A 57,278-nucleotide genomic window follows, 5' to 3' on the forward strand; every position below is an offset into this window, starting at 1 on the left:
GCTTGTCTCCGATTCCGAGAGGCCGGAAGTCATCGACTCCGGCTTCTCTTATTTTTTTGAGCGAGCCGAAGTGCTTGAGCAGCTGCTTTCGCCGCTTTTCGCCGATTCCGGGGATGGCGTCCAGCTGGGAGACGACCATGGATTTGGCCCTCGTTTCCCGGTGAAAGGTGATTGCAAACCGGTGCACCTCGTCCTGGATGCGCTGCAGCAGGTAAAACTCCTGGCTGTCCCGGGGCAGTGGGACGACCGAAGGCGGATCGCCCGCCATCAGCTGCGCGGTTTTGTGCTTGGCGTCCTTGACCAGCCCGCAAACTGGGATGAACAGCCCGAGCTCGTTCTCCAGCACGTCCACAGCAGCGGAAATCTGACCCTTGCCGCCGTCGATGACGACGAGGTCGGGCAGCGGCAGGTTTTCCCGCAGAACGCGTTCATACCGCCTCCGCACCACCTCGCGCATTGTTTCGTAGTCGTCGGGGCCTTTGACGGTGCGGACCTTGTATTTGCGATACTCCTTCCGCTCCGGCTTCCCGTTGATAAAAACAACCATCGCCGATACCGGATCGCTGCCCTGAATGTTCGAGTTGTCGAAGGCTTCGATGCGCCGGATCACGTCGGTGCCCAGGTACCGCCCGAGGTTCTCCACGGCTTTGACGGTGCGCTCCTCGTCCCGCTCGATCAGCCGGAATTTCTCCTCCAGCGCCATGCGGGCGTTCTTCGCGGCCATCTCGACCATCTGCCGTTTCAGGCCGCGCTGCGGGAAGAACAGCTTCAAGCCGAGCCAGGCTTCCATCGTTTCCTTGATGTCCTTCTCGCTGCGGACCGCTCCTTCTAGGGCGGAAGGCTGGCCGGATGCCTCATCCGTCCCGGCGTCATCCGGCCCGGCGTCATCCGGCCCGGCGCTTTGTTCCGCCGGAGAAGCCTCCAGACCGGCTTCCTCTCCCGCCGCGGGAGGGTTCGGCAGGAAGATTTCCTTCGGCAGCGCCGGGTTTTCGCTGTAATACTGGGTCACGAAGGACAGAAAGTCATCGTATTCCTCGCCGTAATACGCAAAAACCGAAGCGTGCCGCTCGATCATTTTGCCTTGGCGCATGTACAGCACCTGCACGCACATCCAGCCCTTGTCCACCGCATAACCGAACACGTCGCGGTCCACCTGATCGACCGTGGTGATGTTCTGCTGCTGGATCACGGCGTCGATGCTGGCGATCTGGTCGCGGTATTCCCGCGCCCGCTCAAACTCCAGCGCCTCGGCCGCTTCCTGCATCTTTTTGTCGATCTCCTTGCGTATTTCGCCGTGCCCGCCGCTCAAAAACCGGTTGATGCCCTGCAGCATGTCCCGGTACGTTTGCGGGTCGACGTCAAACTCGCAGGGGGCGACGCACTGCCCCATGTGGTAATAAAGGCATACTTTCGGCGGAAGGGTGCGGCACTTGCGCAGCGGGTAAAGCCGGTCGAGCAGCTTTTTGGTCTCATGGGCGGCGTAGGCGTTCGGGTAAGGCCCGTAGTATTTCGCTTTGTCCTTCAGGACTTTGCGGGTAACCTCCAGGCGGGGATGCGTTTCGTTGGTGATCTTGATGTACGGGTACGTCTTGTCGTCTTTGAGCAGCACGTTGTAGCGGGGAGAATGCTGCTTGATCAGGTTGCACTCCAGAATGAGGGCTTCCATGTTGCTGGCGGTGACAATATATTCAAAGTCCCGGATCTCGCTGACCAGGCGCTGGGTTTTCGCATTATGACTGCCGGTAAAATAGGAGCGGACGCGGTTTTTTAAAATTTTCGCCTTGCCCACGTATATGATTTTGCCGTCTTTGTTCTTCATCAGGTAACAGCCCGGCTGGTCCGGCAAAAGAGCCAGCTTGCTCCGGATGTTATCCGGCGTATCGTCGATCATTCGGTATCACCCCATAAAAATACAGGAAGAATCCCCCGGCGGCACGGGTGGCCGCCGGCTTCCTCCTCCTGCTCTGGTGTTGCGTATACGCCCCGTCTTACTGGTGGCGGGATACGACGCTCTTCAGCGCATCTTTGGACTGGAAGCCGACGACTTTGTCAACCGGCTGCCCATCCTTGAACACGATCAACGTCGGAATGCTCATCACGCCGAAGCGGGAAGCCGATTCCGGGTTGTCATCCACGTTCAGCTTGGCGATCTTGATGCTGTCGCCGAGCTCTTGATCGAGTTCCTCGAGGACCGGCGCAATCATTTTGCAGGGGCCGCACCACGGAGCCCAAAAGTCAACCAGAACGGTGCCTTTGTCTTCCACTTCCGCACCGAAGGTTTGGTCCGAAACGTTTACGATGGCCATGAGTAATCCTCCTTTTCTGCAAGGGAATGAATGGAGCTACCTATATAGTACCCAAAAATCGGGTCAACGGAACCAGTATAGCACAAACCGGCTTCTTGTTCTAATGAACCGGGGGCGGCTCGGTGTGCGGCAAACAGCTAAGCTCCCCCGGGCCCATGCTCCGCGCTGGGGGCTGGCTTCGCGGAAACCGAAGGGCTGCTGCCCCGGACGGGGCCGGCTCGGGCCTCCGGCCGCTGTTGGTTCCGGCTACCGGACCGCCTAGCGCACCCCGGCGCCGCGCTTGTTGCTGCCGCTTACCGGTACCACGCGCACGAACGGGCGGATCCGCTCCATGATGCGGCGGCCGCGGAATTCATCCTCGCCGTCCCGGCTGGTAAAGCTGAAATGGCGCTCCAGTGTGTCCAGGTCGTGGTTCGACGTGAAGAACGTCGGCTTCCGGTTCATCCGGAAATTGAGGATCGTGCCGAGCACATGATCCCGCAGCCACGGATTCAGGTTTTCCGCTCCGATGTCGTCGAATACGAGCAGATCGGTGGTTTTCAGAAGATCCATCGTTTCCTTCAGCCTCTGCGGCTCTTCGAACATCGACTTCAGGTCCTCCGCAAAATCCGGCATGTACACGATCGCCCCGCTGAGGCCGGTTTTGGCCAGCTCATGGAGCAGGTAGCACATCAAAAACGTTTTGCCGACGCCGTGGCCGCCCGCAAGATACAGCCCGCTAGCCGGCAGGCCGCCTTCCTTCGTTTCCTCAATGTAACGGATCACGCTGTCCGCGGACGCCGCCCGTTCCATGTCAATGGACAAAATCTCCTTGGCGGAGTAGCCTTCGTTCAGCGCCCGCTCGTCCACATAAAAGCTGTGGACCCGGCTGCGGACGGCCACCTGGGCCTGATGCGCCCGGAATTTCTTGCAAGGGGTGCGCTGGTCGTATACCTGCACACCGTTTCCGTCGCTCTCCGCCGTCAGGGTGCTGCAATGACCGGGAAGCCCGTTCGGGCATGCGGCCAGCCCCGGGCAGCGGTAGGCGCAGGTTTTGTATTCGTTCACGAACTGATAGACCCGGTTCATCTGCAGCTTCAAGTCCCCATCCGTCACAAACGGATGCTTCTCGCGCCATTTGACCATCACCGGATCGCTCAGCAGCTCCTTGGCCAGCTCGTCGGCCCGGCGCAAATACTCGGGCTTGACGGCCGATTTCAGCAAGTGGGACAACGATTCCATGTTCGGGTCCTCCTTTCAAGGCGGCGCGGCGGGCAGTCCGTCAGGATTTGCCGTCGAGCCGTTCCGCCCTTTTCCACATTTCTTCAAACTCCTCGGGGGTCACGGTTTTGGCAGGCGCGCTTGCCATCGTGGGCAGCGGCGGCTTCTGCTTGCCCTTGCGGGCGCCGCTCCGGCCCGAAGCCGTCTTCGAGGACGCTTCCTTGCGCTCCTTGTATTTCACGCGTTCGCGAATGTATTCCACCGCTTGCTCGTAGGTGCCGACCTGTTTGCCGAGCATGTCCGAAGCAACGGTTTCAATGGACGACTTGGACCAGGAACGCCGCTCGGTGTGAATGAAATGGATCAGGACGTTGATCACTTCCTCCGGCAGCTTGTAGTTCAGGTCGATTTTCTGAAAAACATCCAGAATGCCATCAGGCACGCTGCCCTGCGAGAAAAAGCGTTTCAGCACCTTGGTGTACGGATCGTTGCGCATGATCATGTTGTACTGGTGCTCGTCGCATTGGCCCTGGAAAATGACCGGCACCTCCAGGTAATACTGCATTTCGACCGGCTTTTCCTCCGTTTCCTTCTCTTCGTCCGGATGCAGCGGCACGACCTTGCCGACAAACCGCTCGGCCTGCTCGTCGCGTTTTTTGGCCTGGCGGAAATGAAGGTTGGCTTTGTACTGCAGCGCGTCGCGGAGCAGATTCCCGTCCTCGTCGAAAACGGAATCCTCGTCCAGCAGCCGGCATGTTTCCTGCAGCGAAAGCTCGTATTTCTTGGCGATCAGATTGATCTCAACCAGCTGATCCTGCCGGTATTTCAGCGCCTCCACGTATTCCCGGTTGCGGGACTCGCGCGGAAAACGCGTGATGATATCGGCGTACGCAAAGCCTTTGGAGGTAAAATCCGGCTTTGCCCGCAGGTCGCGGGCCGCCGCGCTTTCTCCGAAGCCGAGCTCCAGCTCATGATCGAACACCTGGGTGTTGAGACGGAAAAGCTCATAGAACGGAACGGACAGGTTTTCCCCGTTCGCCTCTGTAAAGCCTTCCGGTTCCCCGGCAATCAGCTCGTCCTTCAGAAAAAGCAGCGCATATTTGCCGACCTTGTCCCGAAGCAGGTAAGTCAAATGCTGGTTGCGGAAAAATTCCGTGGGCGACAAGGGCTGAAGGAGCTGATATTCATAGACGTAATCTTCGCTGTCCGGCAAAAACCGCCGCGTCGTCTGCAGCAGGCCGACCGCCTCCAGGCGCGACGTTTGTTCGACAAAGATTTTGCGGCCGCGTTCCCCCGGCTCCAGATCAAGCGACAAAAAAAGCGCCCGCTGCTGCTCCAGAGGCGAAAATCCGACCCGGTCCCCGGCAAGCTGCTGGTAAAAGGTCGAATAAATCCCGATCGCAAACGCTCCGACCATCGGCTGGTACATTTTGGTGAGCATTTTATAATCGAGTCCGCCGAGCGCAAAATCCCGGTAAACGCAAAAGCGATGATTTTCCGTAAAATGAAGCATGTTGGTAATGCGCATGATACTAGACTCCATCCTTCGGGAAGTTCCCGTTCTATCATTCTACCACAGAAAACGACACGCCCGGGAGTCCCGTCGGCAAAAAATACACCCCGTTTGCTCCGCTCTTGTGCGTTGCGTTACAATACAAGGAAGAAAGCCCAACGACGAAACCAAGGAGTTGTAACCGATGAATGAAGCCGTTCAGACATTGGAAGGCTGGTATGTGCTGCACGATTTCCGCACGATCAACTGGACTTCCTGGAAATACGCATCCGACGACGAGCGCGCGCGGGCGCTTGACGAATTGCAGGGGCTTTGGACCGAATGGCAGGAGCTAAGCGCCCGGAAAGAAGGCAGCACCGTCCTGTACAGCATCGTCGGGCAAAAAGCCGACTTTGTCTTCATGCATCTCCGGGAGACGATGGAGGAGCTGGAAGCGGTCGAAACCGCCTTCAACAAAACCAAATTTGCCGAGCATACGCTGCCGTCTTATTCGTATGTCTCGATTGTCGAATTGAGCAGCTACATGTCCAAACCCGGCACCGATCCGATGGAAGACCCGGAAATACTGGCCCGGCTCAAGCCGGAGCTGCCGGAGGCGAAGCATCTCTGCTTCTACCCCATGAACAAACGCCGCCAGGGCGGCGACAACTGGTATATGCTCAGCATGGAGGAACGCCGGACAATGATGCGCAGCCACGGCCGGATCGGCCGGAGCTACGCCGGTAAGGTGAAGCAGATCATCTCCGGCTCGGTCGGTTTCGACGACTGGGAATGGGGCGTGACGCTGTTCTCGGACGATCCGCTTCATTTCAAAAAACTCGTGTACGAAATGCGGTTTGACGAAGTCAGCGCCCGGTACGGCGATTTCGGCGAATTTTTCGTCGGCAACCGCCTCGCGCCCGAACGCCTGGCCGAAACGCTCCGCGTTTAATCCGCCAGCCCGGGAGGTAAGACTTCGGGGCGTCGGCCGGCATTAGAGGGCTGACCGCATGGCCATGGTGGGGCATGCGGTTAGCCGCCGCTTCGCGCCGTGCGTGGACCGGCTGGGCCATGGGCCACACCGCCCGGCGGTAGCGCGGACCGGCTTCAGCTTGCGCTCTGCCGACGCTTCGCGCTGTGATCGGCTCAGGGCATAGGCCCCGCCGCCCGGCGGTAACGCAGACCGGCTTCAGCTTGCGCTCTGCCGACGCTNCCGCCCGGCGGGTACGCGGACCGGCTTCAGCTTGCGCTCTGCCGACGCTTCGCGCTGTGCGTGGGCCGACCTTAGGCATGCGATTTGCTGCCGCTACTCAGCACAGTTGCATGAACCCTGCTTGCTGCCGCTTCACTATCTCCACTTCGGCTTTGGGAGTTTCCTGACGCTGCAAAAGCACGCTTCCGTTTGCTTGAGGAAGCGTGTTTGTATATGCATGCGAATGAAATCCTTGGATGCTCGACTTGAGGAGCACGCACCGTTCTGCATCACACCCCCGAAGCCGTCGCAAGGAACCCTGACAACGCAGAATGGCGGAACGGGTTTTGGATCATGAGAGTTTCCCCGTTAAATCGGCCCGTTAGGTCGGCTCATAAGGCTCGCCAAAAACCCTTTTATGCGCAATAAGACTAGAGCCAGAGCTTCTATGGGAAATAGATGCAAACCCGCACTTATTTTCCCATAAATGGACCTTGGAATAGAAATAAGCACTATGGAGCACCTATTTTCATGAAAAAGGGTCATTTTAGCCGATTTTACGGAAAATAGTTGCTTCTATGTACCTATTTCTCTTTATATCGCTTTTTTACGGCAAAATAGTTGCTTCTATGTACCTATTTCTCTTTATATCGCTTTTTTACGGCAAAATAGTTGCTTCTATGTACCTATTTCTCTTTATATCGCTTTTTTACGGCAAAATAGTTGCTTCTATGTACCTATTTCTCTTTATATCGCTTTTTTACGGCAAAATAGTTGCTTCTATGTACCTATTTCTCTTTATATCGCTTTTTTACGGCAAAATAGTTGCTTCTATGTACCTATTTCTCTTTATATCGCTTTTTTACGGCAAAATAGTTGCTTCTATGTACCTATTTCTCTTTATATCGCTTTTTTACGGCAAAATAGTTGCTTCTATGTACCTATTTCTCTTTATATCGCTTTTTTACGGCAAAATAGTTGCTTCTATGTACCTATTTCTCTTTATATCGCTTTTTTACGGCAAAATAGTTGCTTCTATGTACCTATTTCTCTTTATATCGCTTTTTTACGGCAAAATAGTTGCTTCTATGTACCTATTTCTCTTTATATCGCTTTTTTACGGCAAAATAGTTGCTTCTATGTACCTATTTCTCTTTATATCGCTTTTTTACGGCAAAATAGTTGCTTCTATGTACCTATTTCTCTTTATATCGCTTTTTTACGGCAAAATAGTTGCTTCTATGTACCTATTTCTCTTTATATCGCTTTTTTACGGCAAAATAGTTGCTTCTATGTACCTATTTCTCTTTATATCGCTTTTTTACGGCAAAATAGTTGCTTCTATGTACCTATTTCTCTTTATATCGCTTTTTTACGGCAAAATAGTTGCCTTTTGGTACTTATTCATATTTTACCCCCCCCGATGGCGGCTACCCGGCATCCCCACTACACCGCAATTTGCGAAAGCCCCATTGGTATCCCCGCCATACCACGACTTGCTGAAGCCACATTTGCATCGCGGAAAGTTCATGCGCAAAGCCGGTACACCGACCAGTATCATGTCACTCCGCGCACAAATCTCACTTCCAACTGAAAGCAAACCACACATGCCTACTTCCTGTTGCTCTCCGTACGGCCCGTAATCAAGCTGTATTCCCAGCGCTGTATGGGGTCAGCCAGCGCGCGATCCTCCCTCCCGATCGCCTTCAGACGTTATCCGCTTGGTCCGCCCGTTCCTCCTTCCCTACCAGTCCGCCCTATCCAGTACTCCCGCCTTCCTGTACTCTCAGAGCTCAGTCCGCCCGCACTCCGCCCTCCCGACCGCTATCTAGCGCCAGTCATCGCCCGGCAGCCCCCTGAAACACTACAGGGTTCAGCCGGTTTCCGACACAGCACTCCCGCCTTCCCAACCGCCTTCAGACGCTGCCCGCTTTTTCAGCCTGGTCCGCCAGTTCGCCTGGTCCGCCTGGTCCGCCTGGTCCGCCTGGTCCGCCAGTCCGCCCGGTCCGCCAGTCCGCCTGGTCCGCCAGTCCGCCTGGTCCGCCTGGTCCGCCCGGTCCGCCAGTCCGCCCGGTCCTGTCCCCCAAGGCTACCCCCATGTGCGGCACCTCGGCTGAAACCACCCCCGGCCGCAAAAAAAATCGGCGGAGCGCGTCAACCGCGCCCCGCCGATTTTTCGTTTACGTGCCGCTTACGCGTGCACCAGCTTTTCCACCCGCTCCATAACCTCCAGGCAGGCGCGCCCGTTGTGGTACGGGCATTTCCAGGCGTCGACCTTCATTTCCGTGCGGTACGGAACGCCCTCGCGGGATACTTTGCCGAACCATTCGCCGTTTTCCTTGTCCAGCATAACCCGGTCGATGAACTGCCAGCTCCGCTCGGCGGCATTGAAGTACGCTTCGTCGCCGGTCATCTGGTAGGCGTTCAGGAAGCCGACAACGGCTTCGGCCTGCGGCCACCAGTCCTTGTTCGTATCGGTCAGGCCGTGCGGGCCGCCTTCGTTCAGCAGGCCGCCGTCTTCGTCCACGCCTTCTTCCAGCGTGGCCTTCGCCATCAGGATCGCCGTTTCCTTGACGCGGGGCAGGCGGGACTCGTCGCCCAGCACCTCGGCAGCCTCCAGCAGAAGCCAGCTGCCTTCAATGTCGTGGCCATAGGAAATTTCCTCGGACTTGATCGTCCAGAACTCGTCGAAGAACAGCAGGAAGTGGCCGTTTTCCTGGTTGACGATGCGATCGAGGGTTACGTCGATCAGTTCGCCCTGGCTGCGCTTCAGCTGCTCCGAATCCCAAACCCGCAGCAGATTCGTGTAGGCTTCCATCACGTGCAGATGCGTGTTCATCGATTTCTTCTCGTTCAGGTCCTTCGTGCTCAGGCTGAAGTCCTGCGTCGGGCTCCAGTCGCCGGCGAACGCTTCAAAATAGCCTTTGTTTTCTTTGTCGTAGGCGTATTTTTCCAGCAGGTTGAAGGTGTCGATCGCGTATTTGAGCGCTTCCTCATTCGGCTTCGCACGATGGAATTCGGTGAGCGCGTAGATGACAAACGCCTGCCCGTACACCTGCTTCTTGTCCTGCACCTTGTTGCCGTTGTGGTCGACCATCCAGTACCAGCCGCCGTTTTCTTTGTCCCAGAAGTAGGTTTTCAGGTAGTCGAAGGCCCGTTCGGCCTGCGCCAAATAGTTCTGATCGCCGAAGGCGCGGTACGCCGTGGAAAAGGTCCAAAGGATGCGGGCGTTCAGCACGAGACCGCGGTCCGCTTCCTTCAGCACTTCCATGTTGTCGGCGATGGCGCCGAAGAAGCCGCCTTTTTCCGTATCGGGGGTATGGGTTTCCCAGAAGCTCAAAATGTTGCGGAATTCCTGTTCCATGTCCTTTTTCAGCTGAATTGCGCGTTCGTTCACGCTCATGTCGGTTCCCTCCGTTTGTTATCCCTGTGTGTAAAATGCTTTGATCCGCTGCTCGGCCTTCTTGCCGTACATGCAGTATCCGTCGTGGCCGGGGCCTTCCTCGGCGGGGTAAAGCTTCGCGGGCCAGTCCCACAGCATGTAGCCCTGTACCCAGCTGCGCTTCGCGCAGGCTTCGAACATGGAGGCGTAAAACGCGTCCTGCTCCTCCTCGCTCGGCGGGCCTTCATGCGACCAGTCGTTCGGGAACTTGCCCGACCCGCCCCGGCTCGGACAGCCGGTTTCCATGAACAGGAACGGCTTTCCGTACGTTTTCACGACGTTTTCGATCCGGTCCAGCTGGGGCTCCCAGCCGCCGGTCGGGTAGTACCCGCTCGCGGAAATCAAGTCCACCGCGTCCCACCACTTCACCCGGTCCTCCTGGTATTTGTCGCAGTTGTACGTGATGGGGCCGCTGTAAACCTCGCGCACCCGGCGGATCAGCTCGCGCCATTCCTGCTCCCGCTTGTCGGTCTGCACCATTTCGCAGCCAATGCAGAACATCTCGCAGTTTTCCTGCTCCGCGATCTTCGCATAGTGGAGAATGAATTCCGTGTAGGAGGCGAACCATTGGGCCCAGGAGGGCTCGCCGGGCACTTCCTCGTCGAAAAAGTTGATGTGCGCCCGCCACGTGCCGTCCGCGCAGTTAACGACCGGCTTGAGGCAGATTTTAAGGCCGCGTTCCCTGGCGTTCCGGATGGCTCCGCGCACTTCCTCGTCGGTCACGGTCGGCTTCTCCCGGAAGCGGATGACCGTCGCATGCGGATGGTCCTGGAGCGCCGCCAGCGCCAGCGTAACCCAGTTGACGCCGAGAGCGGCCATTTTGTCCATCGACGCTTCCGCGTCCGGGCCGGTCCAGGTGCCGCGTGTGCCAACCCAGCCCCAGGTCATGCCGTGAAACTTCTCTTGTTGAATGGTCATGGTTTGCCTCCTGTCGGTTCGTGTTGTCTTGGAAATCGCCTGTCCATCGGGGATGCCGCCGCCGTTATCAGCGGACGGACGCCCGGCCGGAGGAAAGGGTCACCCGTTTTTTCTGGTTTTGCGCGTCTCCGCCGGCTTGCCGACCGAATCGCGGAGAATCATCTCGCCCGATACCAAATACTTGACGTACGGCTCGGACGGGTTGGCATACCGCCAAAGCAGCAATTCGACCGAACGGCGGCCAAGCGCCTCCTTCGGGACATTGACGGTGCTGAGGCCGGGCTCGGAGGAATAAGTGTCTTCAATGTTGTCGAACCCGGTCACGGAAACGTCCTCGGGAATGCGCATGCCGGCAGCCTTCAGGCTGTTCATCATCATGAGGGCGATGTCGTCGTTGGCGCATACCAAAGCGCTCGGCATTTCACCGTTTTTCAGCGTCTTGGTCACCCACGCATCAATCTCTTCCTCGTGCTGACGCCGCTCCGCCCGGGGCAGGTAAGCGATTTTGTCCTCCCGCACCGGGTCCAGCCCGTTCTCCTCCAGGGTCATGCGGAACCCGATCCAACGCTGAAAAAAGCTGGTGGCGAACTGGATCGAGCCGACAAACTTGAAGGAACGGTGGCCAAGCCCGATCAAATGCGAGGTCATGCGGGCCATGCAGTCAAAATTGTTGACGAACAGGGAGTCGGCCGGAACGAGCGGGTCGTCGTGATCGAGCAGCACGAGCGGCAGCCCCGCCCGGTGAATGTCCAGCAGCATCGCGGTAGGCGCGTACCCGACCCCGATTACCCCGAGCACCCCTTCCGTGTTGAAAAGGTTCAGCACCTGCTCGCGCTGCTCGGTTACGATCACCATGTTCAGCCGTTTTTCCTCCAGCTTGAGCGAAATCCCCTCCAGCACGCGCCCCCAGTAGACGTTGTTGCGTGTCTGGAAGCGGATGTTCGACATCAGCACAATCACCGTCCGCTTTTCCGCGGGGCTCGCTCCATCCTCAAATGCTTCCGGCTTCGCGCTGCCGGCTGAAGTCCCCTTGTTCGCGTAATACCCGAGCCGGGCCGCCATCTGAAGCACCCGTTCCCGCGTAGCCGTACTGACGCCCGGCTTCCCGGAAAGCGATTTGGAGACCACGTATTTGGAAACGCCGAGATGCGCGGCGATTTGCTGCATGGTTACTTTTTTGGCCATAAGGTCACCTTTTTGCCGGATCGCCGCCTGGCAATCCCTATAAATTCGGTTTACCGGCGAAACGTATCACAAAGGGATACGCCGTATTGGACACCTTCGCTAACGTTTGCCTAACGACAGTGTACCATGCCAAAGCCCCTTTGAAAACCGGAGATTGAAAGCGATTTTTTGAACCCCCCGGTTCCCGGCTGCAAACCGTTGTTTCCGCTTTTACTCTGCCCCGGACATCCGGTTTTTACCGCAGCGCCGCGCCCGGAAATGGCGGATTTTCCGCATAGCAAAAAACCGTCCGCCCCGGCTTGCGCCGGATGCGTGACGGTTTACTTTTCTTTCGTTCGGGAGCCGCTGCCGGATATCGCGAAGCACGCGGCGCAGCCTATTCGTCGCCGGAGTCCTCCGCGGCGGCCCGGAGCGAAGCCAGATACTCTTCGTCGGCCCGGTCCCTTTTGCGGCCCTTCTCCTTCAGGCGCTCAATGGCGGGAAGAATCAGGATGTCGATTTCTTTTTGCACGATATAGGACAGGTCGCGGCGCTCCTGGCTTTCCAGGTAATGCCCGACCTCCATCAACGCGTTGTACCGGTCCAGTTCTTCGCGGGTCAGAAGCCCTCTGACCTGCACGCTGCAATGCCGCATCGGCTTGGTCCTCCGTTCGCGCTTCTACAAGCCTTTTTTGACCACGAGGGGAAGGCCCCCGATAATGTACAGGTAACGCACGTCGATGGCTTTCTTCATCAGCGCCGCCGTGTGGCCCTTGATTTTCTTGCTGCCGACAATGCCGACCGCGTCGCCTTTGCCGAGCGAAGCCACCGTTCCCTTGTTGGAAAACTTGAATTCCTTCAGCGGCGTGTTGCGGATGGTCGCGATCAGATTGTGCGAACACACCTCAGCCTGCTGAATCGAAATTTGCGCCGTCGGCGGGTAAGGCTTGCCCTGCTCGTTCAGCACGATCGAGCAGTCGCCGAGCACGTAGACGTTGTCGTATTCCTTGGTGCGCAGGTGGGCGTCGACCACGACGCGGCCGCGCATCGTCTCGAAGCCCGCTTCCTCCAGAATCCGGTTGCCCCGGATGCCGCCGGTCCAGACGACCGTACCCGCTTTGATCGATTCGCCGTTCGCCAGGATGACGCCGTCCTCGGTGCATTCCTTGATCGCGGTCGCCAGGCGGAAAACGACCCCCCTGGCCTTCAGCGATTCGGTGGCGTACTCGACCAGCTCGGGATCAAAGCCCGGCAGAGCGGTCGGAGCCGCCTCGACGTTGATGATCTTCACGAGGGAGGGATCGACGTCAAACTCCTTGCACAGCTTGGGCAGGCGGTTCGCCAGCTCGCCCAGAAACTCAATGCCGGTGAAGCCCGCGCCGCCGACCACAAACGTCAGGTAATCGGTCCGGTGCGGTTCCTGCTTGAATTTTGCAAACTGGAACTCGATGTGCTCGCGGATGTACCGGACGCTGTTCAGGCTGCGGATGCTGAGCGAATTGTCCTTCAGCCCCGGAATGCCAAACGTCTCCGGCTCCCCGCCGAGCCCGACCACCAGGTAATCGTACGACAGGGTGCTGTCTTCCATGATGACCTTTTTGTCCTGCGGACGGATTTGCGCCACCGTCGATTTGACGAAATCGATTTTGAACTCGTCGATCAGCTTGGAGATCTCCACGCGTGCGTTTTCCGGGGAATCCGTCCCCGCCGCAGGCATATGCAAATGAGTCGTTATATAATGGTAATCATGTTTGTTGACAAGCGTAACATCCGCTTCATTGTAGTTTAAGTGCTTCTGCAACCGGATGGCAGTCACAACTCCTCCGTACCCTGCACCCAGTATGACGATCCTTGGTATACGGCTCATCTCTCGATCCCTTCCATCGTTTCTATAGTTTATAAGGATATCCGTCCTTGCCAAAAAAGATGTGAAAAACGCCACATCTGAAGCCGGTATCCCGATGTCTTGGTTTCCACTCCGTCCGGTTTTCCGGTTGTCTAGAACTTCCATTTTGCGGTCCGACTTACCCAATCCTAAAAATGATATCCCCTGAACCCGAAAATAGCAAGTCTTTTCCCACCCTCATCATACCCGTTTTAACGCGCGTTCGCAAACAACCGCCACGAAAATATCGCATCTTTGTGATCACTTTCACAGACAAATTTCAAACCTGTTTTCTTTTCATCGGCCGGATGTATTATAATGAAAAAGAAGAATCGGCAGACGTTATCGGAGGTGCTTTGGAAAAGTGAACAACGAGCAATTGGACACGGAATTGGTCGACATCGCGATTATCGGCGGGGGGCCGATCGGGATGTTTGCGGCCTTTTATGCGGGAATGCGGCAGGCTTCGGTGAAGATTATCGAAAGCATGCCCCAGCTCGGCGGCCAGCTGGCTGCGCTGTACCCGGAAAAATACATCTACGACGTCGCAGGCTTCCCGCGCGTGCGCGGCCAGGAGCTGGTTGACAACCTGAAGGAGCAAATGAACCACTTCCCGGTGCAAACCTGCCTGGAGGAGAAAGTGCTGCTCGTCGAAAAGAAAGAAGAGCGGTTATTTGAAATCACCACCAACAAGACGGTTCACCGGAGCCGCACGGTGATTATCACGGCCGGAGTCGGAGCGTTCGAGCCGCGCCGGCTGGAGCTGAACGAAGCGCTGGGCTTCGAGAAGAGCAACCTGCACTACTTCGTAAAAGATCTCAACTCCTTCAGCGGCAAAAAAGTGCTGATCAGCGGCGGCGGCGACTCCGCCGTGGACTGGGCGCTCATGCTGGAGCCAATCGCGGAGAAGGTGACGCTGATTCACCGCCGCGACAAGTTCCGCGCGCACGAGCACAGCGTAGCCAACCTGATGGCCTCCAAGGTGGAGGTGGTCACCCCGACGGAAATCTCCGCCCTGCGCGGCGAGGGCAAGATCGAAGCCGTCGTCCTGAAGCACATCAAAACCGGCGAAGAAACCGAGGTTGAAGTGGATGACGTCATCGTGAACTTCGGCTTTGTTTCCTCCCTCGGCCCGATCTCGGAATGGGGCCTCGAAATCGAGGACCACTCCGTCGTGGTCGATTCGCGTATGGAAACGAGCATTCCCGGCATCTTCGGAGCCGGCGACATTACCACCTACCCCGGCAAGCTGAAGCTGATCGCGGTCGGCTTCGGCGAAGCGCCAACGGCGATCAATAACGCCAAGGTGTACATCGACCCGTCCGCCAAGCTTTCGCCCGGTCACAGCAGCAACATGAAACGCTGAACGTAGGCGGTGGAGACGCGGGGGAGTCGGAGGAGACGAAGGCGCGGAATGCCTGGGCCGGCCCGCCCACCCCTCCGGACGGCTCACCGGTCCCCCTCCGGGCGGTTTAAAGGATTGACTCCCCTGTTGTTTTTTGTGGTATCTGCGGCAGGGCATGGCGGCGGCGGGCTAACGGTTGCCACAGAGGCTATTTGCCCGAAAAAGGGCGGGTGCGAAATGTAACGGTTGCCACGGAGCTTATTTTGGCTTTTTTGCCTGTTACCGCCCCCTTTTTCCCCAAATAAGCGCTGTGGCAACCGTTAGCGCAAAAAAACGGCGATTTTGCCGGGAATAAGCCCTGTGGCAACCGTTAGGGCATCCCCTTGGCAAAAACGAGCTCTGCAAAAAGGGAAGCAAGCAAAAAACGAGGCTGTCTTAAGTCAATTTTGACTTTTGACAGCCTCGTTTGTTATCCGCCCCCGGGCAGGCGCGTTAACCAGCTCCTGCATCCGCAGCTACCCTTCGGATTACCTGCGCTGAAGAATGGGCCGCTTTTGCTTCACAGCCGCACCGCGCTCGCCCACGCCGAGTGCGGACCGCTTCCGCTCCAGCGTACCACAACGTGCACCCACGCCATGGCGGCCCCCTCGCCCCACCCACTCCGCGCGTACGCCCACGCCGAGTGCGGACCGCTTCCGCTCCAGCGTACCACACGTGCACCTACGCCATGGCGGCCTCCTCCGCCCCACCCACTCCGCGCGTACGCCCCGCCGGGGCATGAACCGCTTCCGTCGTCTGCTTGCCCGCCGGGCTTTTGGGGTAAACTTTCGGTAAGGAAAAACCTCCCGAAAGGAGCGGTGCCGATGTCCGGTATTTGTCCCGTTTGCAACGGGCTGCGCACGCTTGCGGCCGAGTGCCCCGCTTGCGGCGGGCCGACCGAAGACCGGGGCCGGCTGAACGACACGTTCGGCCCCTACTCGCCATACCGGCCGATCGACGACGTGTCGGCCACCAACGGGTATCCCGATCTGGCGGAGCACGTCTGCCTGCATACCGCCCACTGCCCGGCCTGCCGGCGTTCGTTCGTCCTGGCTGTAAAAGAAATTCCAGGGCCGTAAAGGGTTGCTTTCCGCCGCCCTCGTCCTCCGTCCGCCGTCCGCCCTCTCCCATGCGCTTTCCGCTGCCCCTCTGCCGAGGGCCGGAGCGCCGGGCCGCGCTGTTTCTCCCGCACGGGCCGCGTGTAAAAGAAAGAAGAAGGCAATTATTCGGATGACCAAAAGAAAGGGGTGCGCCATGAAAGCAAAGGAAGAGGTTCGCCTTGCCCGCAAGCCCGATCAAACCGACGAAGAATACGTCCAGCGGCATTTTTGGGACAAAGTGAAGGCCAACGCCGCGAAAATCCCCTTTTTGCTGGACGCCGTGGCGATCTACTACTGCGCCATCGATCCCAAAACGCCAAAATGGGCGAAGGCCGTGGCGTTTGCCGGGCTCGCCTATTTCATTCTGCCGATTGACGTTATTCCGGACTTCCTTGTGCTGGCCGGGTGGACGGACGACGCCGCGATTTTGGCGGGCGCGATCAAAACCCTTGCCAGCCGGGTAACGGACGAGCACCGGAGCAAGGCGGAAGCCTGGGCAAAGGGGCGAAAAACCGTTTCTCCCGAGCCGTCCCCCGATCCCCGGTAACGTCTGCGCATAACAAAAGCGGCCGCTTCGGCCGCTTTTTTGCGATTGATTACAAATAGCTCAACCCGATGGAAATGGCGATTCCCGCCACGGAAATCCAAAACAGCTTCGACTTCCATACTTTGCTGAGGGCATCATCCTGTTTGCCGTACTTTTGACGCGTCCGCTCCGTCACGCCTTCCTCCGACCGGACGTCTCCCCGCCGCAGAATCGAAGCCGGAACTCCGAACCCCGCCGCCAGAAACGAAATGATCAAAAGAATCATGGAAACGGTAAACAGCCCGTCCGAAAATTTTTGCACCCTGCGTTTCCCTCCTGTTTGAAATTGTTGCCGATTGTTTCGCCGCTTGGCGCATTGTATAATAAGTTTTGCATAAAATAAGAACAAACGTTCCCTATTTTAATCCGCAAAGGAGGTCCTCACGTGGCAGAAATCCCTTTTGCTCCGGGGTTGTCCTCTCTGCTGCAGCCCCCGTCCTTCCGGACGCCAGGCCTTCTCGATACGACGGACCGGCTTCTGATCAAGGAATCGGTCCTGCTGCCCATCGCCCTGACGGTCATCGAACGCAACCGAAAACGGTTCGACCGGGACGAAATGCGCCTGAAAAAAGTATACTTGGAACTGCTGCAAAAAGCTATGGATTGCGTCCATGCGGATCTGGTCAAGGTCAAACGGGAGCTGCGCCGCCGCGAAATCCGCGTCTACTTGGAGTCCAAGGACCGGCTCGGCATCCGCATGCTCTACGTATACAAAGGGTATTCGGATCGCATGTTTCTCAGTTGGGAGCGGGTGCAGATCGAGGTGGAGGAGCGGCTGGACGCCTACCTGGATCTGCTGATCGGCCGGTAAGGGCGCGGCCTCTGCCGGTTCCGCGCCGTCGTCCGGTCTGATCTCGGGCCCGCCGATACACGCGTTTGCGGGGGTCTTTGCCCTGTCCCGCTTTATGCCGAATCTGCTTCTTTCGTCCGCTCTCACTTTTTGCCGAGTCCTCGCCTTTCACCCGATCTCGCCTTTTGTCATTCCTCGCCTTTCACCGGTCTCGGTTTTTGGCGCATTCCGCGTTTCACCCAGTTTGCCTTTTGGCTCTTGCCGGATCGCGCTTATGCGGAGCCGTACTTCATACCGTCGGCGAAGGCCCCGACGTTTTTTGCGAATAAGCTTGTGCTTTTGGAAAAGCTGCGCTAAATTAGCGTTAGGGAACGTTCCCCATCGCGGGGAAACGAAGAAAGGAGCGGTGGCCGATCGCCAGCATTCTGGATATTGCCAAACGCGCCGGAGTCTCCAAGACAACGGTGTCAAAAGTGCTGAATCAGCAGTACGGCGTGCATGCCGAAACCCGAAAACGGGTGCTTGCGGCGGCGGCCGAGCTGCGGTATACGCCAAACATCGCCGCGCGGAGCCTGGTCACGAGCAAGACAGGCGTCATCGGCGTCGTGTACGACTCCTTCCACTCCCCTCTGTACATGGAGCTGGCGGAACAGCTGGAGCGCAAAGCTGCGGAGCGCGGGTACCGGCTCGTTTTTTGCAGCTGCGGTTCGGACCCGGTCAACAAAAGCCATTACATCCGCTATTTCATGGGCGGGGCGGCGGACGGGGTTCTTTTGTTCGGAAGCGCGGAGGAGGACCTGCCCGTTATCGAGCATTTGATGGCGGTGAGGTTTCCTTTTGCCGTGATCGAAAATTACTTCGAACGCCTGCGCATTCCGAACGTCCGGATCGACAATCATGCGGGTGCGGCCGAAGCCGTCCGGCATCTTCACGCCCTGGGGCACCGCCGGATCGCCCATGTGACGGGCAACCTCCAGCACCGGGCGGCGGCCGACCGGCGGGACGGTTTTCTTGCGGCGATGCGGGAACGGAAGCTGGACGTCCCGCCGGATCATATTCTCGTCACGGACGGGACGCTGGGCTGCGGCAAGCAGGCGGCCGGACGGTTCCTGGAGCTCGCGGACCGGCCAACGGCGCTGTTTGTGTTCAACGACCTGATCGCCTGCGAGATGATGGACGCGCTTCAGCGGCAGGGCTGCCGCGTTCCCGAGGACGTCTCCATCGTCGGCTTCGACCATCTGGCCGGGCTCCTGAGCTTCAAGCCGGTCGTACCCGAGCTGACGTCCCTTGCCCAGCCGTTGCCGGAGGTAGCGGAGGCGGCCGTCGGGCTGCTGGAGGCGGCCATTGCCGGAGCCCTGCCCGACGACCCGGTCCGCATGTTCCGGCCGGTGCTGATGGAAGGCGCCACCTGCCGCCGGCTAACCTGACAGCCCAGGGCCGGCGGCAGCATTGGCGGCGGGCTGGACGGCGTACGGAGCAGAATTGCAGCCGCGTAAACCCGCAGCATCGATCCGTTCGGCCAGCAGAATTGCCGGGTGAGTCTGCTAGTGCGCTGTACTGTGCGGGCGTGACAGTCCATCTCGCCGCTAATCCCGCCCGCCGGGTACGCCAAACCGGGCATTCCTGCCACTGAGCTCACCGGGTGCGCCCATCCGGGCATTCTCACAACTGATCCCGCCCACCGGGTGCACCAACCGGCATTTCTGCCGCTGGTCCGCCAGTTGAGCCCAACCGGGCATTCATGTCGGCCGACCGCCCCGGTCCGGTGATCCGGCAGTCCCCCCAGCAGCAGACAAATTTTTTTGCCCGCGATGGGGAACGTTCCCTAAAATCATGAAGGAGGCTTTCTAATGAGCCGATTTGGCCATTTTTCCGAGGATGGCTCCGAGTTTCATTTTACGACTCCCCGTCTCCCCCGTCCGATGATGAACTACATGTGGAATTCCCTTCTGCTCTCCGGCGTCAACCAGCTGGGCGGCGGGACGGGCGCCTACGGCGACCGCGCTGCTGCGTACATCGACCCGGAAGGAAAGGGCCGCGCCGTCATCATCAAAAACGGAACCCGCTACTTTTACATCCGGGATGAAGAGACGGGCGAATTCTGGAATCCCGGCTGGTATCCCGTCAACCGGGAGCTGGAGGATTACCGCTGCACCCACGGACTCGGCTATTCGCGCATCCGGGGCACGTACGGCGGTATTTCGGCGGAAGCCCGGGTATTCATCAACGCGGAAGACCCTGCGGAAATCTGGACGCTTTCGCTGTACAACGGGGCGGACCGGGAGCGCCGGCTGCGCGTTTATTCGTTCGCGGAATTTTCTCTTACCGGCTACAAAATCTACAGCAATTATTACTCCAACCTGTTTGCGGAGTATCACGCCGGACACAACCTCGTGCTGGCGCACAACACGACCCAGGACCGCACGCACGGCTGGTTCAACGGCTTTATCGCGGCGAGCGAGCCCGTCAGCGGATTTGACAGCAGCCGCAAGGCGTTTGTCGGGACGTACGGCCAGTTGAACGCGCCGGAGGCGGTTGTCCGGGGCCGCTGCGGAAACAGCCTGGCGTCCAACGAGGACATGGTCGGCGTTCTGGAAAATACCATAACGCTGGCGCCCGGCGAAACGCACCGGTTCTCGGTGCTGATCGGCGCCGCCGACTCGGCCGAAACCGCCTGCGGCATCGTGGAGAAGCTGTTTGCGCCGGGACGGATCGAACGCGACTTCGCCGAGCTGCTTGCCTCGCGGCAGCGGATGCGGGACACCATCGAAATCGGGACGCCGGACATGAAGGTAAACCACCTGGTGAACAACTGGATCAAGCAGCAGGTGCAGCTGTGCGCCGAGGCGGGCCGTGATACGGGCAAAGGCTTCCGCGACCAGCTGCAGGACGCCTGGGCAATCGCGTCCTTCAATCCGCAGCTGGCCCGGGAAAAGATTCTGGAAACCCTCCGGTACCAATACCGGGACGGCCGCTGCGTCCGGGGCTGGCTCCCGCTCGACCCGCATATTTATTCCGACGGGCCGACCTGGATTGCGCCGACTGTGAACGCTTATCTGAAGGAAACGGGCGATTTCGCTTTTTTGGAGGAACCGGTTCCCTTTCTCGACGAAGGCGAAGCCACCGTATGGGAGCATATGCTGACCGCCGTCCGTTATTCTTCGGAAGACACCGGGGAGCGCGGGTTGGTGCGGGCTCATGACGGTGACTGGAACGATTCCCTGAACGGCATCGGCGTCGGCGGAAAAGGCGAAAGCGTCTGGACCTCCATCGCGCTCTATTACGCGTTGAACCAAATGGCGGAAATTGCCGTCGAAGTGCGAAAAGAAGAAGAAACCGGCAGGGAAATGGTGCGCCGCGCCGAAGAAATCCGGGAGGCCGTTAACGCGAACGGCTGGGACGGCGAATGGTACCTGGCGGGCTACAACGACGCGGGGGAAAAGGTCGGCTCGCATACCGAAAAAGAAGGCCGCATCTACCTGAACAGCCAAACCTGGGCGCTCATGGCGGGCATCGCCGAGGGCGAACGGGCGGAAAAATGCCGCAAGGCCATGGACGAGCAGCTGGATTCCCCCTACGGGCCTCTCACGCTGTATCCGACTTACACGAGCTACAAGCCCGAAATCGGCCGGCTCACGGGTTTTGTCCCGGGCATCTGGGAGAACGGGACGCCGTACTGCCACGGGGGCACCTTTAAAATCGTAGCCGACTGCTGCCTGGGCCGGGGAAACGAAGCGTACGAAACCATGCTGAAGATCATGCCCGACAGCGAGACGAATCCTTCGGAACACTCCGGTTGCGAGCCTTACGCGCTGACCAACATGTACTTCGGGCCGGACAACCCCCGCGCCGGACAGACCATGTTTGCCTGGGTGACGGGAACGGCCGGCTGGATGTTCCGCTCGGCGGTGCAGTACATGCTGGGCTTTCACCCCGGCTACGATTCCTTTACGCTAAACCCCGTTATTCCCGGACATTGGGAGGAATGCCGAATCAAGCGGAATTTCCGCGGGGCTGTCTATGACATTCGGATCGTCAACAAAGCAGGCGTGCAGTCCGGCGTCCAAAGCATCCGGATGGACGGACGTACGGTCGAAGGAATGACGATTCCGCTCCAGGGAGACGGACAAGTTCACCTCATTGAAGTCGAAATGGGCGCTACCGCGGCAATTGGCGGGGCATAAAAAGAAGGAGGACATGACACATGAGCAACCAACAAACAAACGAGCGGGAAAAACCGGGCTGGGTGCTGACGTTTGAAGACACATTCGAGGGCACGGAGCTGGACGCGGCCAAATGGTCCCACTGCCCGGAAGGAGTCCGCCGGGACGGGTATTGGACCAGCCAGGACGCGTATGTGAAAGACGGCCAGCTCGTCATTCAGGTCAGCGAGCGTGACGGGGCCTATCATGCGGGGGCTATCCGCTCCAAGGACAAATTCGAGCAGGCTTACGGCTATTATGAAATTCGCTGCCAGCTTCCCAAGGAGGAAGGGTTCTGGACCGCATTCTGGCTGATGTCCGACACCGTTTTCCAGGTTGGCGATGAAGGCCGGGACGGCACGGAAATCGACATTTACGAATCGCCTTATCCGCAGGACGACCGGATCAATCACGCCCTGCATTGGGACGGGTACGGGGAACACCACAAGACGACCGAAAAAGCGGTGCAAATCCCGGGCATTTACGAAGGGTTCCACACGTTTGCCCTGGAATGGAACGAAGATGAGTACATTTTCTACATTGACGGCCAGGAAACGTGGCGCACCTCGGACGGCGGCGTCTCCACCGCCCCTTCCTACCTGAAGGTCACCGCCGAAGTCGGAGACTGGGGCGGCGACATCAAGAAAGCGAGCCTGCCCGCGCGCCTGCTGGTCGATTACATTCGCGTTTACAAACGGGCGGAAGCGTAACCCGCGTCTTTGCGTCAAAAAGCCTTTTCCTGAGCGGCATCTGAGTCCGCAAACAGGAAAAGGCTTTTATGGTTTCGGTTAACGAAGCCTCGGCCCGTTTCTCCAAACAAACAAGCAATTCGGGCGAGCTGCTGCTTCCATTGCCTGTTCTTGACGCTGCGTGTTTTATTCCGCAGGGAACGAAAAGTGGATGTCCATATTGGTCGGCAAGATGTGCCGGGCGATTTTAAATCGCCAGGGCCGGGTGACGGCTCGCCGCCGTTTCTACCTGGATTGTCGTATGCGTGATGTTCGCATGTTCGGCAACCCGGCCGATGGCTTCCTGCAGAATCCGCTGCCCGTCCTCGCCGTCTTCAATCCGCAGATGGCAGGTCAGCGAATCCAGACCGGACGTAATCGTCCAGATGTGCAGGTCGTGAACCTCCTTGACCCCCGAGATACCCTCCAGCAGCCGTTTTACTTCGGTCTCGTCCACGGCGGCGGGCGTCCCTTCCATCAGGATGTGGACCGCATGCCGGATAATTCCCCACGCCCCCCGCAAAATCAAAAGGGCGACGAGTACACTGATGATCGGGTCCGCCACATACCAGCCGAAAGCCGTCATAACCAACCCGGCGACTATCGCTCCGACCGAGCCGAGCGCATCCCCCAGAACATGCAGGTAAGCGCTGCGCAGGTTCATGTTGTTCTTTACGTCCCCTTTTCGCATCAGGAACCAGGCGCTCGTGATATTAGCCAAAAGTCCGATGGCCGCAATCAGCATCATCGACCCGCTGGCTACCGGCAGAGGCTCGAAGAATCGGTCGTAAGCCTCCCGGATGATAAAGCCCGCGACCAGGAACAAAGTGACGCCGTTCAGCAGCGCCGCCAGAATCTCAAACCGGTGGTACCCGTAGGTTTTACCCGGGGCCGCCGGCTTTGCGGCCAGCCAAACGGCAACCAGGCTCAGCAGCAGCGAGCTGGCGTCGTTCAGCATATGCCCGCTGTCGGACAGCAGGGCAAGGCTGTTGGTGATCAGCCCTCCGAAAAACTCCAGCACCATGATCCCGGCTGTGATCATGAGCGCGATGGTCAGGCCGGTTTTGTTTCCTTTGGCGTCCGCATGATGCGAATGCCCCGCGTGGCTGTGGCCGTGATGCCCGGAGATGCGGCCGTGATTGCGGCCATGCTCGTGACTATGTCCGCTTTCATGGCCGTGGTTGTGTTCCTGTTCATGCCCGTGGCTATGCTTGTAGCTGTGTTCCTGTTCATTCCTGCGGTTGTGTTCCTGTTCATGCCCGTGGCTATGCTCGTGGCTATGCCCGTTGCGGAGTCCGCTAGGCTCGCGATCATGCTTTTTGTACCCGAGGCCGCCGGTATCGGGGTGAACGTGTCTATCGGTGTCCGGATTGCCGCCTCCGGCCGAAACATTCTGTGGGGTCGTAACGTTGTTGCGCTCCCCATTTCTCATGGTTCATAACCTCTTTCCTGGGAAACCAAATTTTAAATGTATAACATATGAACATGTATTCATATGTTTATTATTGTTGTTGTCTTCCCTTTTGTCAACCCTCTCCTCTCCATGCTCGTTAACGAAAAGATAGCCCTTACGAATCGGGTGAACTTACAGACAGTATTTGTCTGATTTTGTTGGCAACGCTTGAACCGATCTACGGCTATCGCATAATGCAAATCGTTCAAGAGATGACCGAGGGCGACGTTACTATCGGCCCGGCCACGATGTATACCACACTCCGGAAATTAAAAGAGGCCGGCTGGATTGCGGAAACCAAAGAAGAAGACTCGAAAATTCTTTATCAGATAACGGAGGAAGGAAGCAAAACCCTTCGAGAAAATTTCAACCGAAGAGTAAGCATCGTCGAAATTGCAAAAAAAGCTTTTCAATCAGGGGGAAAACGAAGTGGCTAAATATCGGTTGCGCAGCGGATTTGCAATGGACCCGGAAAGAGATCGGAATGTGCTGAAAACGATGAGTCAAAAAGGATGGCACTTAACCGGAGTAAGCGGCTTTTTCTATCGTTTTGAAAAGGGAGCTCCGCATGATTTCGATTATGCCTTGAACTCAGAGGTACGCATAAACCCGGAAATGATGTCATTTTACGAAGTCAGCGGGTGGACTCCCATTGTAGCCGAAAGCGGCTGCCAGATTTTCAGGGCGGAGGCAGGCACACCCCCTATATACAGCGATTCAGAATCCGAAATAGAACTTCTCCGAAAAAACAGACAACTAAGCGGCACGCTCTCCGTGCTTCCTTTGCTCTTGCTGATCGTCTGCATCGTTTTGGGCACTTTCGTTGAACCGGCCGCATTTGTTTTTAAGGGGCTGGGGCTAATTATGTATTGGATTCCGCATAACCCTGCATAAGAAAAAAGCGGCAAAGTGAAGAAACAGGGGCGTTCATTCCTGCCCCTGCTTGTGAAACGCTTCACCTCTCCTTAATCAATCGAATTACTTTCGCATCAATAATCGGCAAGTATCCGGAGGGCGCTCTGCGTATTAAACGCCATTATGCCTTTCACGAGTTCTGCGTCCGGATAGTCTCTCTGAAGCAACCGGTGGGCCCCGGCACTGTAGGAAATATGATGACCCAGCTTATAAAAAGTCATTCTGTGGGGGTCCAGCCGAGCATCCTTGAAATAACGCTCATAGTTGTTGAACCGGGACTCCATGAAGCTGTGCTCGTATTCCGGATCGAAAAACTGGGCCCCTTCGATATCGATCAGCCACGGACGCAGCTGCTTGTCCACCAGAACATGATTCGGCCCCAGTTCCGCATGGATAAAACGGTAACAGGACCTCGCCCCGATTTTTGCGGCTAAAGCTTCGAGCACTTGAATAAACTTGTCACGCCCGTTCCGAAATTCCGAAGCATTGGCGGACAAATAGTCCAGATCCCGGCAAACTCCTGCCAACACAGACAAATGGCACCCGGCCTGCGCCTCCGGTACCGGTTCCTGAAGGCTTCCCCAGTGCGCTCTGGTTTGTTGATGCATTCGGTTCAGCATCGCGGAAAGAGGTTCGAACACTTGATCTTGAGTCCCGGGATCGGCTTGAAAGAAATCCGAGGCTTCCTTCCCTTCGATGTACTCGACAAATGCGAAGTCCGCCTCCCCCTTGAGGCCTCCCGGTTCAAAGTGATAAAGCTCCGGTGTCGGAATTTGAAGCTGTTTCAGAAAGGTGTTCACGGAGTGAAATGGTTGGCCGCCATAACCCCAAATCGGCTCCGATTCTGCTTTCCGTTCCAGTTCTTCGCAAAAGTAGTTCAACCGCACATCCCAAATGTACAGAATAAAGCGAAACCCATTCGAGCAGCTAACCAAATAAACGACTTTCTGCGCTCCGCCGCGCAGCGGCACCGCTTCTTCCGGTTGATACCCCCTTCCAAAAATCCGTTCCACCCAAGCCCCAAGCTCTCCCTGTAGTAAATGCCGCCATCCGTCCATATTCCGCTCTCCTTCTATTGAATTCAGGCATGATCAATATAGGGGTTTTGGAAAATAAAGTATAGACTGTTTCTAAGCGGTTTGTTATGATGTTGAATTAAGGTCTTTGCAAAAATCGTCATTCGAAAGCCCAAGGAATTCGCTTCCCGGGGCTTTTTTTGTTGCGTTCGAGACCTTTTGTGCATTCTTGGATTGCAGCCGGTAATAGGTCTGCGATGGACTTTCGCTGCTCCTCGTTGAGCAGCGGCAGCGTTCTTCGCTATTCGCTATACAATCTGTCCGGCTTGTTCGTGTAAACGCGAATGCTTCCTTGGAAAACCGCAGAAGATCGGGGAATTCGCCAACAGGATCCGATAACCTGCCAAAATTTGGATCTGGCACCGCTAAACGGAGTTGGGTGGGAGAAGTTAACCTTTCGCATACTGGACAACATTCCTTTTTTGACTTAAAGCACATCCAACTGACAGGCACCGGTTACGTGCCCGTGATTGCTTCTGAAGAAGCTGCTGCGTGCGGCGCAGACCAAGGTTGGCAGAAGGACAATGGCCAATAATGCAAATGTGCATTATTTCCCGGCTCCGTAAAGGCGATATGGGGGATAATGCTGCCATTGTGCAGCATTATCTGCCTCCTTGCCGCTATCCGCCCGCTGAACGAAAAAAAATCCTGCACAATCGCAGCAATATCGGGAAACAGGTTCTTCTGCTTCCGGCAATGCTGCATTTATGCAGGAATTATGGCCAGCCGCAGGTCATGCCCCCGAAGCTAATGTCCTCAACAATTCGAAAATTGCTCTTCCTTATCTTTTCAGATTCGGCGTAACGTAAATCTGTCCTGCGTAAAACAGGATTCTCCAAATCTGATAGCAGACTTAAAGGAATGTCACCGCAAATAAAGAGGCGGTTCCAAGTGAATTTCCACCTTGGTTCCGCCTCTTTTATTTCCGGGCTGGGAGCTCGCCAACTGCTTAATCGCAAACCTCAGCCTTGCCGGCATCCGTCTTCGTGCGGAACGACGAACCGCAGCCGCAGGTCGCGGAGGCGTTCGGGTTGTCGATCGTAAACCCGCCGCCCATTCCGGCGTCCTGATAGTCGACCTTCAGGCCGTTCAAGTATTTCACGTCGTCTTCGGAGACGACCACGCGCACGCCGTTCATGTCCAGCGTCCGGTCGCCTTCCTGTTCCTCGTTGTCAAAACCCATCGCGTACGAAAAGCCGCTGCAGCCGCCTTCCTGCACGCCAATGCGCAGAAAAAGATTCGGCAGCTCGTTCTCCTCAAGCATTTCCTTGATGCGCGACAGGGCGGGATCGGAGATGGTGATCATCGGGTGTTCCTCCTTGTATGGTGAATTGGCCGGACAGCCGGCCCCTTTTTTACTTGATAAGCATTCTCAGCTTTCTCTTTTCAGTATACCCCCTTTTCCGGCACGGCTCAACCCGCCTTCCGCATGGCCGCCGCAAGCAGCTTCCCCGCCCTTCAGCAACCACACCCACATTTCTACTGACCCCCAAGCAGTTCCCCGCCCTTCAGCAACCTCCCCCGCATTTCTCCTGACCCCCAAGCAGTTCCCCGCCCTTCAGCAACCTCACCCGTTTTCTCCTGACCCGCAAGCAGCTTCCCCGCCCTTCAGCAACCACCCCCGCATTTCTCCAGCCCTGTTGCTTTCCATTTTCACTTTTCGTACACGCCTTATTTCCTATTCCACAACGATCTCCGTACGCATTAACCAATCCTTTTTTAGGAGGTCCGCAATTTTTTGGTTTTCCGCAACCTCGCCCAAGCCTCCGATTTCCCTGACGTCATCCTCAAACCACTCCATAGCTTGCAGGAGATTCTTTCGGACCATCGCAAAATCTTCCACACAGCCGTATTTCATTAAATGCTTCTGTTTGGTTTCATCCAAAAAATGCAGCTTGTTGGCACATCCGCCCCAAGTAATTTTATCGTACGCCGTCAAAAGCAACGAGCTATGAGTATCCATCAAAATACGCAAGACAGCGTTTAACTTGAAAAAATCTTTACGCGCAAAATATTTGGCAGTCATCTGTATGTGATACCAATAGGTCCTGATGAGCTTCTGAATGTCATCCCGCCATAGCTCTCCTTTTGTCCCTGCATGGAGTAATGCCTGCACGCTGCCGTTCTTATCAAATACAATATCCCGCGGTTGTAATGCGCTGTAATGCATTCGGCACATAAAGTCGTCTATGTATTCCTGATTTAGGAGGAAAACATCATATTGAAGCAAGCGTTGATTCTGCTGAAGAATATAACCGTAGTTTTTGATGGCGTGGCTGTTAAACTCCTCCGGCCAGCACAGGATGACTTCTTCACATACCCCGCCAAGCGTATCTGTAAGATTTTCATCCACAGCCGTAAAAAAACTCCCCTCCACCAAAAAAACAATGTCGATATCCGAGTAATCGTCCGTTGTCCCATGTGCGGCAGAGCCAAAATACCATGCCCCCAGCACGCCTTGTTCCGCTTTCATGACTGTTATAAAGGCGTTGTGTACAAGTTGAAGTTCTTTTAACATGACTTGTCCTCCTAAAGAAGTGCTTCCTGAAAACCGGCTTTTCCGAAGCTGCGCGATCAGCGCAAAAAACATCCCCATTCAACAACGCCTTATTTTTTCATCGGCACGATTTTATCAAAACGGTCTGCGCTTATAAAGGACTTTGTTACTTGCAACCAAGAGAACAACCTTCGCGGATTGGGGGTTAGCGGCGATTTGCCCCCTCCTCCTTGAAACCTTTATAATAGAAAGCGAGAATCGGGTTCTTGGAGCCCGCGCGAGAAAAGGAGTGCTTCGATGAGCATTGTCGTCCCATCGCCCGAAAAACGCATGGCCGCCATACACGAGAAGGTGGAGAACGGCGAACGGCTGAGCCTGGAGGAAGGCGTCTTTCTTTACCGGTCGGACGATCTGGCGGCGCTCGGCATGCTGGCGAACAAGGTCAACCTGCGCAAGAACGGCAAAAAGGTTTATTTTATCGAGAACATGAGCCTCTACTTCACCAACGTCTGTGAAGCGCGCTGTGCTTTCTGCCACTACCGGCGCGACGAAGGCGAAGAAGGCGCGTTTACCCACACCCCGGAGGAAATGTTCGCCTACATCGACGAGCATTTGCAGCCCGGCATGCGGGAGTTTCATATCACGGGCGGGCATAACCCCCATGTTCCGTTCGACTACTACCTGGGGTATGTGCGGGCGCTCAAACAGCGCTACCCGGACATCACAATCAAAGCCCACACGGCGGCGGAAATCGAATTCTTTTCCCGGCTGAGCGGCATGAGCTACAAAGAGGTGCTGCTCGCCCTGATGGACGCGGGGCTGTCCACCTTGACCGGCGGCGGCGCGGAAATCCTGTCGGAGCGCTACCGGCAAAAGATGGGCGTCGGAAAAGCGACGACCGACCAGTGGCTGGAGGTCCAGCGGACGGCGCACCGGCTTGGCATGAAAACGCACGCGACGATGCTGTACGGCTCGATCGAAACGCTGGAGGAACGCGTGCAGCATATGATTTACCTGCGTGAGCTGCAGGACGAAACAAACGGCTTTATGGTCTTTATTCCCAACTCCGTGCAGCCGGCCTCGAAATCCATGGGGCTGAAGCGCCGCGTGTCGGCCTTCGACGACCTGAAAACGATCGCGGTCAGCCGTCTCATGTGCGACAACATCCCGCACATCAAGGCGTATTTTATCAACCTGGGCACGCAGATCGCCCAGATCGCCCTGCACTTCGGCGCATCCGACGTGCACGGTACCATCGTGCGGGAGCGAATCAGCCATTCGGCCGGCGCGCTTTCTCCCGAAGGGCTGACCAAAGGCGACCTGGTGCACTTGATCAAAAGCGCGGACCGGATACCGGTGGAGCGCGACACCTTTTACAACGAAATCACCGTTTATTGAGCCGGGCGGCCGGCTTGATGGAGGGCCCGGCGGAAACCGGGTCCTTTCCCGGCGGACTTTCATGAAACCGTTTTGACGAAAAAAGGGACAGTTGGCGGACATACCAATCTACAGCCGTCCCCGGGCGGCTGCAAGGGGCGTGGTTGCGGTGCGTAAAGTGGTCATTGCCGGCGGCGGGTATGGAGGAACGACCGTCGCGGCGGAATTGCTGAACAACAATCTTCCCGATGACGTAGAAATCACCTTGATCGACCGTCTTCCTTATCTCGGACTCAAAACGGAATATTATGCGCTGGCGGCCGGAACGGTATCGGATTCGGCTATCCGGGTCCCTTTTCCGGCGGGGCCCCGCCTTCGCAAGCAGTACGGGGATATTCTCGCCATCGACCCCGAACGCCGGATGGTGCTCATGCGGGAAGGCGATCCCGTTTTGTACGATACGCTGGTAATCGGACTTGGCTGCACGGACAAGTACCACAACGTGCCCGGCGCGCCCGAGCATACGTGCAGCATCCAAAGTCTTTCCGCCACGCGGAAGACCTACCAGCGGCTGGGCGACGTAAAGCCCTACGGTCAGGTGACGATCGTAGGCGGCGGCCTGAGCGGCGTAGAGCTGGCTGCGGAGCTGCGGGAAAGCCGGGCGGACCTCAACATCCGCATTTTGGACCGGGGCGAAAGCATCCTCTCCCCTTTTCCGGAAAAGCTGCGGCGGTACACCCGGGAGTGGTTTACCAAACATGACGTGGAGCTGCGGGCGCATATTTCTATCGTGTCGGTAGAGCCGGGCGTGGTGTACAACCGGGAAGAAGCGATTTTGTCGGATGAGGTGGTCTGGACTGCCGGCATCCAGCCGGCTGAAGCGGTGCAGCAGCTGGCCGTCACGAAAGACGCAACGGGGCGCGTGAAGCTGAACGAATTCCATCAGATCCCGGCGTACCCGGACGTTTATGTGGTGGGCGACTGCGCCAGCCTGGTGTACGCCCCGAGCGCGCAAGCGGCGGAAGCCCAAGGCAAGCAGATCGCCGAGGTCATTCGGGCCGGATGGAAAAACGAACACCCCCGCTTGGGAAAACTCAAGCTGAAAGGGGTGCTCGGGTCGCTCGGCAAGAAGTCGGGATTCGGGCTGATGGGCGATAAAACGGTGCTGCTCGGCATGGTACCGCGCACGCTGAAAAGCGGCGTGCTCTGGAAGTCCAAGCATCATTTCGGCTGATTCTTGCAGCCGAACGGTCCGGGCCCTGCCCTCCGGCGAGTGTAAAAAAGCCCGGCAAGCCGGGGGCGGAGTTCCCGCCTGAAGGGCAAGGAACGAACGCAAGCCACGGCAGCCGGGGGCGAGGTCCTTCCCTGAGGGGCAAGCCCCTTTTTTCTCCCCGCTCCCGCCTCTTTACTTCCCAGGCACTCCCTTTTCTCACTGCCGGAGCGGTAAGTTCTCCAAACAAAGAGGTGCGAACGGTTTGCGCATAAGGTGCACTGCAACCGGTAACGGTTGACGCAACAGCTATTCGCTTTCCGTAAAGGTTACCGAAAAAGAGCGGTCGCCGTAGCAGGCAGTTGCTTACAAGAGAGGCACCCCGAAGCTGCAACGATTGGGCCGGAACCCATTTGCTTCAAAATGAGGCATCCCGAAAGACGCGCCATCAGCAGCCATTTGCTTCATTTAAGAGGCTCGCAAAAATGTAACGGTTGCCACAGCGGCTATTTGCTTCAAAACGGGGCTTCCGAAAATGTAACGGTTGCCACCGAGCTTATTTTCGTTTTTTTGCTTGATTTCGCCTGTTTTTTCCCAAATAAGCGCTGTGGCAACCGTTAGAATTTGAAAAGGGGCTTTTTGGGGCAAATAAGCGCTGTGGCAACCGTTAGAAACATAACGGGCTCGCGGCGAAGCTTGCGAGTTGCCTGCAAGAGGGCAGCACCGCATTAATCCAGCATGAGCTTGTCCCACTCTTCGAGCTCCCGGATTTTTGCCAGGATGGCTTCATAGAGAGCGTCGGCACTCTCCGCCGCGATAATCTCGCCGTTTACAAGCGCGTAAGGCTCGGCAAAGCATTGGCCGCAGTTGCCCAGGCAGCCGTATTCGATCACATCCCAATCGGGGTTTTGCTCCAGCTTTTCCATAACCTCATCGGTTCCGTGAAACAGATTGGACGTGCAAAATTCAATGATCGGACGCATGGTTCACATCCCGCTTATTTTAATTTTCATCCAATTGTAATATAATAAACAAAGGAAGGAAAGGAGTTGATATCAGATGAGCGAACAGACCCAAATGAGCCAGTACGATCAAGTGCAGGAGGTTCTCGACAAGCTCCGCCCGTTCCTGCAACGCGACGGCGGCGACGTAGAACTGGTCGACGTCGAAGACGGCATCGTCAAACTGCGTCTGCAAGGCGCTTGCGGCAGCTGCCCCAGCTCCACGATTACGCTGAAGGCGGGCATCGAACGCGCCCTTATAGAGGAAGTCGAAGGTATCGAAGAGGTTATGCAGGTATTCTGATCCTGCCGAGCCTTTTGCAAACGGAAAGAGCCCCATATCGGGGCTCTTTTTTTGCTGCCATCTGAAGTAGCGCGGATGGACGGCGGGGGAAGCCGGTGTCTGGCAAGCGAAACCCGGTGGCAGCGCGGATGGACGGCGGGGGAAGCGGTGTCTGGCAAGCGAATACCAGTGGCAGCGTGGCGAATGCCGCAGCTGGCGGATGTCAGGCCTACCAGCACCTCCCGCCCCAGCCGCTTGCGGCTACCGTTCCTGCTCAGGCGCTCCCTCCAGATAACGAAACGAAGCGATCAGCGCCTTGCAGGCGACTTCGTACCCCTGCGCCAGCTCGTTCAGCTTCGCGTCCAGGTCCTCGACCGGGGTTCGTCCCGCCGCGGGAAGCAGCTCGTAATCGTCCGCCAATTCTTCGTTCATGGCATGGACCTCCAGATTGCGCTGCCGCTTGAGCCGGAGCATCGGGTCCTGGTAGCGGAGCTTCAGCTCGTACAGCTGCTGCTCCAGTCCGGCTGCCTTCCGCAGCTTGCGCATGCGCCGCAGCACCGTAAAATAGGAATAGTTTTCCTTGTCCCGCTCGGTTTCCAGGCGAAGCTGAAGGTTCAGAAACCCGCCCAGCTTGTCCAGCGTGGAAAAGATGCGGACCAAGGCGTTTTTGTAAAAATACACATGCCGGTGATAATCGTCCAGTTGGGCCCGGTCCATCTCTTCCATGTACCGGGCGGACGTCACCTTGTCTTTGAAGCGGATACAGGCGTACATGCTTTGCTCCAGCTCATCGAGCGACCGGAGCAGCCCGTGAGCGAGAATGCTCAGCCGCCGCTGCCGGCTTTCGGCGTCGGCCTGCGGCCGGCCCGCCCGTACCGCCCCGGTCGAAGCCGCGGGGCCGCGGGCGGGGACGGACCGCGGCGCGCCGGCCGCCTCGTGCCTTGGCGCGGGCGCTGACCTCCCGGCGCGGCCGGGCCGCTCGACGGTCAGGGGCACCGTGTCCCCGTGCCTTTCCGTGTAGCGGTTAATGCGCCGCGCGGCTTCTCCATACAGCCCTTCGTCGGCTCTTCGCTCTTCTCCGAACAGAAATCGCAGCATGCCTACCCTCCTCAGGCTCCGGGAAAATACTCTTTCCAGCGGTTGTCCACCAGCTGGACGACGTCCTCGCGCGGGAACAGCTCATCCGGGTACCCCGGCTTCATCCGCGCGTCGATGACGATCGGCAGCCGGTAGCTCAAGCGGTGGCGTTCCACCGTGTTCGCCGCGTAGATGTCGGCGGCCGGGTTGAAGCGCGTGAACACCGTCCAGAGAAACGCCGTCTGGCTTCGCGCGGCTTCTGCGGCGTCGTCCACCAGTATGACGAGCGGCCAGTCTCCGAGCCGGTCGCCTTCCGTAAGCGCGATCCGCTCGGCCAGGCCCGGATCGTCCGTATACGCCGCGCCCGAGACAAGCAGGCAGCCGCGGCAGTACACGGCGGCGGACCGGATGCCCGCAAGCTGGCCGCCGGTATACGCGGCCGGCAGCTCGCGGACCGGCTCGCCCACGCCGAGCAGCACGGCTTTGCTGCCGTGGTTCAGCCGGTGGCCGGTGTAATCCAGCGTATCGTGCGAGGTGTGGTTGAGAATAAACAAATCCTGCGCCGGATCGAACCGTTCGAGAACGGTTTCGAGCAGCTGCGGGAAGTTGGCCAGCTCGACCGGCCGGTCGGTCACGATCAGGAACTTGGTCAGCGAGAGCTGGCCTTCTCCGAGAATCCGGAAGGCCGACACGATCGCTTCACGTTTGTAGCTTTCCCGAACGACAGCCGCGGCAAGCGCGTGAATGCCGGATTCGGCGTAGGCCCACAGGTCGCGGACGCCCGGCATCACCATCGGGTACGCCGGGGACAAAAGCCGCTGGAGAAACTCGCCGAGGTAATAGTCCTCCTGCTTCGGCTTGCCGACTACGGTTGCCGGATAGATCGCGTCCTTGCGGTGATACACCCGGTCCACCTGAAGGACCGGGAATTCATGCGCCAGCGAATAGTAGCCGTAATGGTCGCCGAACGGCCCTTCCATGCGGCGCACATGCGGCGGCACGCTGCCCCGGATGGCGAATTCGGCCTCGGCGACCAGCCGGTGCCCGCCTTCCGGCGCCTGCGTCATGCCGAGCCGCTCGCCGAGAATCAGCGAAGCGAGCAGCAGCTCCGGCAAAAACTCCGGCGCAGGCGCGATCGCCGACGCGATCAGCGCGGGCGGGCCGCCGAGAAAGACGGTGACGGGCAGCGCCTGCCCGCGCTCTTCGGCCGCATGATGGTGAAAACCGCCGCCTTTGTGGATTTGCCAGTGCATGCCGGTGGTATGGCCGTCAAACACCTGCATCCGGTACATGCCCAGGTTGTGTCCGCTTTTGTCCGGATGCTCGGTATAAACAAGCGGAAGCGTAATAAACGGCCCCCCGTCCTCCTGCCAGGACGTAATGGCGGGAAGCTTGGTCATGGGCCGGTCCTGGTCGCACACCTGCAAAACCGGCGCCATGGAGGCGGGGACAGGCTTATGGCCTACCTTCAGCAGCTCCCAAAGCAGCCCTTTTTGTCCCCAGACCGCTTTGGGCGTAGGCGGCAGCAGCGTCTCCAGCGCCCCGACCGCCTGCTTCATCAGGTTTTCCGGACGCGGGCCGAAGGCGAGATTGATCCGTTTTTCATTGCCGAACAGGTTGGTGATGACCGGAAACGTGCTTCCTTTGACGTTTGTAAACAGCAGAGCAGGCCCTTCTTCTTCCATGACGCGGCGGTGGATCTCGGCGATTTCCAGGTTCGGGTCGACCGGCGCGTCGATGACAGCCAATTCGTTTTCCCGACGCAGAGCGCCGACGAACTGACGCAAATTACGATGCATAGAGAGGCTCCTTTATGGGTATGAATGCCTCAATTATAGCGTTTTTGCCGGAGGAGCACAAAATGAAAAGGCGTTTCCCGCTTCGATGGAAGCGGCGAAACGCCCTGCGGCCGGCAGGCGGCCGTTATCTTTGCGGGGAACCTCTGCCCAAACGGCGGAAGCGGCCCCGGCTTTACTTGGCTTGCCCGAGGGATTCCGCCACCTGCAGCGATTTGTCCAGGTAGGCTTCAATCTCCGCGCGCGTTTTTCTCAGCTTGCTTACGAACCGGGTGACTTCCTGGCCGTTCGCAAAGAAGAGGAAGCTCGGAATGCCCATGATTCCCAGCCCGATGCTCAGGTCCGGCAGCTCGTCCCGGTCCACTTCGATAAACTCCAGCCGGCCGGCATAAGCCGCTTCCAGCTCCGGCATAAAAGGCTCGATGTACCGGCAGTCGCCGCACCATTCGGCCTTGAACACCGCGACGGTCGGCTGCGGACGCGCGACGCTTTCGCGGAACGCTTCTTCCGTGTGCACTTTTCTCATTCGGCACTCCCCCTGTCTGATTTAAAACAGGTATATCACGGCGTCCGGCCGAAGTCAAACGGGATGAAGATCCGGGGGATCATCGCCGGCTAGAGCCGGAAGCCGGCCAGACGGCCGAGCTTGCCGAGCAGCCGCTGCACCGCTGCCGGATACGTCTTGATGTCCTCCCTCGTCACGACGCGGGTTACCCCCAGCATGACCGGGTAAAGCACGCCGACTACGGCGCCGACGAGACAGGATTGAATCAGGAAGTCGATCCGGTACGGAATGCCGCTGATCCACAGGCCGGACAGCTTGGCGGTCAGCCAGCCCGCCAGGGAGACCACGCCCGCCGAGAACAGCAGACGGACCCATTTTTTCTTCGGGAAGGTGACAAACCCCGGCACCCGCTGCTTGAGGCTCCGGTCGTTCAGCCAGGCGATGACGATAAAACAGAGCGCCGTCCCGGTCATGATGCCGTAGATGCCCCACAGCGGAGCCAGCGCGTAGCTGAAAATCAGCTTGACGGCGATTCCGATCACGAAATGGCCGACCAGCGGTTTCAGCACGCCCATCCCGGTGAGGATGGCTCCCGAGGTTTGCATCAGGATTTGAAACAGCGCCGTCACCGTCAGAAAGGCGATGAGCCCGCTCCCGTGGTCGTTGCCGAACGCCAGCGAGTTGATCGGCACCGCTCCGACGGCGATCAGAATGACAAACGGCAGGCCAGACAGCACGGCGAGCTGCAGGGCGCGGCCCGCCTGGCGGGCAACCAGCCGGTTGTCGCCTTTGGCAAAGGCCGCGGACACGATCGGCACGATCGACTGGCTGATCGCGACCGCGAGCACGATCGGCAGCCCCGCCAGCGATTGGGCCCGTCCGCCGAGCTGGCCTAGAATGTTCTGGGCCGCCGCGTCGCCAAGCTGTCCGATCAGAAGCGGCTTGACAATGGAGGAGTCGATGAAGTTGATCGCCGGCACGGTGGCGGAATAAAGCACGATCGGCACCGCGATGACGAACAGGGTCCGGTAGATGTCCCGGTAGCGCAGCCGGGCGGCGGCTTTGCGCTCCCGTTCGGTCGCCACCAGCCCCTCCTGCTCATCCTGCCGGCGCAGCTTGCCCAAATAGAAGAGCAGCACGACAATTGCCGCCAGGGTGCCCATCACGCCGCCGAAGGAAGCCCCGGTTACGCCCCAGGACAAGCCCCAATCGAACACGTGAACGAACAGGTACGCCAGCAGGACGGCCGTAACCACCCGAAGGATTTGTTCAAAAATTTGCGACAGCCCGTTCGGCATCATACTCCGCCGCCCCTGGAAATAACCGCGGATAATCGCGGCAAGGGGAAAGAGCATAAGGGCCGGCACCAGGGCGCGAATCGGGGCGACGGCGGTGAGGTCCTTGCTGGTCGCCGCCTGCACGGGCGCATACAGATAGAGGAAAATGCCCATCAGTACGCCCGATACGAGCGCGAACCAGACCGCCGCGGTGAAAATCCGGTCGGCTTCCGCTTTCCGGCCGAGTTCCATCCTTTCGGACACGAGCTTGCTGACCGCGCTCGGCAATCCAGCGGTGGCGATCGTAAAAAAGATAAAGTAGATGTTGTAAGACACCGTATAGGTGCCCATCCCGCTGTCGCCGAGCAGGTGCTGCAGCGGGATGCGCTGGACAAAGCCGAGAAACCGGGCCACGAAAGCGGCGAGCGTCAGGATGATCGTGCCTTTGACTAACGAATCCTTGGACAAGCGAAAGCCCCTTCTTCCTTATGAGTTGCTTGGACGCGATTTAAGCGGTTCGAGAGGCTCGTTAAACCCGTAAATCGGAAGCGCTCCGTGCTTCGGCGTCGCCCAGCGGATGGCGTTGCAGATGACCCTCAGCACGTTTTCGTTGTAATAGGTCGGATAGGTTTCGTGGCCCGGACGGAAATAGAAAATCTTCCCTTGGCCCCGGTGATAGGTGCAGCCGCTGCGGAACACTTCCCCGCCTTCAAACCAGCTGACGAACACCAGGTCGTCCGGAGCGGGGATGTCAAAGTGTTCCCCGTACATTTCCTCATGCTCCAGCTCAAAATAAAGGCCGATGCCTTCGGCGATCGGATGCGCCGGATCGACGACCCACAGCCGCTCCTTCTCGCCGGCTTCCCGCCAGCGCAGGTCGCAGGTCGTGCCCATCAGCTTTTTGAAAATTTTCGAAAAATGCCCGGAGTGCAACACGATCAGCCCCATGCCCTTCAGCACACGCTCGTGCACGCGCTCGACGATGGCGTCGGTCACCTGATCGTGGCCTTTGTGAGCCCACCAGATCAGCACGTCGGTATCCTTCAGCACTTCTTCCGTCAAGCCATGCTCGAATTGGTCCATGGTGGCCGTGCGGACTTCAAAGTCTTCGCTGGCGATGCCGTCCGCAATCGCCTTGTGAATGCCCTCGGGGTACACGTCTTTGACCGTGCTGGTCTCATCCCGTTCGTGCAAATATTCGTTCCAAACCGTTACCTTGATCATCTCGGATCACCTCATCGCGGATTGTGGAATCAGAAAAGAATCCAAATAAAGAACAGAACAATCATAATGATTTGCAGGAATATCTTGACCACCGCGTTCGAGAAAAAGCCGACCAGCGAGCCGATGCCCGCTTTAAACGATTTTTTCGGTCCGGCGCCGGTGGTCAGCTCGCCAAGAAAAGCCCCGAGGAACGTGCCGAGAATAAGACCGAGAAACGGCAGGACAAAGGGGCCGATGATCAGCCCGACCGTGCTTCCGATGACGGAAGCGCGGGAACCGCCGAATTTTTTCACGCCTAGCGCGCTTATCACATAATCCCCGACAAAAATCGCCACGAAAAAAGCCGTCTGGATCGACCAGAACCAGAAGCCGAAGGGCTCGAACCCGAAAAACCAGCCGTACACGAAAAAGGCGGCGTACACCGCCACAACGCTGGGCAAAACCGGATACACCGTTCCCGCCATCCCGATGGCGAACAACGCGATAATGATGATCCAGCCGATAACGGACAGCAAAGGTTATCCCTTCTCTCCAAAAATATAGTGGCGAATGACCTGGGCCACGCCGTCTTCCTCGTTCGTCCCCGTCACCGCGTCCGCCGCCTGCTTCACCGCCTCCTGGGCGTTCCCCATGGCGACGCCAAGCCCGACCGCCTCGATCATCCGCAAATCGTTCAGGCTGTCGCCGCAAGCGATGACCTGTTCCATGCCGATGCCGAGCAGCTCGCATACCTCGCGGATTCCGCTGGCTTTGCTCACTCCCTTCGGGTTGATTTCGATGTTGAACGGATGCGAGTTGGTGATCTCGTACCGGTCCTGCGCCTCCACAAGGGCGCGTACCCGGGCAAGCACCTCCGCGTCTTCCGAGTAATAGCCGAATTTCAGCCACTGGAATGCTTCGATATCGTCCACCCAGCGCTCCGCGTTAAACATGCCCTCGACCGTATAGGCCCAATGCCAGATGCTGTGCTCTTCGGCCAGCCGGAGCAGGTCGCGGATCCAGTCTTTTTCCATCTCATGCCGCGTTTTCAGCGCGCCGGGCGCTTCCCAGACCTCGCCTCCGTTCACCGAAACCATCGGCGAACGAAGGTTCAACTCTTGCACGAAGGGCTCGACGCTCTGCACGCCCCGCCCGGTGGCGAACATGACGGTGATTCCGTGCTCGATGGCCCGGTGGATCCATTTGCGGTTTTCCGGGGAAATCCTCTTGTCGTCGGTCAGCAGCGTGCCGTCCATATCCAGCGCGATCAGTTTGTACTCGGTCATCTCTACCTCCGTCTGTTGTGGCTGTCTGCCGCTTTATATCGGCGCCGCGCGAGGGGCGCCGGATCGAAGCGCCGGACCGCCTGAAGCGGCCCGGCCGGTGTTCTCCGTCAGCCGGTTACCGATACGCCGCGGCCGGAAGCCTGCGGCAGCATGTACGCGGAGTGCCACAGCGCAAACATGTAGATCACCCACAGCCGTCGCGCGTAGTCGCCTTGGCCGCTGCGGTGGCTGGCCAGCATCCGCTCGACCGCGTCAAACCGGACGAAGTCGCCGATGCCTCCCGCCTCGATCTGCTCCAGAAGCTGCGTTCCGCGCGGGCCGCGCAGCCAGTCGCGCATCGGAACCGGGAAGCCCAGCTTCGGCCGGTTCAGGATAAAGTCGGGAATAATCCCTTCCATTGCTTTACGGAATATATATTTCGTGGTTCCGCCTCCAAGACGATAGTTCACCGGAATTTTCCGCGCCACCTCGAACAGCTCCTTGTCCAGGAACGGCACGCGCAGCTCGAGCGAGTGGGCCATCGTCATCTTGTCGGCTTTCATCAGGATGTCTCCCGGCAGCCACAGGTTCATGTCGATGTACTGCATGCGGGTCACCGGATCGAGTCCGCGGGTTTTGGCGTAGTAGTCCGCCGCGATTTGCAGCGGGTTTTTGTAGGTCCCGAGCAAGTCGGCTCCCTTTTGCAGCACGCCGGCCTTCATGTCCTCGGTGAAAATTTTGGCGTTGCCCAGGAAGCGTTCCTCCAGCGGAGTCGACCCCCGCAGGATGAAGTTCCGTCCCGGCGTGCCGGCGGGCAGAACCGAAGCCAGTCCGTGCACGGCGCGCTTCAGCGGAAGCGGCAGCCAGGAGAGCGCCCGCAGGGAGCCCGGCTCCCGGTAAATGCGGTAACCGCCGAACAGCTCGTCCGCCCCTTCGCCCGACAGGACCACCGTGACATGCTGGCTCGCCAGCTCCGCCAGATGATACAAAGCGATGGCGGACGGGTCGGCCACGGGCTCGTCCTGGTGCCAGGCCGCTTTTGGCAGGCTGTTGAAGTAATCGTCTTCGCTGATGATTTTGGCGTAATGGTCCGTCCCGATCGCCTTCGCCGTCTCGGCGGCAATCACCGTCTCGTTGTTGGCCCCTTCGAAGCCAACGGAAAAGGTCTTGATCGGCTCGAACATCCGCATGTGCGCGGCCATCGCCGTCGAGTCGATGCCGCTCGACAGGAAGCAGCCCCGGTTCACGTCGCTCACCAGGTGATGCTCGACGGAATCGAGCAGCTTGGCGCGGATTTCTTCGACATAATCGCCGAACGGCCGGTCCGTCGGCTCGAACGCCGGGTCCCAGTAGCGGACCTCGCTCATCTTGCCGTCCGCCGTCACTTTCAGGTAGTGGGCCGGACGCAGCTTTTGAATGCCTTCGAACATGGTGTCCGGCTCCGGCACGTATTGGAAGGTCAAATAGTTCATGAGGCTTTCCGTGCGTACCGCGCGGCGGACATTCTCCGCTTCCAGGATGCTCTTGATCTCCGAACCGAACACAAGCCGGTCGCCGCTGAAATGGTAGTAAAACGGCTTGATGCCGAAATGGTCCCGCGCCGCGAGCATGATCCGCTTCCGGCGGTCCCAGATGGCAAAGCCGAACATCCCGCGCAGCATTCCCACGCAGGCTTCCCCATATTCCTCATACAAGTGGACGATCGTCTCCGTGTCGGAATGGGTCCGGAACACATGCCCCCGGTCCTCCAGCATAGCGCGGAGCGCCTTGTAATTGTATATTTCGCCGTTGAATATGATCCAAACGGTTTCGTCTTCGTTGCACAGCGGCTGATGTCCTTCCCGGATGTCGATGATCGACAGGCGGCGGAAGCCGAGCCCCACGCCGGGTTCGGTCAAAAATCCGGTATCGTTCGGACCCCGGTGGGCGATGACGTCGGTCATGCGCTTCAGAGTCTCCCTGGACGGAACGTTTCCGTCAAACAACATCATTCCTGTAATCCCGCACACGTTAACCACTCTCCACATTTTCCGAAAGCCCCGTTGCCGGAGCCTTGCCGTTATCTCTTTGGTCAAAAGACCGCGCCTTAGGACGATTTCACGATAAATAAGTATACCATACGCCTACCGGGAAGGAAATTCGCCAATCTTCTTTTTATTTCGGGGCAAACAGGGTAAAGTGGAACTGAATCAGGGCACAGGCAATCAGGCAGGAGGAGATCGTACATGATAAAAGGATTAACGACAGCCGGCATCGGCGGGTTTGCAAGCTTGGAAGCGTATGCGGCTGCGGCCGCGAAGTACGGGTTCGGCGCGGTGGACACGGACGGGGGCGAAATCCGCCGGCTGCTTGCGGCTAAAGGAACGGAAGGCGCGCGCGAGCTGCTGGAAGGGTTGGGCGTGCGGATCGGCAGCATCGGCCTGTCCGTGGAGTGGCGGGCCGGAGAGGAAGCGTTCCGCGCCGGACTCGCCGGGCTTGCGGCCGACGCGGAAGCGGCCGCGGCGCTCGGCTGCACGGCCTGCTGTACCTACGTGCTGCCCGCCACGGACCTGCACCCGGTCCGGTTTATGGCCCTCGCCACGCGCCGTCTGCGCCAGTGCGCACAAATTCTGGGCGCCTACGGCATCCGGCTCGGACTGGAGTTCGTCGGCCCGCATCATCTGCGGACCGCCTGGAAGCATCCCTTCCTGTGGGAGCCGGACCACTTCCTCGACTGGTTTGACGCCATCGGAGAGAAAAATATCGGTTATTTGTACGACGCCTACCACTGGCATACAACGGGCGGAACGGCGGATGACATTCGGAAGCTCCGGCCGGAGCAGATCGTCCATGCGCATATCAACGACGCCAAGCCTGTTCCGGTGGAGGATGTTCTGGACAACGACCGCCTGTTCCCCGGCGAAGGAGCAATCGACCTGGCGGCTTTCGTACGCTCGCTGGACCAGATCGGCTACAAGGGCGTTATTGCCCAGGAAATTTTGACACCGGGCCCGCTTGCAGGCACGCAGGACGAGCTGCTGGCGCGTTCGGCGGAAGGGTTTGCCCGCGTATACCGGGCGGCGGGGCTGGAATAACCGACGGCCGGCGCTCCCTTCTCCACAGCGGCGAGCTAAACGCGGGGCCGAGAGCTCGCACGCGGGCGGCATTCGCGGCGGCAGACAGCGGCGGAGGTTATCGTTGCGCGCGCGACGTAAAAACGGCCTGCTTTACACAGGCCGCTGAAGAACAAATCGCGCTTTTTCCATAAACATTTGCAAGCAAACTGTATATAGGCATGCCAAGCGCAAAAGAGGGCGCCGTGAACCCAAAGGATGGGAACGGCGTCCTTCTTTTTGGATCTTTTCATCTGACCGCCGGCGAAAACCCGCAGTTGTACATATGGACGGGACGGCTGGTGTTCCGCTCACATCCCCACTTGAATGATCGCCACAACCGCGCCGCCGAAAACCAGCACACTGAACAAAATGCCCTTGTCCTGGTAAAGCAGCGCTTCCGGCTTGCCGCCTTTTCCCAGGATGTGAATCAGGTACAAGTACCGGAACATGCCGTAAATGACAATGGGGATGGTCAGCATCAGATAACCGGAGTTGCCGGAAAGGAAGGTGTAAAGGGAGTAGCTCATGATCGTCATCGTTGTCACGACGCCTGACATCTGGTTGAGCAGCGATTCCGAATACGAATCCAGCACCTTGCGATGGGAGCCTTTGGCGTGCTCGAGCAGCAGCAGCTCATGTCTGCGTTTGCCGATGGCGAGGAAAAGCGAAAGCAGAAACACGCACATGAGGAACCAGGGCGTAAAACGCGTGCCGATCACCACCCCGCCGGCGACGGCGCGCAGGACGAACCCGGCGGCGATCACCATCAAATCCAGGATGACGACCTGCTTCAGCTTCAGGGAGTACAGCACGTTCAGAAGAAAGTAAAAGGACAGGAGAAAGCCGAATTCCCCGTTCAGGTAAAAGCCGAAGCCGAGCGAAGCCGTCAAGAGCGCCGCCCCGAAGGAAAGCGCCAGAAACGGATTCAGCCGTCCCGACGCCATCGGCCGCATGCATTTATCCGGATGTAGCCGGTCGGCTTTGCGGTCGACAAAATCATTCATGATGTAAACGCAGCCGGAAGTGAAACTGAACAGCACGAAAGCGATCAGATCAAGCGAAATCCCTTCCACATTCAGCTTGTCCCGGGAAAAGGCGAGCGCCCCGAAAACGAGCAGGTTTTTTGTCCATTGGCGCGGGCGAAGCTGAGTCAGCAAAAGCAGCAGCGTGTCGATGAAGGCGACTTTCCTTGGCAACCGTATCGTTTCTTTGCCCGCTTGCATCGCTCGGCCTCCTTAGGTTCGATTGATTCGCTTGCTCTCCCTTTGGCTCTTCGGCCGTTTAAGCCTGACGCTCCAGAACGGTCTTCCGGCCCGAACGGACCGCTTTGCCCAGCTTGGCCAGCACCAGCCGGGCGGAGCGCTGCATCAAAATGCACTTGCGCCGCACGGTAAACACCTTGCGGCAGTACCGTTTGACCTCCTTGGGATCAAACCAGTAAGAAGCGGGATAATAGCGAATTTCGCTTGGCGTATGCCCGAGCAGCTGAATCCAGAGCGGCAGGTCGGTCGTTTCCGCTTCGTCCCGAACGATGATAAGGCGTCCCGGCCCGCCCGACAGGGCGAGAATCTGTTCCTTGAGCGGCGCGAGCCCGCTTTCCTCCGAGAGCACCAGCCGATGCACCTTGCGCCTGCGTTCTTTTCGCATCAGCATTTGGACGGTCCTTCCAAGAAAATACGACAGGTTGACGACCCGGCGGGGAAGCTCCTTGGAAAGCGATGGATGTTTGCGGTACATTCGTGTCAAATTCCGGTCCCAATCGACCATGCGCTCCATGGTCCGCAAATCCCCGTATGCCTCTCCGTGGTACTGGTGCAAAGCCTCCATTCCCGGATGGCAGACAAGCGGAAGCCCTTTTTTGTGGCAGCGGTAGCCGAAATCCGTATCCTCCAGCCCCCAGCCCGTAAACCCCTCGTCAAACCCGCCCAATTCCTCCATTGTTTCCTTGGACAAGGCAAGGCTGCACGTGTAAACGAACTGCCAGGGATGGCGCAGGGCCGCCATGTTGAACGAAGCGATCTGGCATTCGAAATGCCGCGCTTCCATGTAATCCAGCGAGCGGTAGCTGCGCTTGAACAAGCTTCCCGATTGGATCTCCTCCAGGGAGACCGGCTCCTTCAGCATGTACCGCAGGCCAATGACGACCATCCGCTCGTCCCTCTGCCGGTACTGGTCCAGCTCCCGCATGTAATCCGGGGCCGCAATCATGTCGGAGTCGAGAAACACCAGCCAGGTGCCCCGCGCCCTTTTCCAGCCGAGGTTGCGCACGCGGGCCCGGCAGGATACCGCCTCCCGTTCCAGATAAAGATAATCGAGCGGATACGAGCGCGGCGTTTGCTTGACCTCGTCGCCCGTTCCGTCCGTGGAGCCGTCGTCCACCACGATCACCTCGAAGCTGCCCGGCTCCATCCCGGACTGCGCGTCAAGGGCTTCCAGGGTGTTGCGGAGAAACGTTTTGTTGTTGTAAGTCGGGATGACAATACTGTATCGAATCAAATCCGGGTTCCCTCCTTCCCCGTATCCTCCAAAATTGGCGGCGAAGCGTTCCCTTCGCGGCGGTAAAAAAACCGGATCGCCAGCCGAAAGGAGACGAGCAGCACCCCGTTCAGCAGGATGACGGAAACCATTCCGCCGACGATGCCTCCTTCCCGGACGAGTAAATACTGCATCGGCAGCAGCGCCGGAAGCGGGACAAGCAGCGCGGCGAAGGCCAGCCTGGCCGCCTTTACGCCGTCCAGCGAAACCACCGCCACAAACAGCAAATACAGCACGTTCAGCGCAATGCCCGCAGAGGTAAGCGCCACATAAGTCCAGTCCAGCGGAAACGAATCGCCGTACAGCAGCACAAGCGCCGCCGTCGGCAGGGCCGCCCCCAGCCCGATAAGCAGCGCAAGCGGCGCCGAAAAGCGGAGCAGCAGCCGGTCGATCTCAAGCTTGTCCCGCCCGGCGATCATCGGCAAAAAAACAACGGCAAATACATCGTGAAACAGGATCGTGAACAGCGAACGGATCGTGCTCTGGTAAACCGTATATACGCCCAGGTCATAGTCGGAGGCAAACCGGTTTACAAAAAGCAGGTCGCTCGTAAACAGCAGCGTCGATACCAGTGTGGAAAGCATGGTGTAGGAGCCGAATGCCATAAGCTTTTTGAGTGCCCGGAGGCTCGCCTGCAAGGGCCGCAAGCCGCTTTTTCGCAGCGCGGCGATGAAAAAAGCCGCATGATAGCCCATCATCGGCACCAGATACACGGCAAGCGACGAAGCGCCAAACGCATAGAGCCCGAGAAGCGCCGCGCCCAGCATCAGGAGCGAGCCGTACAGCTTGTACAGGCCGATGGCCAGAAATCGCTGCCGGCTCCGGAGGAACGATTCGCTCAGGATGTACAGGTTGATCACCGCTCCGTAGCCGAGCGCCCAGAGCCAAAGCTCCTCTCGAAGCCCGAACAATTGCGCAGCGGCGGGAGCGGCAGCGGCCAGCAAGCCGGCGCCCGCCAGCGTGAAGGCCAGATTAGCCGCAAGCGCCGTCCCCATCAGCTCCCGTCCTTCGCCGGGGGAGGCAAGCGGCCCGTACTTGACGATCCCGTTGTACAAGCCGAGCGTAAGCACAATTTGCAGCAGATTGGCGACGTTTCCGACAAGCCCCGCCCGGCCCCAGGCCTCCACCCCCAGCTCGCGGGCGCACAGAACGGAAACGGCCAAGGTCGCCGCAAGCGACAGCGCTTTGAAGCCAAAGGTTAAGCCGATGTTTTTTGCAAACCGGACCGCTTCCGCGTTATGCAGCGCCCTCCGGAGAAGCGTGCCGGCCAGTCCTCTCTCCGCTCGGGCCCTCATCGTCGGGCATCTCCCTGCGCCGTCACAGCACAGCGGGTTTTTCCCGCTTGGCGGCCGTCCGGTTTTCCAGCCGTTCGGCGATCCCGCGGAACCACTTGTCCAAAGGCGCCGCCAGCACCAGCAGGAAGAGCGGAAGGTGGCAAAGCGCGAAAACTATGGTTTCATTATAGGAAAGCGCCCGGCCCACAATCACGGTAATGTGATGCGCATAAATCAGACCGCCTTCAGGAACATCCACCGGATTGATGGTATAAAAGGCGAGGTCGAGAAAACCGGAAAACAGCGTGATGGTGGCGAGCAGCGAGATTTTTATCGTCCGTCCCGGCGTGCCTCCCCCCATCCGATACGCGAAGGCTACCGTCAGATTGATCATCTGAACGACCAGAAGGTACAGCAGCGTGTACCACTCGCCGACGGTTTCAAAATTGGTAACGATTACATTTCCCGTTACTCCGAAAAAACTCACCCTTGGAATCAAATAGCCGAGGAAAACGAGGAACGGCAAGTAGACCAGAACAAAGCCGTACTTGAGCCGGCTCGGGAAAAAGGCGATAAACCCGAGGATAAAGCCGTAGGCAACCAGCTTCGCGGCCAAATGCCAAACGTTTTCAATCTCCGGTTCCCTCGGAATGACAAGCCATACAAATACGAAACCGGCCAACCCGAGCAGCAGGAAAACAGCCCAAAGCCACTTGCGCAGGAAATCCATAATTTTTCCCCATTTCACCTTATTTTGTTATGTCTATTTATTACTATAATTGTAAAATTATAAGATTTGAATAGGACTTTGTACCTGCATAATTATGCACAAAAAAACGGAACCGAATGAATCGGTTCCGTTTTGGCAGGCGCGTGTTTATTCCTTCGGCCGTCAAGGGTTGACTGTCACCCCGGACGCGCCTCCTTCGTTTCCTTCCGCCTCCGGTTTGATGCCGAAATAGGCGTCGTAAATCGCCCGGGCAATGGGAGCGGCTCCGTAACGGCCGTAGCCGCCTTCCGGCACCACGACGGCGACGGCCAGCTTCGGCTTGTCGGCCGGCGCGAACGAGATGAACGTCGCGTTGTTGATGTCCTGACCGGCGATCGAGGCCTGCGCGGTCCCCGTTTTGCGGGCGACCTCGAACGGCAGCGCGCCGTCTTCAAAGCCTTCCGCCGCCGAACGCATCCCGTCGTGTACAACCTTCCACTGCTGGTCGGTGAAATCGGCGGTGCTCAATACCTCCATCTCGTCCTTCCAGGTGCTGACCACCTTGTTGTCGTACGTGGTCATCCGGTCGACAAAGATCGGCTTCATCCGTTTGCCTTTGTTGCCCAGCATGGCGGCGTATTGCGCAAGCTGCAGCGTAGTGTATTTCGCGCCTTGTCCGAAGGAAGACAAGACAAGCCGGGTTTGCGAGCTCTCGTTTTCCAGCACGTAATCGCGGTAGCCGTCGTCTTCGCCGAGCAGGCCGCTGCCCGGCTTCAGGCCGAGGCCGAAGCTCTTCATGTAGCTGTCCCAGACGTCCAGCGGAGTCGTGCCTTTGTTTTCGTAATACGTATAGCGGTTGTACAGGCCAAGCCCGATTTTTTCCGCCATGAAGGTGTTTGAGGAGAACTTGATGGCGCTCGTCGGGTTCAGCATGCGCGCGCCCGGCTCGGAGTTGGCTACCTTGGCCTTGTTGTCGGCCCCGTAGGTGATCTTGCCGGTGTCGTAATACGACTCGTACGGTCCGATCAAGCCTTCCTTCAGCCCGAGCAGCACGGTCAGCGGCTTGATCGTCGAGCCGAGCGGCACGAGCGAAGAGGCCCGCTTGGCCAATTCCTTCGGGTCCTGGAGGTTGGCGCGGCGCTCGCGGATGGTGCCGTTCGGGATCAGGTTCATGATTTCCTGATAGCGCTCGTTGGACATGTCGTACCAATCTGCGGGCATGTAGTCCGGGTAGTTGACCATGGCGACGACGCGGCCCGTGTCCACTTCCATGGCGACCGCATAGCCGGAGTTTGCTTTTACGCCGAGGGCCTCGTATTTGTTTCTCGGATTATGCAGCTTCTCCAGCGTTTCCTTGACCGCCTTCTGGCCGGCCAGCTGAACCTCCCGGTCGATGGTGAGGTACAGGTTTTTGCCTTTTACCGGGTAGGTGACCTCGGCTTCGCCGATGATCTGGTTCCGGTTGTTGACGGGATACACCCGTTTGCCGCTTTCGCCGCGAAGCTCATCCTGATAAAGATATTCCAGACCGTCTACGCCGACATAATCGCTTGCGTAGGGATTGTCCTTCTTTTGCGGGTCGCCTTTGCTGCGGTAAAACTCGCCCACTTCATTTTTGCCGTTGACGATTCCGCTGTATTTGCCCATGTAGCCGACAAGCTGCACCGCGACCTGCTGGTTGGGGTCGTCGTCGTATTCGCGGATGCTTTCCTCCCGCACCTCAATGCCCGGCAGCTCGTCCTTGTGCTCGGCGATGAACGCCAGCTCCTCATTGGTAAGCCCCGACTTGATCCGGCGCGGCCAGTACCCGTAGCTTTTCCGGGTGCGCTCCCCGCCCTCATAGGTATACTCGGTATCCATGAGTTCAAAGATTTCCGGCGCGGTGAGCTTTTTGGCGTCCTTGTCGCCGTATTTGGCAAACGCCTGCTCAAGCGTCTTGGCGATCGTTAACGTCGTTTCGTACTGGTTCGCTTTATTGTTCTCGGAAGCTCCCGCTTCCTGGAACGCCAGGTCCGTCTGGAAAAACAGGGTCTGCGTCGACTGCGAGGTGGCGATCGGCGCCCCTTTCACATCGTAGATGTTGCCCCGCGCAGGCGTCAGATAGACCACGCCGTTGGTCGAGGAATTCTTTTGCGCAATGTAGGCCGGCGCTTCGATAAACTGCAGGTAAGCCAGCCGGATGATCAGCGTGGAAAACAAAATAAACGTAACGAAAAAGAACATGTTGATACGGAGCGAGAAATGCCGGCGCAGCCGGCCTTCCCGCTTCTGCCGGTCGTGTTCGAGATCCGACGAATTTTGCATGACAACCTCCTGTCCTTAAGCGAGTTCCGTCAGTGTGGATATGCCTTCGCCGGTATGATACGCATACCGCTTGATCCTTACGGCGTCCATGCCCGCCTGGGCGGACGCCCATACGTCGTTGATTTCGTGGTCGCCGACATACAGCACCTCTTCGGCGCGCAGCCCGGCTTCGTCAAGCGCCAGCCGGAATATCGCCGGGTTGGGCTTCTCCAGCCCGACCTCCGTGGAAATGATCACCGGGTCGAAGAAATCGAGAATGCCTTTGTCGGCCAGAATGGTACTCAGCGCGGGCGCAAAATTGGACACGATACCGAGCCGGAGGCCCAGCCCGCGGAGGCGCTCAAGGGTTTCGGCAACATCGCTGAAAAGGGCGTAGTTCACCGGCTCCAGAAACCAGTCGTACAGCCCGTCGCAGACGTCGTGGATTTTGTCCGCGCTCCACAGCTGATCCGCGTCCAGCGCGAGAAGGATGTACGTGTAAATTTCATTCCAGAACGTCCGGTCCGATTCCGGGGAACAGACGACCTCGGCGTTCAAGGGTTTGTCGATGTAAAAACGCTGTATCGCTTCGCGAATCAGGTCGCCGACGCGTTCCTCGTCCGGGTAAAACGAATGCCGGGCCAAATAATTGCGGAACAGAACGCGGTCGTCCGGCACCGTCAGAAGCGTGTCGCCCGCGTCAAAAAAAACGGCTTTGTATGCCGACAGCGGCTTTTTCAATCGTCGTTCCCCCTTGTCTTGTTCGCCCCGGCTTGGCGGCCTGCATTCAAGCTTCATCACGGATATGCGTTTCCGCGAAATCCGGCGGATTGAACCAATCGCCGCCGCTCGACACCCAGGTCGGGTCCAGCGGCACCCAGCCCTGGCCCTCAAGCTGCACTTCGTTCCAGGCATGCGGCCCGTAGCCGCCCCGCCCGTCAGCGCCCAATCCGGTCACTACCCGGACCTCAAGCCCGACCGATTTGGCCATGACGGCGTACAGCCGGGCGTAATCGATGCAGACGCCTTTGCGGGTTTCGTACGTGTCCTCCGGGGTTTGTTCTTTCCAGATCCGGTCCTTCACATACGCGTCGTACTTGTCCCAGTCGTACCGGACCCGGGTGCCTACCCAGCGGTAAAGCGCACGCGCCTTCTCCTCGTCCGTGGAACCCCCGGCCGCGACGCTGGCCGCCGTTTCGGCAACACCTTCCGGCACCTGGGCGTCCAACACTTCGTAACGGCGCTGCATAATATTCGCCATCTCGTCCTGAACCGCCTGGGTAAAGACCGGCAGCCGGCTGGCCAGCCAGTCTCCGGCGAGCGGAGCGACGATGCGGTCCGCCCCCTCCCGGTAAATCCGCGATTCGCCGACATAGTCGGAAAACGCGGTTTGCGGCAGAAGCGAGGTGCTCACGAACAGCATGGCCACGAGCAGAAGCGCCCGGCCCGCGCCGGTGACGACACCCAGGCCCGCGCCGGCAAGACCGCTGATCCAGCCGGTCAGGCCGCCGCTTTTGCGGAGCCTTCCGCCGCCGATGTCCAGGAAGCGGAAGAGCACTGCGGACAGAACGGAACGAAGCAGCAAATACAGCACAAAAAACAGCAGCGCCGCCCGAAAATACGAGAAATCGCGCAGCGCGGTGACAAACGTGTAGTACAGCCGGCTGAAAGCATTCAGGTCGCCGTCCGGAATCCGGATGTTCCGGTCCATCAGCCACTCGGCCAGCCGGGGCGAGAAGCGCTCGGCCCCCTGCCAGGCCGCCACGAGGCAGACGACCGTCAAAGCGGCGTCGGCCGCAAACCGGAACAGCTGAACGGCGGAGCCGGCGATTCCTTTCCGGTAACCGCCCCAAACGGAGAACAGCAGAACCGCCGCGATGGCGACGGAAACAAAATTGATCCCGCTCATCCGTTCCGGCGTGCTTCGTCGATGAACACCTTGACGGTGTCCGTCTTCATCTTGAACGACTGCTTCAGTACGGTAACCGTCACTTCATCCTCCCCCGCACGGCCCTCCACCTTCACGTTTTTCGATTCGATGACGAAGCCTCCGTTTCCGTCGCTTGTGTACTTGGCTTCCTTGGCTTCTTCGGTCATCAGCTTCGTCGCCTGCTCGCGCACCGTGTCGGTGACCGTGGACGCGACGGTCTGGGTCAGGCTTCTCAAATCCCCTTCGTATTGGGACCCGTAGTAAAACAAGGCCGCCACCACGGCGAGCACCAGAATCCATTTGATAACCGTCTTGACCAGCTTCAAAACCAGTATCAAAACCACGATCGCGATCACGACCACATACCAGCGGTCCGTCAGGAACGCAGACCATTGCTCCATTGTATTCATCCTTCTCGTTTTCTTCTATCATACCATCCGCGGCGGGCGCGGCGAAAGCTTAAATAAGCGCGGGTTCCTGGCAAAAACCTGTCCGAAACGGTACTAGCTCCGCCCGGGGGCGCGTACAAGTTAGGAAGAGCCGCGGATGCGGCGGCAAAGCGCAAGCAAAAATGAAGCGAAGGCAGGTGCGTTGGCGGTGAAAGCGGCAGTTTGGCTCTACCTTTTCATGTTTATCGCCCAATTCGATCTTCATGCGCAGTACCCCATTCTTTCTCCGTTCGCCTTGTCGCTCGGGGCCGCTCCTTCCTTTATCGGCCTTATCATGGGCGTTTATTCGCTCACCCACTTGCCGGGCAACCTGGCGTCCGGTTATGCCGTGGACCGTTTCGGCAGCCGCCGGTTCATCGCGCTCAGCCTCATCGGCGGCGGCCTGCTCCTGCTCCTGCAGGCCCGCGCCTCCGAGCCTTGGCAGCTGCTGGCCGTTCGCGGCGCGAGCGGGTTCGTGCTGGCCTTCCTCTCCCCCGCCTGCCTTGCCATGCTGGCGAGGCTCGCCAAAACGGAACACCAGCAAACCCGGCTGATGAACGGCAACGGCCTTGTGCATACGCTTGCGGCGGTGGTGTCGCCGGCGGCAGGCGCTTTTTTGGCCGGGCGGCTGGGCTACGGGCCGTCGTTCACTTTGCTTGGAGCCGGGCTTGTCGCGCTCGGCGCCATCTCCTTTGCGGGCCTGCCGGAAATCCGTCCGGCGGCGAAAGAACGCGGGCGGCAGGCAGGGGCGGAAACGGAGCAGCCGCTTCACGCCTCCGCGGGACGGCAGCCTAACCGCTCCCGGACGGTCCAGCCCGACCAGCCGGTTCCCTGGGCATTCTACGGCGTTCCGCTTGCGTTATCCTGCGCTCAGGGCATTCTTTTTTTCGAGCTTCCTCTTTCGCGGGCGGTTCAGGGGTCGCTCCTTACCTCGGGCGTGCTTTTCAGCATAATCAGCATTGGAGCTTTGTGTTCCCTGGCTTTCCTGTTCGCCGTCCGGCTTTCTCCGCTGGTGCTGACCGTCGCCGGAGGGTTGATGCTCGCCCTGCTCTATTTTGGCCTGGCGGTCGGCTGGCCGCTTCCGCTCCCCGCCACCCTCTTCCTGATTGGAGCGGCCAAAGGGGTGATCTTCCCTTCCCTGACCGCCCTGCTGGCGGAAAACACCCCGTCTGCCCGATACGGCCGCGCCTTCTCCTTCCTGTTTATCGCCAGCTCGATCGGCTCCTTTGCCGGGCCCGTGCTGGCCGGACAGGCAAGAGAGTTCCTGTCCCCGTACTTTCTCTCTTTCGCCGCGCTGATGCTCGGGCTCCTCTTCCTGCCGCTCCGGGTCCGTTCGCAGGCCGCCGTCCGCCGTTAAAATCGGGCGGGCGGATGGGTGAATGCACAAACCGTCTGCTCCGCCGGGCGTAGGATGTATGGTAAGTCACGGCCTTCCGGGCCCGGAAAGGGGGGAGCGCAATGGGTGCAGTCGGCGCATACGGGACGGCAATCGGGATCGTATTGGTTCTCTATATTCTTCTTGTGATCATTCTCTACTCGGGCTGGTGCTAAAGAGGAAACCTTCGGCGGCGTTATCCCTCGAGCCGCGGAAGAACCTTGCGAAGGTCCGGACTGAGGCCCCTTCCGCCTGATGTCCGGAGGCCGGGCGGGCCACGGCCCGTCCGGCCGTCCCGGGTGGCGCCTCGCGAAGCTTCCGCCATCTGCCCTTCCCCGTAAAAGACGACCCAGCCGGACCCGACGTTGCATCCGTTCGGGCCTGGATCAGCTTAACAGAGGAGCCCAAACGGGGTAAGATAAAAAGGACGGCGGAAAACCGCGGGCCGTCCGGCCCCGTGCCGGACAAGCCCGGCATTGCCGTCCAGTTCATACCGGGGCGGGGTGAAACCGATGGAGATTGCGATTATCGTGGAGGGCAAAAACGACCGGAGCCGGCTCAGGCGCCTGACGACGCCGGACGTCCGGATCTTCTGCACGTTCGGAACACCGGGAACGGGACAGCTGGAGCGGCTGCGCAAGGAAGTCGGCGATCTGCCGGTATACATTTTTACCGATAACGATTCCTCCGGCAAAAAAATCCGGTTCCTGCTCCGGGACGCTTTCCCCGATTCGGAGCACATTTACACCCGCCGCGGCTACGCCGGCGTGGAAGGAACGCCCGACGAATACCTCGTCCAGCAGCTTGAAAAAGCGGGGCTGGACGAGTATTTGGCCAGCCTGCCCGCACTGATGCCGGCGGAGCCCGAGGAGCGGCGGACCGAAGCCCAATGGCTTCGCAAAACCGCCTTCCGCGCCCGGGAAAACGATTAGCTCCCTCGGAAGCATTCGCACCCGGGAACTAACTCCTTTCAGAACCATCCGTGCCCGGGACTAGCTACCCTAGAAGCATCCGCGCCCGGGACTAGCTAGCCCCGGAAGCATTCGCACCTGGGAACGAGCTACTCCCAGAAGCTTCCGCACCGGGGACTGGCTTCCCAGAAGCAGAAATCCTCCCGGATTTCTCACCCTGCTTTTCATGAAAAGCAGACTAAACCGGGTAGCGGCGCTACAGGATGCAGTATTCCGGGTAACAGCTCTACCAGCAGCGGCGTTCGGTTGGCACCATAATCGTTTAGGCCCGGCTAACGGTTGCCACAGCGCTTATTCACGCCAAAACGGCCCCTTTTTTTCGCTAACGGTTGGCACAGAGCTTATTTCGAAAAAAACAGACAAAATCAAGCAAAAAAACGCAAATAAGCGCTGTGGCAACCGTTACAATTTTCAACTCCTCTATTTGAGGCAAATAGCCGCTGTGGCAACCGTTAGCGCACGATCGAGCAGTCCGACTGCACGCACTATGAAACCGCTCCGAAAGATGGAGAACAAAAAGACGTTATCTGCACCTGATTGCTATTCCCTCAGCGCCTACCGACAATCATTCCAGCAGCAGCAACCCACCCTCGACTTCCCCAACACTCAAACCAGCAGCAGCAACCCGCCCGCAACCGTTCCCTAGCAGTCAACCATCGGCCACAGTTCAGGCGTCCCACCAGCGGCTGCCTAATTAAGACCCGCCCCCGCGGCATGCTCCCCCCGCGTTATTCGACCATGGCGCAAGCATTTTTTCAATCCTGTGCTGCAGTGGTATTCTTTCCGGCCTGTTTGCAGCCCTTGCTTTCGCGGTTCGCAATCGGACTGCCCGCCAAAGCCGGAACCCCAGAGGTTCCCCCGACTGCAAAAAAGGGTGTCCCCTACGTCATCGCAGATGACGGAGGAACACCCTTTTCCTGCTGCCGGTCGTCAGGCCGGGACAGTGGTCAAAATCATCAATATGAAGAGCGCCATCAAATAGTTGATGGAATACACGAAAACCTTTTTGGCCCAACGGTCATGGTCCTGCTCCCGAAATCCTTTGACGACTACGACCACCCAGCCGAGGCTGAGCGCGGCCGCTCCGATCAGATACACCACGTTTAGCGGTCCGTAGAAGTACAGAAGCATCGACACCGGAACGAGCGGCACCACATACCGCATCATGCTGACGTTGGTTGCGTGTACGCCTTTGACGACAGGCAGCATCGGGAAGCCCGCGGCGCGGTATTCCTTCATGCGCCGTACGCCAAGCGCCCAGAAATGAGGCGGCTGCCAGAGAAACAGGATGCCGAACAGGATCAGCGCCACGACATCCAGTCCGTTCACGGCGGCGTAACCCATTACCGGCGGCATCGCCCCGGAAATCGCTCCTACCGTAGTGCACCAGACGGACGTGCGTTTCAGCCAGGCCGTATAGATCGGCACGTAGACAATAAATCCGATCAGGCCGAGCAAAGCATTCAGCGGGCTGGACAGCGTGTAAAGGACTGCAAGGCCGGCCACGCCGAGCACGACTCCGTAGGCGAACACCAGTCGGGCGGTCAAGCGGCCCGAAGGCAGCGGACGCTTCCGCGTCCGTTCCATTTTGGCGTCCAGCTCGCGGTCCAGGTAATTGTTGAGGACGCAAGCCGAGGCCATGACCAGCGCCGAGCCAAGCAGCGTCCACAGCAGCAAGGGCCAGTTGATGTCCCAGCGGGACGCCACCCAAAAGCCGCCGAACACCGTGATCAGATTGGAAAAAAGGATCCCCGGCTTGGTAATGTATACAAAATCTTTCCACGAAAAATGACCGGCGCCGGCCGGTTCCTCGTGATCGATCAATTGAATCGCCTCGCGGGCTTCAAGTTCTTTGCTCACCGTTTGATAACCCCTCCCAGCTTCTTTTCATTTCTTACCCTCTTTCTTCACTATATCAACAGCCGGTCGGGCCTGACAATGTAAAAAACAGACAGGATTCATAAATTTGTAACATTTATCACGGCTTTTATTTTTGCGCGCTTGAAATAGTTGGAACGCTTTTGGGGGAACGCCCATATGCTTCCTTTAGAGCCGGTTTCACCAACGAAGCCGAGCGGACAGCGCGGAAAGGACTGAAACGGATGGCCGTCGTCAAGGCAAATTCCAGCGATGTGGACCTTCTGGCCCGGCTTATGCGGGCGGAGGCGGAGGGAGAAGGAGACCGCGGCATGCAGCTGGTCGGCAACGTCGTCGTCAACCGGGTGTTGGCCGACTGCCTCGATTTCCGCCGGACCAACAACATTCGAAACGTGGTCTTTCAAAGTCCGGGAGGATTTGAGGCGACCCAGTTCGGCTATTTCTATCAGAGAGCGCGTGATCGGGACCGAAGGCTGGCCCGCGATGTTATCAACGGCAAACGGTTTTTCCCCGCCACCAATTCGCTCTGGTATTTTCGTCCCACCGGAGACTGCCCGAGCCAATGGTACAACCAGCCTTTCACGGGCAAATACAAAAGCCACTGTTTCTTCTCCCCCACCCCGGAAAACTGCGAAAGCCTTTATGCCAGCATCTGACCGCGGCGGACCGGGGGGCGGAGCACGGGAAGGGCTGAACGGCCCGGCCCTACATATGAAAAGGAGGAATCAACACGATGAGCTTCTTCGAGTACGATGACAGAGCCGCCGACTTCCCGCAAGGCGTACCGGCGGCCCAACCGGGCCTTTTTCCGGCGGGAGCGGGCCTTCCCATGTTTCCGGGATACGGTCCGGCAGCCCAAACGGGTTATGGCCCCGGGTCGCAGGCCGGATTCGGGGCAGGGGCGAAATTCCCGATGCAGCAGCCCGCCGGCGTGTCGCCTGCCGGCTTTGCGCCGACCGGAAATGCGCCCATCGGCATGGCGCCCATCGGCATGGCACCCGCCGGCATGATGCCCGCCAGTCCGTCGGCGGTCCCCGCAGGAACTCCGGTAACGCCTGACGGCGTTCCGGTTCCGGGCGCTCTGCCTCCCGGCAGAACAGAGGAATCCTATGTGGAAAACATTCTGCGCCTGAATCTGGGAAAAATCGCCACAATCTACATGACTTTCGAAAACAACGTTGAGTGGAACGCGAAAATTTTCAAAGGCCGTCTGGAAGCCGCCGGACGCGACCACATTATTATCAGCGATCCGGTTACCGGCAAGCGGTTCCTGCTTCTTACCGTTAACCTGGATTACATCACGTTCGACGAGCAGCTCAATTATTTTACGCCTCCGGGAGTACCGCTTCCGCGTTAACGCGGCTGCCGGAGCCAGGGTTCGGGTAGTATGCCCGGGCCCTGGTTTTTTTATGGCGAAACGAAAGCGAGAAAGATCGGGTAAACGTCTCATTTTTTGGGTAAAAAAGTGGTACACTA

The 57,278-nt window shown here is 58.4% G+C and carries 51 protein-coding genes (1 of these 51 cut by a window edge); 19 read left to right on the forward strand and 32 right to left on the reverse strand.

All coding sequences use genetic code 11. From position 1 onward, the window contains the following. The 4 genes from uvrC to AC6I6H_RS02090 all read right to left on the reverse strand — a co-directional run. Nucleotides 1-1,891 carry the 5' portion of an excinuclease ABC subunit UvrC gene (gene uvrC, locus AC6I6H_RS02075; RefSeq protein ID WP_497950481.1) on the reverse strand. It extends 116 nt beyond the left edge of the window, so only the first 1,891 of its 2,007 coding nucleotides appear in the window; its start codon is at nucleotides 1,889-1,891; the stop codon falls past the left edge of the window. Nucleotides 1,892-1,988: 97 nt separating this feature from the next. Then, entirely contained in the window at nucleotides 1,989-2,306 is a 318-nt protein-coding gene (trxA, locus tag AC6I6H_RS02080; RefSeq protein ID WP_497950483.1) for a thioredoxin, read from the reverse strand. A 258-nt stretch (nucleotides 2,307-2,564) separates the two neighbouring features. Then, nucleotides 2,565-3,527, reverse strand: coding sequence for an AFG1/ZapE family ATPase (gene zapE / locus AC6I6H_RS02085; protein ID WP_497950485.1), 963 nt, complete (start codon nucleotides 3,525-3,527; stop codon nucleotides 2,565-2,567). Between the two features lie 40 nt (nucleotides 3,528-3,567). Beyond that, entirely contained in the window at nucleotides 3,568-5,034 is a 1,467-nt protein-coding gene (locus AC6I6H_RS02090) for a replication initiation and membrane attachment family protein (RefSeq protein WP_497950487.1), read from the reverse strand. 169 nt (nucleotides 5,035-5,203) lie between these two features. Here AC6I6H_RS02090 and hemQ point away from each other — a divergent pair, with 169 nt between their 5' ends. Beyond that, complete coding sequence (gene hemQ / locus AC6I6H_RS02095) at nucleotides 5,204-5,950, forward strand: hydrogen peroxide-dependent heme synthase (protein ID WP_497950489.1); 747 nt, start codon at nucleotides 5,204-5,206, stop codon at nucleotides 5,948-5,950. A 2,431-nt stretch (nucleotides 5,951-8,381) separates the two neighbouring features. Here hemQ and AC6I6H_RS02100 read toward each other — a convergent pair. The 5 genes from AC6I6H_RS02100 to AC6I6H_RS02120 form a co-directional block, all read right to left on the reverse strand. Continuing rightward, a complete protein-coding gene (locus AC6I6H_RS02100; protein WP_497950491.1) occupies nucleotides 8,382-9,593 on the reverse strand; it encodes an AGE family epimerase/isomerase in 1,212 nt (403 codons plus the stop codon). 18 nt (nucleotides 9,594-9,611) lie between these two features. Next, nucleotides 9,612-10,550: a glycoside hydrolase family 113 gene (locus AC6I6H_RS02105; RefSeq protein ID WP_497950493.1), complete on the reverse strand. Its 939-nt coding sequence runs from the start codon at nucleotides 10,548-10,550 to the stop codon at nucleotides 9,612-9,614. A gap of 99 nt (nucleotides 10,551-10,649) precedes the next feature. Beyond that, nucleotides 10,650-11,735 (reverse strand): LacI family DNA-binding transcriptional regulator, encoded by a 1,086-nt coding sequence (locus AC6I6H_RS02110; RefSeq protein WP_497950496.1) that lies wholly within the window; start codon nucleotides 11,733-11,735, stop codon nucleotides 10,650-10,652. 376 nt (nucleotides 11,736-12,111) lie between these two features. Beyond that, complete coding sequence (locus AC6I6H_RS02115) at nucleotides 12,112-12,369, reverse strand: hypothetical protein (RefSeq protein WP_497950498.1); 258 nt, start codon at nucleotides 12,367-12,369, stop codon at nucleotides 12,112-12,114. A gap of 24 nt (nucleotides 12,370-12,393) precedes the next feature. Further along, nucleotides 12,394-13,581 (reverse strand): NAD(P)/FAD-dependent oxidoreductase, encoded by a 1,188-nt coding sequence (locus tag AC6I6H_RS02120; protein ID WP_497950500.1) that lies wholly within the window; start codon nucleotides 13,579-13,581, stop codon nucleotides 12,394-12,396. A 397-nt stretch (nucleotides 13,582-13,978) separates the two neighbouring features. Between AC6I6H_RS02120 and AC6I6H_RS02125 the strand changes: the two genes are divergently transcribed. The 3 genes from AC6I6H_RS02125 (at nucleotide 13,979) to AC6I6H_RS02135 (ending at nucleotide 16,630) form a co-directional block, all read left to right on the forward strand. Further along, entirely contained in the window at nucleotides 13,979-14,965 is a 987-nt protein-coding gene (locus AC6I6H_RS02125; RefSeq protein ID WP_497950813.1) for an NAD(P)/FAD-dependent oxidoreductase, read from the forward strand. Between the two features lie 842 nt (nucleotides 14,966-15,807). Then, nucleotides 15,808-16,062, forward strand: a complete 255-nt coding sequence (locus AC6I6H_RS02130) for a hypothetical protein (RefSeq protein ID WP_497950502.1) — start codon at nucleotides 15,808-15,810, stop codon at nucleotides 16,060-16,062. A 151-nt stretch (nucleotides 16,063-16,213) separates the two neighbouring features. Next, nucleotides 16,214-16,630 carry a YkvA family protein gene (locus tag AC6I6H_RS02135; RefSeq protein WP_497950504.1) on the forward strand — a complete coding sequence of 139 codons (417 nt, stop codon included), beginning with the start codon at nucleotides 16,214-16,216 and terminating at the stop codon, nucleotides 16,628-16,630. A 49-nt stretch (nucleotides 16,631-16,679) separates the two neighbouring features. Here the strand turns inward: AC6I6H_RS02135 and AC6I6H_RS02140 are convergent, their stop codons facing one another. Then, nucleotides 16,680-16,931, reverse strand: coding sequence for a hypothetical protein (locus AC6I6H_RS02140; RefSeq protein ID WP_497950506.1), 252 nt, complete (start codon nucleotides 16,929-16,931; stop codon nucleotides 16,680-16,682). 123 nt (nucleotides 16,932-17,054) lie between these two features. Between AC6I6H_RS02140 and AC6I6H_RS02145 the strand changes: the two genes are divergently transcribed. The 4 genes from AC6I6H_RS02145 to AC6I6H_RS02160 all read left to right on the forward strand — a co-directional run bounded on the left by AC6I6H_RS02145 (nucleotide 17,055) and on the right by AC6I6H_RS02160 (nucleotide 22,371). Next, on the forward strand, nucleotides 17,055-17,480 hold the full coding sequence (locus AC6I6H_RS02145) for a YhjD family protein (RefSeq protein ID WP_497950508.1): 426 nt from the start codon (nucleotides 17,055-17,057) through the stop codon (nucleotides 17,478-17,480). A 410-nt stretch (nucleotides 17,481-17,890) separates the two neighbouring features. Beyond that, nucleotides 17,891-18,886: a LacI family DNA-binding transcriptional regulator gene (locus AC6I6H_RS02150; RefSeq protein ID WP_497950818.1), complete on the forward strand. Its 996-nt coding sequence runs from the start codon at nucleotides 17,891-17,893 to the stop codon at nucleotides 18,884-18,886. 423 nt (nucleotides 18,887-19,309) lie between these two features. Then, entirely contained in the window at nucleotides 19,310-21,643 is a 2,334-nt protein-coding gene (locus AC6I6H_RS02155; RefSeq protein WP_497950510.1) for a GH36-type glycosyl hydrolase domain-containing protein, read from the forward strand. 20 nt (nucleotides 21,644-21,663) lie between these two features. Next, nucleotides 21,664-22,371, forward strand: a complete 708-nt coding sequence (locus AC6I6H_RS02160; protein ID WP_497950512.1) for a glycoside hydrolase family 16 protein — start codon at nucleotides 21,664-21,666, stop codon at nucleotides 22,369-22,371. Between the two features lie 226 nt (nucleotides 22,372-22,597). Here the strand turns inward: AC6I6H_RS02160 and AC6I6H_RS02165 are convergent, their stop codons facing one another. Then, nucleotides 22,598-23,518 carry a cation diffusion facilitator family transporter gene (locus AC6I6H_RS02165; protein ID WP_497950823.1) on the reverse strand — a complete coding sequence of 307 codons (921 nt, stop codon included), beginning with the start codon at nucleotides 23,516-23,518 and terminating at the stop codon, nucleotides 22,598-22,600. 482 nt (nucleotides 23,519-24,000) lie between these two features. On the opposite strand from AC6I6H_RS02165, the gene AC6I6H_RS02170 reads away from it, so the two are divergent. Both AC6I6H_RS02170 and AC6I6H_RS02175 read left to right on the forward strand, forming a co-directional pair. Further along, nucleotides 24,001-24,279, forward strand: coding sequence for a PadR family transcriptional regulator (locus AC6I6H_RS02170; RefSeq protein WP_497950517.1), 279 nt, complete (start codon nucleotides 24,001-24,003; stop codon nucleotides 24,277-24,279). Further along, a complete protein-coding gene (locus tag AC6I6H_RS02175) occupies nucleotides 24,272-24,736 on the forward strand; it encodes a DUF2812 domain-containing protein (RefSeq protein ID WP_497950521.1) in 465 nt (154 codons plus the stop codon). The genes AC6I6H_RS02170 and AC6I6H_RS02175 overlap by 8 nt, the downstream gene beginning before the upstream one ends. A 95-nt stretch (nucleotides 24,737-24,831) precedes the next feature. On the opposite strand, the gene AC6I6H_RS02180 is transcribed toward AC6I6H_RS02175, so the two are convergent. The 3 genes from AC6I6H_RS02180 to AC6I6H_RS02190 form a co-directional block, all read right to left on the reverse strand. Beyond that, the gene (locus AC6I6H_RS02180; RefSeq protein ID WP_497950524.1) at nucleotides 24,832-25,815 is read right to left on the reverse strand and encodes a phosphotransferase family protein; all 984 of its coding nucleotides are present in this window, start codon (nucleotides 25,813-25,815) and stop codon (nucleotides 24,832-24,834) included. A 967-nt stretch (nucleotides 25,816-26,782) separates the two neighbouring features. Beyond that, the gene (locus tag AC6I6H_RS02185; protein WP_497950527.1) at nucleotides 26,783-27,139 is read right to left on the reverse strand and encodes a HesB/IscA family protein; all 357 of its coding nucleotides are present in this window, start codon (nucleotides 27,137-27,139) and stop codon (nucleotides 26,783-26,785) included. Nucleotides 27,140-27,511: 372 nt separating this feature from the next. After that, nucleotides 27,512-28,351 (reverse strand): nucleotidyltransferase domain-containing protein, encoded by an 840-nt coding sequence (locus AC6I6H_RS02190; RefSeq protein WP_497950531.1) that lies wholly within the window; start codon nucleotides 28,349-28,351, stop codon nucleotides 27,512-27,514. A 276-nt stretch (nucleotides 28,352-28,627) separates the two neighbouring features. Between AC6I6H_RS02190 and mqnE the strand changes: the two genes are divergently transcribed. Both mqnE and AC6I6H_RS02200 read left to right on the forward strand, forming a co-directional pair. Next, nucleotides 28,628-29,728: an aminofutalosine synthase MqnE gene (gene mqnE, locus AC6I6H_RS02195; RefSeq protein ID WP_497950535.1), complete on the forward strand. Its 1,101-nt coding sequence runs from the start codon at nucleotides 28,628-28,630 to the stop codon at nucleotides 29,726-29,728. Between the two features lie 148 nt (nucleotides 29,729-29,876). Continuing rightward, nucleotides 29,877-30,941 carry an NAD(P)/FAD-dependent oxidoreductase gene (locus tag AC6I6H_RS02200; RefSeq protein WP_497950540.1) on the forward strand — a complete coding sequence of 355 codons (1,065 nt, stop codon included), beginning with the start codon at nucleotides 29,877-29,879 and terminating at the stop codon, nucleotides 30,939-30,941. Between the two features lie 704 nt (nucleotides 30,942-31,645). On the opposite strand, the gene AC6I6H_RS02205 is transcribed toward AC6I6H_RS02200, so the two are convergent. Next, complete coding sequence (locus tag AC6I6H_RS02205; protein WP_497950545.1) at nucleotides 31,646-31,900, reverse strand: YuzB family protein; 255 nt, start codon at nucleotides 31,898-31,900, stop codon at nucleotides 31,646-31,648. A 76-nt stretch (nucleotides 31,901-31,976) separates the two neighbouring features. On the opposite strand from AC6I6H_RS02205, the gene AC6I6H_RS02210 reads away from it, so the two are divergent. After that, nucleotides 31,977-32,222, forward strand: a complete 246-nt coding sequence (locus tag AC6I6H_RS02210; protein ID WP_497950549.1) for a NifU family protein — start codon at nucleotides 31,977-31,979, stop codon at nucleotides 32,220-32,222. 240 nt (nucleotides 32,223-32,462) lie between these two features. Here AC6I6H_RS02210 and AC6I6H_RS02215 read toward each other — a convergent pair whose 3' ends face one another. The 8 genes from AC6I6H_RS02215 to asnB form a co-directional block, all read right to left on the reverse strand. Next, nucleotides 32,463-33,299, reverse strand: coding sequence for a Cthe_2314 family HEPN domain-containing protein (locus AC6I6H_RS02215; protein WP_497950553.1), 837 nt, complete (start codon nucleotides 33,297-33,299; stop codon nucleotides 32,463-32,465). Nucleotides 33,300-33,310: 11 nt separating this feature from the next. Next, on the reverse strand, nucleotides 33,311-35,077 hold the full coding sequence (locus tag AC6I6H_RS02220; RefSeq protein ID WP_497950557.1) for a UbiD family decarboxylase: 1,767 nt from the start codon (nucleotides 35,075-35,077) through the stop codon (nucleotides 33,311-33,313). Between the two features lie 172 nt (nucleotides 35,078-35,249). Continuing rightward, nucleotides 35,250-35,600: a thioredoxin family protein gene (locus AC6I6H_RS02225; RefSeq protein ID WP_497950559.1), complete on the reverse strand. Its 351-nt coding sequence runs from the start codon at nucleotides 35,598-35,600 to the stop codon at nucleotides 35,250-35,252. An 89-nt stretch (nucleotides 35,601-35,689) separates the two neighbouring features. Then, nucleotides 35,690-37,324, reverse strand: a complete 1,635-nt coding sequence (locus AC6I6H_RS02230; protein WP_497950561.1) for a putative polysaccharide biosynthesis protein — start codon at nucleotides 37,322-37,324, stop codon at nucleotides 35,690-35,692. An 18-nt stretch (nucleotides 37,325-37,342) separates the two neighbouring features. Next, complete coding sequence (locus AC6I6H_RS02235; protein ID WP_497950565.1) at nucleotides 37,343-38,080, reverse strand: ThuA domain-containing protein; 738 nt, start codon at nucleotides 38,078-38,080, stop codon at nucleotides 37,343-37,345. A 29-nt stretch (nucleotides 38,081-38,109) separates the two neighbouring features. Continuing rightward, nucleotides 38,110-38,592: a DUF456 domain-containing protein gene (locus tag AC6I6H_RS02240; protein ID WP_497950827.1), complete on the reverse strand. Its 483-nt coding sequence runs from the start codon at nucleotides 38,590-38,592 to the stop codon at nucleotides 38,110-38,112. 6 nt (nucleotides 38,593-38,598) lie between these two features. After that, nucleotides 38,599-39,345, reverse strand: coding sequence for a Cof-type HAD-IIB family hydrolase (locus AC6I6H_RS02245; RefSeq protein WP_497950567.1), 747 nt, complete (start codon nucleotides 39,343-39,345; stop codon nucleotides 38,599-38,601). Between the two features lie 107 nt (nucleotides 39,346-39,452). After that, entirely contained in the window at nucleotides 39,453-41,333 is a 1,881-nt protein-coding gene (gene asnB / locus AC6I6H_RS02250) for an asparagine synthase (glutamine-hydrolyzing) (protein WP_497950570.1), read from the reverse strand. A 216-nt stretch (nucleotides 41,334-41,549) separates the two neighbouring features. On the opposite strand from asnB, the gene AC6I6H_RS02255 reads away from it, so the two are divergent. Further along, on the forward strand, nucleotides 41,550-42,398 hold the full coding sequence (locus AC6I6H_RS02255; RefSeq protein WP_497950575.1) for a sugar phosphate isomerase/epimerase family protein: 849 nt from the start codon (nucleotides 41,550-41,552) through the stop codon (nucleotides 42,396-42,398). A gap of 329 nt (nucleotides 42,399-42,727) precedes the next feature. Here AC6I6H_RS02255 and AC6I6H_RS02260 read toward each other — a convergent pair whose 3' ends face one another. From AC6I6H_RS02260 to AC6I6H_RS02295, 8 genes are all read right to left on the reverse strand, one after another. Continuing rightward, the gene (locus tag AC6I6H_RS02260) at nucleotides 42,728-43,642 is read right to left on the reverse strand and encodes a decaprenyl-phosphate phosphoribosyltransferase (protein WP_497950578.1); all 915 of its coding nucleotides are present in this window, start codon (nucleotides 43,640-43,642) and stop codon (nucleotides 42,728-42,730) included. Between the two features lie 58 nt (nucleotides 43,643-43,700). Continuing rightward, complete coding sequence (locus AC6I6H_RS02265) at nucleotides 43,701-44,915, reverse strand: glycosyltransferase family 2 protein (protein ID WP_497950581.1); 1,215 nt, start codon at nucleotides 44,913-44,915, stop codon at nucleotides 43,701-43,703. Further along, nucleotides 44,912-46,249, reverse strand: coding sequence for an oligosaccharide flippase family protein (locus AC6I6H_RS02270; RefSeq protein WP_497950584.1), 1,338 nt, complete (start codon nucleotides 46,247-46,249; stop codon nucleotides 44,912-44,914). Before AC6I6H_RS02270 ends, AC6I6H_RS02265 begins: the two co-directional genes overlap by 4 nt. A 22-nt stretch (nucleotides 46,250-46,271) precedes the next feature. Beyond that, the gene (locus tag AC6I6H_RS02275) at nucleotides 46,272-46,958 is read right to left on the reverse strand and encodes a hypothetical protein (RefSeq protein WP_497950588.1); all 687 of its coding nucleotides are present in this window, start codon (nucleotides 46,956-46,958) and stop codon (nucleotides 46,272-46,274) included. Nucleotides 46,959-47,120: 162 nt separating this feature from the next. Next, complete coding sequence (locus AC6I6H_RS02280) at nucleotides 47,121-49,241, reverse strand: peptidoglycan D,D-transpeptidase FtsI family protein (protein WP_497950591.1); 2,121 nt, start codon at nucleotides 49,239-49,241, stop codon at nucleotides 47,121-47,123. Between the two features lie 15 nt (nucleotides 49,242-49,256). Beyond that, the gene (locus AC6I6H_RS02285; RefSeq protein ID WP_497950596.1) at nucleotides 49,257-49,961 is read right to left on the reverse strand and encodes an HAD-IA family hydrolase; all 705 of its coding nucleotides are present in this window, start codon (nucleotides 49,959-49,961) and stop codon (nucleotides 49,257-49,259) included. A gap of 46 nt (nucleotides 49,962-50,007) precedes the next feature. Next, nucleotides 50,008-51,129: a transglutaminase domain-containing protein gene (locus AC6I6H_RS02290; protein WP_497950601.1), complete on the reverse strand. Its 1,122-nt coding sequence runs from the start codon at nucleotides 51,127-51,129 to the stop codon at nucleotides 50,008-50,010. Then, on the reverse strand, nucleotides 51,126-51,551 hold the full coding sequence (locus tag AC6I6H_RS02295) for a hypothetical protein (RefSeq protein ID WP_497950604.1): 426 nt from the start codon (nucleotides 51,549-51,551) through the stop codon (nucleotides 51,126-51,128). The genes AC6I6H_RS02290 and AC6I6H_RS02295 overlap by 4 nt, the downstream gene beginning before the upstream one ends. Nucleotides 51,552-51,696: 145 nt before the next feature. Here AC6I6H_RS02295 and AC6I6H_RS02300 point away from each other — a divergent pair, with 145 nt between their 5' ends. The 3 genes from AC6I6H_RS02300 to AC6I6H_RS02310 all read left to right on the forward strand — a co-directional run bounded on the left by AC6I6H_RS02300 (nucleotide 51,697) and on the right by AC6I6H_RS02310 (nucleotide 53,885). Then, nucleotides 51,697-52,935 (forward strand): MFS transporter, encoded by a 1,239-nt coding sequence (locus tag AC6I6H_RS02300; RefSeq protein ID WP_497950608.1) that lies wholly within the window; start codon nucleotides 51,697-51,699, stop codon nucleotides 52,933-52,935. A gap of 101 nt (nucleotides 52,936-53,036) precedes the next feature. Continuing rightward, entirely contained in the window at nucleotides 53,037-53,129 is a 93-nt protein-coding gene (locus tag AC6I6H_RS02305) for a YjcZ family sporulation protein (protein ID WP_497950612.1), read from the forward strand. Nucleotides 53,130-53,465: 336 nt separating this feature from the next. Beyond that, a complete protein-coding gene (locus AC6I6H_RS02310) occupies nucleotides 53,466-53,885 on the forward strand; it encodes a DNA primase (RefSeq protein ID WP_497950614.1) in 420 nt (139 codons plus the stop codon). Nucleotides 53,886-54,854: 969 nt separating this feature from the next. Here AC6I6H_RS02310 and cyoE read toward each other — a convergent pair. Next, nucleotides 54,855-55,784, reverse strand: a complete 930-nt coding sequence (gene cyoE, locus AC6I6H_RS02315) for a heme o synthase (RefSeq protein ID WP_497950619.1) — start codon at nucleotides 55,782-55,784, stop codon at nucleotides 54,855-54,857. 242 nt (nucleotides 55,785-56,026) lie between these two features. Between cyoE and AC6I6H_RS02320 the strand changes: the two genes are divergently transcribed. After that, nucleotides 56,027-56,458 carry a cell wall hydrolase gene (locus AC6I6H_RS02320; RefSeq protein ID WP_497950621.1) on the forward strand — a complete coding sequence of 144 codons (432 nt, stop codon included), beginning with the start codon at nucleotides 56,027-56,029 and terminating at the stop codon, nucleotides 56,456-56,458. A gap of 173 nt (nucleotides 56,459-56,631) precedes the next feature. Beyond that, on the forward strand, nucleotides 56,632-57,159 hold the full coding sequence (gerQ, locus tag AC6I6H_RS02325) for a spore coat protein GerQ (protein ID WP_497950831.1): 528 nt from the start codon (nucleotides 56,632-56,634) through the stop codon (nucleotides 57,157-57,159). Nucleotides 57,160-57,278 lie beyond the last annotated feature (119 nt).

It is taken from the genome of Gorillibacterium sp. sgz306347 (genome assembly GCF_059735245.1).

Bases quoted from the DNA above. Each gene is read 5' to 3' on its own strand.
- trxA (WP_497950483.1), bottom strand. From the start codon at position 2,306: ATGGCCATCGTAAACGTTTCGGACCAAACCTTCGGTGCGGAAGTGGAA.
- zapE (WP_497950485.1), bottom strand. From the start codon at position 3,527: ATGGAATCGTTGTCCCACTTGCTGAAATCGGCCGTCAAGCCCGAGTAT.
- AC6I6H_RS02090 (WP_497950487.1), bottom strand. From the start codon at position 5,034: ATGCGCATTACCAACATGCTTCATTTTACGGAAAATCATCGCTTTTGC.
- hemQ (WP_497950489.1), top strand. From the start codon at position 5,204: ATGAATGAAGCCGTTCAGACATTGGAAGGCTGGTATGTGCTGCACGAT.
- AC6I6H_RS02100 (WP_497950491.1), bottom strand. From the start codon at position 9,593: ATGAGCGTGAACGAACGCGCAATTCAGCTGAAAAAGGACATGGAACAG.
- AC6I6H_RS02105 (WP_497950493.1), bottom strand. From the start codon at position 10,550: ATGACCATTCAACAAGAGAAGTTTCACGGCATGACCTGGGGCTGGGTT.
- AC6I6H_RS02110 (WP_497950496.1), bottom strand. From the start codon at position 11,735: ATGGCCAAAAAAGTAACCATGCAGCAAATCGCCGCGCATCTCGGCGTT.
- AC6I6H_RS02115 (WP_497950498.1), bottom strand. From the start codon at position 12,369: ATGCGGCATTGCAGCGTGCAGGTCAGAGGGCTTCTGACCCGCGAAGAA.
- AC6I6H_RS02120 (WP_497950500.1), bottom strand. From the start codon at position 13,581: ATGAGCCGTATACCAAGGATCGTCATACTGGGTGCAGGGTACGGAGGA.
- AC6I6H_RS02130 (WP_497950502.1), top strand. From the start codon at position 15,808: ATGTCCGGTATTTGTCCCGTTTGCAACGGGCTGCGCACGCTTGCGGCC.
- AC6I6H_RS02135 (WP_497950504.1), top strand. From the start codon at position 16,214: ATGACCAAAAGAAAGGGGTGCGCCATGAAAGCAAAGGAAGAGGTTCGC.
- AC6I6H_RS02155 (WP_497950510.1), top strand. From the start codon at position 19,310: ATGAGCCGATTTGGCCATTTTTCCGAGGATGGCTCCGAGTTTCATTTT.
- AC6I6H_RS02160 (WP_497950512.1), top strand. From the start codon at position 21,664: ATGAGCAACCAACAAACAAACGAGCGGGAAAAACCGGGCTGGGTGCTG.
- AC6I6H_RS02180 (WP_497950524.1), bottom strand. From the start codon at position 25,815: ATGGACGGATGGCGGCATTTACTACAGGGAGAGCTTGGGGCTTGGGTG.
- AC6I6H_RS02185 (WP_497950527.1), bottom strand. From the start codon at position 27,139: ATGATCACCATCTCCGATCCCGCCCTGTCGCGCATCAAGGAAATGCTT.
- AC6I6H_RS02190 (WP_497950531.1), bottom strand. From the start codon at position 28,351: ATGTTAAAAGAACTTCAACTTGTACACAACGCCTTTATAACAGTCATG.
- mqnE (WP_497950535.1), top strand. From the start codon at position 28,628: ATGAGCATTGTCGTCCCATCGCCCGAAAAACGCATGGCCGCCATACAC.
- AC6I6H_RS02205 (WP_497950545.1), bottom strand. From the start codon at position 31,900: ATGCGTCCGATCATTGAATTTTGCACGTCCAATCTGTTTCACGGAACC.
- AC6I6H_RS02210 (WP_497950549.1), top strand. From the start codon at position 31,977: ATGAGCGAACAGACCCAAATGAGCCAGTACGATCAAGTGCAGGAGGTT.
- AC6I6H_RS02215 (WP_497950553.1), bottom strand. From the start codon at position 33,299: ATGCTGCGATTTCTGTTCGGAGAAGAGCGAAGAGCCGACGAAGGGCTG.
- AC6I6H_RS02220 (WP_497950557.1), bottom strand. From the start codon at position 35,077: ATGCATCGTAATTTGCGTCAGTTCGTCGGCGCTCTGCGTCGGGAAAAC.
- AC6I6H_RS02225 (WP_497950559.1), bottom strand. From the start codon at position 35,600: ATGAGAAAAGTGCACACGGAAGAAGCGTTCCGCGAAAGCGTCGCGCGT.
- AC6I6H_RS02235 (WP_497950565.1), bottom strand. From the start codon at position 38,080: ATGATCAAGGTAACGGTTTGGAACGAATATTTGCACGAACGGGATGAG.
- AC6I6H_RS02245 (WP_497950567.1), bottom strand. From the start codon at position 39,345: ATGACCGAGTACAAACTGATCGCGCTGGATATGGACGGCACGCTGCTG.
- AC6I6H_RS02255 (WP_497950575.1), top strand. From the start codon at position 41,550: ATGATAAAAGGATTAACGACAGCCGGCATCGGCGGGTTTGCAAGCTTG.
- AC6I6H_RS02260 (WP_497950578.1), bottom strand. From the start codon at position 43,642: ATGCAAGCGGGCAAAGAAACGATACGGTTGCCAAGGAAAGTCGCCTTC.
- AC6I6H_RS02270 (WP_497950584.1), bottom strand. From the start codon at position 46,249: ATGAGGGCCCGAGCGGAGAGAGGACTGGCCGGCACGCTTCTCCGGAGG.
- AC6I6H_RS02275 (WP_497950588.1), bottom strand. From the start codon at position 46,958: ATGGATTTCCTGCGCAAGTGGCTTTGGGCTGTTTTCCTGCTGCTCGGG.
- AC6I6H_RS02280 (WP_497950591.1), bottom strand. From the start codon at position 49,241: ATGCAAAATTCGTCGGATCTCGAACACGACCGGCAGAAGCGGGAAGGC.
- AC6I6H_RS02290 (WP_497950601.1), bottom strand. From the start codon at position 51,129: ATGAGCGGGATCAATTTTGTTTCCGTCGCCATCGCGGCGGTTCTGCTG.
- AC6I6H_RS02295 (WP_497950604.1), bottom strand. From the start codon at position 51,551: ATGGAGCAATGGTCTGCGTTCCTGACGGACCGCTGGTATGTGGTCGTG.
- AC6I6H_RS02300 (WP_497950608.1), top strand. From the start codon at position 51,697: ATGCGGCGGCAAAGCGCAAGCAAAAATGAAGCGAAGGCAGGTGCGTTG.
- AC6I6H_RS02305 (WP_497950612.1), top strand. From the start codon at position 53,037: ATGGGTGCAGTCGGCGCATACGGGACGGCAATCGGGATCGTATTGGTT.
- AC6I6H_RS02310 (WP_497950614.1), top strand. From the start codon at position 53,466: ATGGAGATTGCGATTATCGTGGAGGGCAAAAACGACCGGAGCCGGCTC.
- AC6I6H_RS02320 (WP_497950621.1), top strand. From the start codon at position 56,027: ATGGCCGTCGTCAAGGCAAATTCCAGCGATGTGGACCTTCTGGCCCGG.
- gerQ (WP_497950831.1), top strand. From the start codon at position 56,632: ATGTTTCCGGGATACGGTCCGGCAGCCCAAACGGGTTATGGCCCCGGG.